Origin of the sequence: uncultured Pontibacter sp. (assembly GCF_947502515.1) — a bacterium.
In the GTDB taxonomy this organism is placed as follows: domain Bacteria; phylum Bacteroidota; class Bacteroidia; order Cytophagales; family Hymenobacteraceae; genus Pontibacter.
Genome location: NZ_CANNAI010000001.1, coordinates 686,424 through 744,094 on the forward strand (window position 1 = coordinate 686,424; position 57,671 = coordinate 744,094).

The following is a 57,671-nucleotide window of genomic DNA, read 5'->3' on the forward strand; positions in this document are numbered from 1 at the left end:
GCCGGGGGAATGGCTCCGGTGTGCAGATACGCGCTGTATGGTGCTGTTGAATTTCTGATTCATTACTCTGGCTATAAAGTGCAGTTGAATAATGAATCCTGGAAGAGGGGAATCGCTATCAGAAAGAAGCGATAGCAATGGAACCCACTCCGTATGATGCGGAAACCTGTAGGAGGGTTGTTGGCACATACAAGAGCGGGCCCATCACTATCGCAAAGATAGTAAATGGGCAACTACTCCTGCATCTTGCACCAACAGAAAGTTTCCTACATTTTCCGCGCAAGACTCAGAACCCAATTGCCTGGATTTCTAATCCTAGATGTTGTTCTAAAAGCTAAGATAGTATATAGATTTCATATATCAAAATATTTTGGAACCATAGTATAAAAATACCATCCTCTTTATTGTCTGGATGGGAAAAGAAATCAAAATCACTCCTACTGACCAGTATATTATTGATAAGGTTAGAGTGCTTCGACTAGAGAAAGAAGTATCTCAAAAAAAGCTTTCAGAAATTATAAGTCCATCGGGTGACAATTCAGCTGTTGGGAAAATTGAAAGTGTCTCTACAACCCATAAATATACCGATCATCAACTCAATCTAATTGCCAACTACTTTGGCTGTACAGTCTATGACTTCTACCCGTCGGAAATCCTGGATGACACGCCCCAGGTGAAGACAAAAGTAGCAATCCCCAAAGGGCTGGGGCCAACGGGTATCATCAATGCTTTGCTTGAGGAGGGCAAGTTTTTCAGTGTGCCGCAGACAATCAGGAAGACTACCGATTACTGTAATGAGTACTACAAAGAAAGCAGGCCTGTGACGGACTACACTGCTATCTTAGAGAGAGCAGTTGAAAAAGGAAGCTTGAAGAAGGTGGAGCTCGAAAGTGGTAACGTGCGGTATCAGCAGGTATAACTATTTAAATTTGCCTTTTCAAAAACATCTTGAAATGTCGTAATTAGAGATGTGAAAAAAGAAAAGCCGACAGGAATCCTAACAATGCCTGTATCATCGATTGAGTTCGATAAAACCTACCGCGTGAGGCAGAAGCGGCTTGAAATGGGCTACACCGCCCGGGAGCTTTCGTTTCTGTTGGGCTATCACCCCCTATATGTTAGGAACGTGGAAGACCCAACTTCCACAAAAAAGTATAACGCCGCTGAGACCAACTACCTGCGGCAGATTTTTGAGTGCCCGCTGTCTGACCTGATGCCGGGTAAAATCGAGGAGCCGTTCTTCCATATCCAGGTAGAGCATGACCTTAATCCCGAGTCAAATAACAAGAGCTATACTATATCTTTTCTGAAAGAAGGAGGCAAGGAACATTTTCTAACCTTTGAGGAGGAACCTGCCAATTTTGAATTGCCGTTGAAAAGTGCGGCCACACAGGAGGAAGTGCAGCAGTTTGTAAATGCACTGTTTGCTAATAACTATTTTGATAAGCCCCGAACAAGGCTGGAGGTTTTCAAGCTGTGTCAGGAAAAATTCGGAGCTCCTTTGAGGCCTGCATTTGTTGCAGATGCATTAGGGTTTTATACTGGGAAACGGAAAGCGCCCAGATTGGTAAAGGGGAAGAATGAGAGTTCGAGGGATGTGTTTGTAAAAGAGTGACTTGGTAAGATCGCCTTCACAGCTCTTAAAATTATGAATACTTCCACCAGGTAATCAGTAGGGTTAACTTCTAAAAGAATGCGCTGTATTGGTTTGAATTCCAGAAAGCCTTCAATTGAGAGTTAATTACATGAGTTCTTGCGCTATCCTAAGTGCTGATATTCAAAGGGAGCAGAAAGCTAGTAATTTTAGGTTTTGGTCAAGTCAAAAGCATTGTTGGTGTAATATTTTCGCAGTCATAACAACGTTTTGCTACTTTAATGTGCAGAAGAGGGAACACTTATTATTTTGTTGAATTTATACTGAAGCAGTGGAAATAGACTAACGCTTTGAACGATTGTGGAGTAACTGTTAATCTCTTAACTGAAAAGAAACATACTTCCATTAATTGCTTATTCCATCAACACGAAGCAATGACTTGAATAAACAATAGAGATATGCATTGTTTTTAATGATTAACCCCTATTCGTATCTACTTAAACAAACTTTGTCTTATGAAAAGAATTCTTTTAGCATTTGGCCTTATATGTAGCTTGTCTTGTATCAAGGCTGTGGCGCAGGATACGCTTACTGTTGCCGTGCCCAAGAATATTGCACAAACCATTTTAGCGAAACTGGACCATGAAGTTGATTTGAACGAAGCACAGGAGAAAAAAGTATATGCCATTCTGCTGGAGCGTTCAGAGAAGTTCAGTCAAATCAAGCAAAGCAGCAAGTCAAATAAATACTCCAAATCTAACTTTCGACAAGTAAACGAGCAAGCTCATAGCAAGTTTAAGCAGGTGCTGACATCTGATCAACTTGAGAAGCTTAAGCGGTTACGAGATGAGACGCAGCTGCAAAGAAAAGCTCTCCGGGAGGAAGACATATATAAGTCTGTACAAGACATTGAGTTGGATTTTTAAACAGCAATAATATGAAGACATTAATTATAAAATTGTCCTTACTAGTGCTGTGCATCTCGCTTCTTGCCTGCAAAAAAGATAAAGAAGAAGTAATGCCAGACTATAGTATGACTGGTTCTAATACCTTTGCTGCATTTGTGAATGGTCAGCTATGGGTGCCGAAGGGACGACCGAGTACATTTCAGCCCAATCTACAACTGATTTATGATCCTAACTATAATGGAGGATCTTTTGATATTAGAGCTTACCGAGTTAATGAGAACTCAAATACCCACGAACTAATAGCAATGAATATTTCTCAGGTGGATCGTACAGGCCTCTACAATCTTGGAAACCGGCAGGAAGGGAGGGTTCTTTATGAATCAAATAAGTGCATTTATGAAGGAGATGAAGGGGAAGTAGAAGGTGTGCTGGAAATAACTAAGCTCGATCTGCAGAACGGCATTATTGCAGGTAAGTTTGAGTTCACGCTTATAAAAACAGATTGTGATACCGTCAGAGTTACTGAGGGCCGGTTCGATAAAAAAATCTTCTAAAACCAGGTACTAAATCCTTGATTTCATGAAAACACAACTACCCTTCTTTAGAGGGCTGGCATCGCTTTGCCTTTTGCTGACCCTTATGTCCCATAGTCTGCAGGCACAAAACACTGTAACTATAGGGGCAGGTACCGACTGGACTGATGTGATGCTCTACCGGAATGATCAGAACACAAGCATTGCAAACACCAACTACCATAACCAGGCCAGGAACCTAGCCAGTGCTTGGACCAGCAATGGCTTCCCAACCTATTGGCGCACGCTTTTTAGGTTCAACTTGAATAGTATTCCTCCGGGAGCAGTAATTCAGAATGCGACGCTTTATTTGTACAGTGATCCCACGGCAACCGGCAGTTCTGGAACAACTAATAACCAGTTGAGCGGCTCAAATGCAGTGTATTTTGAAAAGGTCAATTCTAACTGGGGCGAGACCAGTGTTACTTGGAATAATCAGCCTGCCACCACTACAAGCGGGCGTATCTGGCAGCAGCCTTCCACCTTCACAACCGAGAATATACAGGTAAACCTTACCTCTTTTGTGCAGGACTGGGTTAGTAGCCCCTCTACAAACTACGGCATGAGGATGGCTCTGGAGCATGAGCAGTACTTCCGTGGCAGGGCCTATGCAAGTGAAGACCACACCAATACAGCTATCCGACCTAAGCTGATTATCACCTATTCAACCTCTTCCAGTGATCCGGTTGCCGATGAAATAAATAATATTTTTGCCCTTCTGGATAAGACACAGGTGCCCACAGGCTTCTTGTCGGACTATGGCAGAGAGTTTCTTCCTCTGGATGTATTCAATGGTATACTGACAGATAGCAACAGGGTTAATATAGATGCCTGGAGGTGGAGTTATGCATCGTTGTATAGCTCCCGAATCTACGGTGCCAATTCACTTCCTACGCTTGCCACTGTAAATAACGCCATTAAGAATGTGCAAAGTAGCTCTGGGGCTATACCTGTCGTAATGGCGCATGCCAACTATGCATATATCAAACCAGATGCCTTTAGCAACAACCTGCTTAAAGTGGAAAATAATCAGCTCAGGGACGTGATGGGAAGAACGCAGAGCCCATATGCGGAAAGATCCTATTTCGCAGCTAGTCCCGTCCGCAACTCTGTTAGCAGTGGGACTGTTTCTCTGGTGTTCAAGCCGGAGATTTTCTACAATACCACGGGAAAAACCCCACAAACATTCTATATTGATTTCGCCGATGGGAGGGGATACGTAAATACGGCCTGGAATACACCTGTATCCGCAACCTATACCTCAGATGGTACGAGGCTAATTAAGATTAAAGTCTTATTCACCGATAATACTTTCTATGAGTGCTATTCGCAGATTGCAGTTTCAAACACCGGTGCATTGGCTTTCCGCTACCCAGGTGAGCCGCAACTCCCACCCCACACTATAAACGCACGACCTGGCATCCACGACGGCGGGCAGCTCTTCATATCATTAGGGCAAAATCATACTACCATCTCTAAACCTCTAATAGTTGTGGAAGGCTATGATGCTTCTGACATAGCACCAGATTTGATACCTACTAAAGAATACAATGATTTTATTTCTTCAATTAACACACCAATCTTTAGAGTTAACAATCAGCTTTATCATGAAAGTTTTAATAACCAACTTGACTTGGCGGGTTATGATTTAATTTTCCTGAACTTCAATAACAGCCTAGATGATATTACTCGAAATGCCGCGCTGTTCGAAGAGGTTGTTAATTGGGTTAATATGCAAAAAGGCAGTGGAGGAGAAGATAATGTTGTTTTAGGCATAAGCATGGGAGGCCTCGTTGCACGCTACGGCCTGGCTAAAATGACGAAGCAAGGAGGAGCTACCCGCACCAGATTACTGATAACGCATGATAGTCCGCACAGAGGAGCCAATGTGCCCCTAGGTTTCCAGCACTTGATTACTTCCATCCCTGATTTAAAAGTCTTGGCCGATGCAAATATTCAAGATCTTTCCCCAGCCGTAAAAGCAGGTTTTGACCTGCTATCAGCTCCCGCGTCCCAGCAGATGTTGATCCTTAGATCTGAAAATGGCAATACAATAGCTAATACATTCTTAGATAACATATATAGACCAATGGTTACTTTCAGTTCAGCAGATCTACAGCCATCTTATCGCTTCTTAGCGACAAGCCAGGGATCGGAGTGTGGCCAGCAACTCTTTACTCCCTATACAGAGTTAGGGAGGCTTGATTCTGAATTTTTCCTGTCACCACTACCGTGGCTTAGTAGGAAGGCCTTAAAGGCAGAGGCCGTGATCAATGCTTTGCCAGAGCAAGGAACTTCCAAAAGGATTACCTATCTAAAAATTGGGTATGAGTATCGACGATTTTGGTTCATAAAGTGGGAAAAGAACCTATTAAATATTAGTAAAAACGCACCATCCTATGCCCTGCCTTGGGATGGCGCACCGGGCGGTACGTTTACCTTGGACGATGAGGATGATAATCCTTACAGTGTATCAGGCCCAAACATAAAATTTGGCATTTTCTTTAAACTAAAGGTAAACGGCAACATAGCAGGCGAATTTACCTTTGTCCCTACTGCAAGCGCACTGGATGTAGAGCCGACTTCTCCGGCTGTACTTACGGCCAAATACAGCGGCGGGATTAGTGTAACGGCACAGTCGGCAGCTGATGATTTTATTGCACAAGATAGGCCTTTTGCTTCCGCTCCTTATAATATTTACCATACAACATTCACCAACAGGAATGCCGAGTGGATTTTTAACGAAATGCAAAGCAGTACGAACAACACCCTGAACTGTTCGAATGAATGCGGGCCGACCGTGACTATAAGCTCAAGCAGTAATTCTGTATGTGGGGGTACTGCTTACTTTTCCGTCCCAGATTATGGCAATGGTGTGGCCTATAGCTGGTCAGTGGGGCCAGGCCTGTCCATAGTCTCTGGCAACGGAACCCGTCAGATAGGAGTTACTTCAGCTGCAGGCAATTATAGCTCTGCCACGGTGTCAGTTAATGTCAATACCAAATGCGGCACCCTTTCCGCTTCAACAAACATAACTATAGGTTCAGGGTCAGCCTTTATTAGCAACCCATATGATTTAAGTTGTTACTGCCAAATATACGGGCCTCAGACAGGTAAGACATATCAATTCTTTGTGGATACAAACCAATATGGCGTTGATCCTAGTAATTATCGATGGACCATTACACCTCCTTTTGACTCTCCGGAGCCGTATCCGATGGAGTTTTCGGGCAGTTCAATTTACTTCGACGCCTATTATCCCGGCGAATACACTTTTGAATTGCAGCAATATACACCAGGTTGCGGATGGAGTGTTAAAGACACAAGATACTTCTACTTTAGTCAGGGGTATGGCATGTATGCTTACGCCTATCCTAACCCTACCTCGGATGAATTGAATGTGTCGCTGAGCAGCGCTTTCCCGGAAGAAGAGGATAATACAGATAGCACTTATGAAGTTCGCCTTTTGAATGCGCAGCAAAAGGAAGTGTATAATAAAAAGACGAAGGACAAACAATTAGTTATCCCTGTTCAGAAGCTCAAGAGTGGAACATACTACCTGCAGCTTAACTCTGGTACGAGGACTGTGGTAAACAGAATTGTCATAGGGCAAAATGTAAGGTAATGAGCCAAGGTGTTACCTTCTGGCATGAGGTTATGTCACAGGGTGGCTTACAGCACTAAATTATAAGCAAACATAACTTACATACGAGTATTGGTCTAACATGAATCATCCCGAACTTTGATTGAGGGATAGATAGAGCAGACTTCAGAGGTTGGCCAAAGCCAGGCGGATGCGGTAAAGCAGTGTGGGAGTTTCCTGCACCGCTTTCCTGTTCTGTGGCAGCCCAGGCGCTGCTCCTTTTGCTTTTCGAGCTCTTTGTCAAGCAGCGAGAGCAGCAGGCCCGAGGGGCGGCTGCGGTGTCGTACCAGCGCCTGGCACAGCCCCAGGAAAGTGGCCACCAGCCGGCGGTCCAGCAGCCGGCCGAGCAACAGAAGGAAAGGGTAAAGGAATTGCTCCAGGCGATGGCGAAAAACGGGCCAGCGGGAGAACTTCGGCCGCCGGTCCGGCGTTTTTAGAAGTAGAGCACATAAAAACCTCCTGTCTTTAGGTGATACATTATCTATATCCCTAAAACAGGAGGTTTTCCTTTTTCATCTCATCTCTAAACTCTGGGATGATTCATATTTAAATAAGGGCTATAATTATATGTGCCATTCTCTTTTTCGATGATCAAGAATCATTCCTACTCCATCTGTAGAGATTGGAGCACGTCAGTTAAATACTAGCACAAGCCTGCTATTGAGTAAAAGAAATTTAACCCAAAATATAGGATATTCAAAGAAGTTCTTTGGCTAAAAAAATTATAACATCTCTATTTGGTATAATATGTTGGGTTCTTTCTGCAATAGCTAGTTTTTTAAACATTTTCTTACTGTGCAGCTGTTTAGCAATACTATTACACAGCTAAAATTTCACTTTCTGTGCGCACGAATTGTATTGAATTACACTGTATAGTTAAAGGTAAATATAACTATATATAATACTACTCGTAAGCCCGCTGTATAAAAAGAAGATGAGTTTGACTTTGCTCCCCTATGCAATTATAGTTAGGGACTCTGCAAGTCAATTTGACGCCTAAAAAGAACGTTCAAGCCTATGAAATCTATTGTCGCCCTTTTAATAGTATCCTTCTGTTTACTTTTGTTTTCTAAGCCTGCAAATAGCCAGCATAGCTTTGAGCTGCCAATTCCTCCTACTCCAGAGGCGGCATCATTGGCTAAATTCTCCCAAGTACCTGTTTCGCACAGCACGGGCCTACCCCATATTTCTATACCGCTCTATGAAATTCAATTAAGAGGTTTTTCCTTGCCAATCTCGCTTAACTATCATGCCGGTGGTATCCGAGTCGACGAGATTGCTAGCAGTGCAGGTTTAGGCTGGGCACTGTCTGCAGGTGGCACTATCTCTAGTTCCGTGTTGGGTAAACCAGACTTTGGTTATAGAGGGTATGTGACGGGTGCCACTGAGTTTCCTGTAGATCGGGAACTACAACCTTATGAGGAGTTTGAGAACGGGGAGCAAGATTATAATCTCTGTAAGGAGCTTCTAGGAATGGCTACGCTATCACAAAACCCAAATCTGGCACATGATACACAGCCGGATTTGTTTTTCTACAGTATGGGTGGAAGGAGTGGAAAGTTCTTTTTCAGTCGTGATGGTAACGCACATACTGTACCATTCGAGCCCCTCAAAATAGAGGGAGGGGATCAAATATTCCGTATTACGGATGAGAATGGCAACATATTTACGTTTGCTGCAAAGGAAGTTGCTCAGACAACTTTCATTGCTTTTGGAGGTGTGCCAGGTACATCCACAGCGGGAGATTACACGCCGACAACCGTGACTTTTTTACTAAGCTCTGTAGTTACCCCGCAAGGAGACTCTCTGAAGCTTGAGTATGAAGGCTATGGCTACGAATATCGTAATATAGGTTCGCGTACCCGCCACCTCAGAAACCCAAGTAGTACCTGCCCTGAGATTCCAGAGTCCGGTACAGAGAGTTTGACTAATGTGTTTGGCGGACAGCGTATCAAGCGTATTACTAGCAGCATAGGGCATGTTGTGGAGTTTAGCTATGATTCATGCGGACGCGCGGATTTGGCCGGTCTGGCATCTCTTGCGAAACCAGGTGCGCTGACAGAAGTTTCGATCCGTGTGATGGGAGCTAAAGGTGTGAAAAAGTTTCGATTAGGTTATGAGTATTTCTATTCCGATCCGGGTATTGCTCTGATTACCAACAACTGCAATAAAGGGGAGGTAGATCCAGATGATCTTAGGCTCAAGCTGGTCTCGGTTGTTGAGGAAGGCAAACCAGCATACCGGGTGACATACAATGAGAGTGTGCGTCTCCCCAACCGGCTTTCTCCTGCACAGGATCATTGGGGATTTTATAACGGTTCGCAACATCTCCTGCCTAAAAATGAACAGGCTGGATTTATGGACGGAGGAACGAAGGAGCCTGATAAAGAGCTGATGGGTGCATTTCTGATCAAGGATCTCACTAATCCGACGGGAGGTAGAACAGAATTTACTTTTGAGCCTCACGACTACTTTGAGGTGGCGGGAATTGAGCGCCGGGACACTCTGTTAGGAGTGAGTTTTGAAAACGGATCACGTAGAGGGCCTGGGCAGGATAGTGCTTTTTATAAGGAAATCAGCTTTGAGGTGGGGTTATTGGGCAGCGTGGTTCATGACAGTGTTAATGTGCGCTTTCAGGAGATCAATTCTCTAACCGGAATCAACTACTATTTCAGGGCAACAATTACCGGGGTAGACAACGGGTTCAGCCAGCCCCTGTTGGGCGATGAGAATGGGATCGGGGAAAAGCAGTTCATGCTTGCACCAGGAGCATATAAGCTCATAATTGAGGCAATGGGGCTTGACGAGGAGGGGGCAGGACATGTAATGATTTTCTGGAAGGAACTGACTTATATTAACAAGCCTGCAGTCAACAGAATAGCAGGTGGACTTCGGATACGTAAAATAAAATACCTAAGTCCGGAAAGCACACCCCTTGAAAGGATGTTCCATTACAGGGAGCTGTCAGATACCACTAGGTCGAGTGGTAAAACCTTGCTTGCTCCTAGTTACCTCTATCAGTATTTCGTCAGCGACAGCTCGCCGATTGGTTCTGACGGGTACAAGCAAGATTGCATGTATCTGGCCCAGACGTCTAAGAGTATCCATCCCCTTTCGACGATGGCGGGAAGCAGTGTAGCCTACACAAGTGCTAGGGTGGAAAGCAGAAACGAAGATGAAATCTCCCTATCGAGCTATAAATACTCTTTTGCTTCGGACCATAACCCCCATGGGGGAGCCCCCCCATTCACGCCCGGCACCAGCATGGAATGGATGCGGGGTCTGCTTCTGGAAGAGACAGACTACATCCATAAGAAAGATTTAAATGCATTCTGGCCGGTGAAAAAAATCAAGCATCGATATCAGCGATATTACACGCCACCAAGTGCTTTAGGAGGTGAGAGTGGTAACTACACCCTGCCGGAAGGAGTGAACGAGTCGCATGCGTTGGGCCTGCAAATAATGGTAGTGCGCCCTGAGCGTGAGGATGTACGGGAGCATGGGCTTACGGTGCGCGGTGCAGTTTTTACCATTGAGAGCTTCAAGCATGTTTCTGTTTGGCAGTACAAATCTGAAACAGAGGAGATTTTTTACGATGCGGCTGATTCGACGCAGCAGATATCAGTTCTTACCCGTTATTACTATGATAGGCCGGGGCACAGCCAGCTCACGCGTATTAAGCGTAATGACAGCAGAGGTCGTCAAATATCCACTTCTCTGTCCTATCCGAGTGATTTCGAAATCGCTGTTCCATCCAGCGAGGCAGTTGAGGGGTTAAAGGCCATGATAGACAAACATATCCTGAATAAGTTTGTTGAGGAGCAGCAGTGGCTTGTTCAGGGGGAGGATTCCCTGTTGCTATCATCAAATTTGGCATTCTATAAGTTAAAATCTCAGGGCGTGGTCCAGGAACAGATAAAAACTTTGGTGACAGATAAACCGCTTTCTATTGCTGAATTCACTAGTGTGAAGGTAGATGGAGATGGTAATCTGGCTTATGATCAGAAGTATGACCAAGAGTGGTTCATTCGCTCCTATTCAGAAAATCTGAACCCTCTTGAAATTATCAGGAGGGAGATGCCTACTGCTTTGCTCTGAAATGAGGGGTATAACAAAGTGATGGCAAATGTGCAGCACGCTAAATTCTCTGATATCGCCTATACTAGTTTTGAGACCTCTAGTCAGGGGAATTGGGATTACGAAGGAACAATAGTAAATGATTCCTCCAGTCTGATAGGGGAGAAACACTACGTGCTCAATGACCGTCCCTTAACTAAAGGCTCCCTTAATCCAAACCTTACATATCAGCTCTCTTACTGGGTGAAAGGTACATCTCCGGCAAATGTTGCGGGTGGAACTGCACCAGTTGCAGGAAAGACTGTCAATGGATGGACTTATTTTGAGCATCATATTTCTGGGGTGCAGGAGGTGAGTGTAAGCGGAGTTGGCTACATTGACGAGTTGCGTCTGTATCCTTCAGGCTCGCAGATGATTTCCTACACTTATGACCTATTATTTGGCATATCCAGTATGACAGATCCCAATGGGCGAACAACCTTCTACGAGTACGACGGGATGGGCCGGCTCCGGGCGGTGAAAGACCATGAAGGGAACGTACTCAGAAGCCACGAGTACCACTATGTTGGACAGTAGGCCCATTCTGCCTTTGGTGAGGAGTTAGAAGACATCCTTTTCAATAAGGAAGATCTGACGATACGCTTTGAAGACAGCCTGGCGCCACCGTGTGTGGTCCGCGGCCGCCATTCCAACACAAAAAGTAGTTCAATCATTTTATTAAATAAAGGCAGCTCTTCAATCCCTACAGTATGGCGACTAGAGTCCAGGCCACACTTCTTAAATGACCAGATGAAAACATCTCTACAGAAAATATTTCATACTGCATCTTCATTTCAGTTTCAGCTGACAACCCCTCTGAGCCAGCACCTGTCAGCTGAGGGCAAACGACCACAATTGCCCGGGCGGCTGATAATTGCCATGCTGATACTTCTGCCATTTTTCAAATTTACAGGGGAGGCCTTGGCCCAGAACGGAGAGAGTCCCGGGACAAGACTGCAGTCGGAGCTAAAACAGCTGCGGAAGCGACACCTGGTGCCGGTAGAATCACGGAATTTCGGTGCGTATGCGCAGACGACCACCCTTGCCTGGGAGCAGGCGCTTAGGGCCTACGGGCAGGGGCGGGACTCGCTCCATCACCAGGCTGTTAACCGGCATGTGGCACGCCTGACGGCCGAGCGCCAGGACCTGGCCCAGCAGGCCGAACCCCTGGCGCTGCAGACGATGAACGTTGCCTCAACGGGCGAGGGGGCGGTGCCGGACGCGGTGGAGCGTCAGGCGCTGGAAAACCTTTTCAATAGCACCAACGGAGCGAACTGGAACGCCAACGCCAACTGGCTGGCTGGCGCGACGAGCGCCGACATGGCCACCTGGCACGGGGTGATGGTGCAGGGCGGGGACGTGGTGGGCCTGATGCTCAACGGCAACGGGCTGAGCGGTGCGCTGCCCGTCTCGCTGGGCAACCTGGCGGGGCTGCAGTACGTGTACCTGCACGACAATTTCCTGTCCGGAACGATTCCGGCGTCTGTTGGCAACCTGGCTACGCTCTACCACCTCTACCTGAGCAACAACAGCCTGACGGGCCCTATACCGTCCGAGCTGGGGGGGCTTCCCAACCTGACGGACCTGGGGCTCAACGGCAACTTGCTGGGCGGGAACATTCCTGCCTCGCTGAGCGGTCTTGCAAACCTGCAGTTCCTCTTCCTTAACAGCAATGCCCTGAGCGGGAGCATTCCCGCATCGCTGGGAGGGCTTTCCTCCCTGCGGCAGCTCTTCATGGGCGGCAATCCCCTGACAGGCGTTATCCCGGCCGAGCTGGGGAACCTAGGCCTGCTCCAGCAGCTGGGGCTTGAAGGCTGTGCCCTGAGTGGGGGCATTCCCGCCTCTCTGGGGGACCTGACCTCTCTGCAATACCTTTACCTAAATGACAACAGCCTTTCCGGGGCTATCCCTTCTGCACTGGGTAACCTCTCCGCACTTCGCCAACTCTACCTGCACAACAATGCTTTGAGCGGTGCTGTACCCCAGGAATTGGGGAACCTGGGATCTCTCTGGGAGCTGGGGCTGGACAACAACCAACTGGCCGGGGAGCTGCCGGCCTCGCTGGCATCGATGCCGAACCTTTATTTCCTGAGCCTGACGGGCAACGCGCTGACCGGGGTCCCCAATTTCAGTAACGGCCCGAACGCCCCCTCGCTCTATGTGGATGCCTACGGCAACCGGCTGGACTTCGGCTCGGTTGAGCCCAACCTGTCGGGGGTGAACACGAGCCCGCTGGCTTTCTTCGGATACAGTGCGCAGGCGCCGCTGGGGCAGCATGAGACCCGCGAACTGACAGCGGGGCAGCCCCTGGAGCTATTGGTGGAAACCGGCGGCACGCGCAACTTCTACCAGTGGCAGCGATTGGAGGGGGAGGCCTGGCAGGATATTGCCGGTGCGACGGCAAGCACCTACTCGGTTCCGGCATCCTCTGCTTCGGACGGCGGCGTGTACCGCTGCCGCGTCACCAATGCCTGGGCCACGGCCCTCACCCTCCACACCGCCGATATGACGGTGACGGTGGCTGCCGCCGGGGAGCCGCTTGCCTCCGCCCCAAGCGAGAACATGAACTACGTGCTCACCAACTCGGCCCAGGTCGGGGGGATGCTGACGCCGGAGGCGCTGGCGCAGGGCACCGTGCGCGAGGTGAGCCAGCAGATCGTCTACTTCGACGGGTTGGGGCGGGAGCTGCAGACAGTGCTCACCAGGGCCAGCCCGACCGGGCAGGACATCATCACACCGGTCCGCTATGACGCGCTGGGGAGGGTGGAGAAGACGTTCCTGCCCTACGCGACGGGCGGTGCGGCGGGCTCCTACCGCCCTGCGGCGGCCGATGAGCAGGCGGCCTTCTACGACCCCTCCAACTCCATGTACCCGGACGTGGCCAAAGACGCTGCGCCATTTGCCGTGCCCGTGTACGAGGCCTCGCCCCTGAACCGGGTGACCGAGCAGGGGGCGCCGGGGGCGGCCTGGCAGCCGGGCACGGGCCATACCATCAAGCAGGCGCAGCGCGCCAACCTGGCGGGGGAGGTGCGCCGCTGGGACTACATCCCGGCGACGGGCAGTTTCGCAAGCCCGGGATTCTATCATGCCGGTACTCTCTACGTGACCGAGACCCGGGACGAGGAGGACGCCCTGGCGGTGGAGTACAGGGACCTGCAGGGGCGCGTGGTGCTCAAGCGCATGGAGACGGAGGTGGCGGCTGCCGGTGCGGACCTGGACTCGGTGGTCTGCGGGGAGGGCCCGGGGCGCCACTGGTCCTTTGACCAGGGCTCGCTGGCGGAGACGCAGACGGGACATTTGGCCACGGGCTCCGGCAGCGCGGCGGTGCCGGGCAGGCTGGCCGGGGGGCTGGGCTTTGACGGCACGGGCGGCCTGTCGGCTGACGGCTTTGCCTACGACTGGGCAGCCGACGCGAGCTTTACGGTTGAGCTGTGGGTGCGCCGGCAGGGGGCGCCCACAGACAACGAGGTGGTGCTGGGGCGCGACGATATGGAGTCGGGCGGCACGCTGCACTGGTGGATCGGGCTGGACCCGGCAGGCCGGGCGCGGCTGCAGCTGCGCGACAACCTCGGGGCGGGCGCCTTCCTAGGGGAGGCGGCCCAGAACCCGGTCATCACTGACGGGGCCTGGCACCACGTGGTGGCCGTGCGCGACGCCCTCTGGCTCAGGACAAAGCTCTATGTGGACGGGGTGCTGGTAGAGGAGGAAACCGTCTCCTCGCCCGAGGGCTTCGCCAGCCAGGCGGCGCTTAACATCGGCTGGCTCAATAGAAGCCACGGGTACCGCTTCCAGGGCGGGCTGGACGAGCTCTCCTTCTACGGCCGCGCCCTCAGCGCCCGGGAGGTGGCCGCCCGCCACGCCTCGGGCAGCTCGGAGCCCGCCTGCCTTTCGGTCGAGCCGGAACCGGGGCTGGCCGACACGCACTACGTCTATGACGCGCTGGGCAACCTGCGGCTGGTGATCCAGCCCGAGGGGATGCGCAGCCACCTGCCCCAGCCGGAAGGCGATGGTACCATTGCCCTTAATGAAAACTTTATAAAAGACTGGTGCTTCCGCTACGCCTATGACGGGCGCAGGAGAATGATCGAAAAGCAGGTGCCGGGTGCCGGGCCGGTGGAGCTGGTCTACAACAAGCGCGACGAGGCGGTCTTCTCCCGGGACTCCGTGCAGGCGGCGGCCGGAAAGTGGTCTTTCACCAAGTACGACGCGCTGGGTCGCCCGGTCTTGACGGGCGTGCTGGAAAAGCAGATCAACCGGCAGGCGCTGCAGGATGCGGTAGACAACGTAGGGCAGCAGTTTGAGACGCGGGGCAGCTCTATCGAGGGATACTCGCTCAACGAATCCTCCCCGTCTGGTGTGCTTGTCACGGCAGACGACCTGCTGACGGTCACCTATTACGACGACTATGCCCATGCGGCCTTTACCCAGGACTATTCATTCGATGATGCCGCCCTGTCTGACGTGACGGCGCATAACAAGCGGGTACTGGGGCAGGTGACGGGCACCCGCACCCGCGTGCTGGGCACGCCGCTCTGGCTCACGAGCGTGAACTACTATGATGACAAGTACCGGCTGGTGCAGGCGGTCTCGGACGGCTTTCTGGGCGGGACGAGGCAGCAGGCCTCCGAGCGCGTGACCACCCGCTACGACTTCGCGGGCAGGCCCCTGGTGACGCTGGCCTCCCACCAGTCGGGTACCCACATGGTGCGGGACACCATGGCCTACGACCACGCGGGGCGCCTGGCAGGCCAGTGGCAGTCGATCGACGGCCGGGACCCGGTGCTGCTGGCCGAGCGGGCCTACAACGAGCTGGGCCAGGAGACGGCGAAAAGGCTGCACCAAAACGCCGACGCTTCCTTTTTGCAGGAGGTGGACACGCGCTACAGCATCCGCGGCTGGCTTACTTCTATCAATGACCCGGGGCAGGTGAGCCAGCAGGGGGACCTGTTCGGCTTTGCGCTCAGCTACAACACGGGCATGGAGCTGGGGGCGCAGGGGCAGCACAACGGCAACATCGCCGAGATGCGCTGGGCCACGGCATCGGACGGGAAGCTGCGGGGATACGCCTACGCCTACGACCGCGCCGGGCGGTTAACAGCCGGGGCCTTCCGTGCCCGGGGGACGACAGGCTGGGATGAAGAGCAGGATCACTACTCGGTCGACGAGCTTTCCTATGACGCCAACGGCAACATCCAGCGCTTGGTGCGCCGCGGACTGACGGCGGGGAACCCTTACGAGCGGGAGGACCCTGCAAGGGCCTGGGGGGAGGTGGACCGGCTGCGCTACCACTACGCGGGCAACCGCTTGGTGGGTGTGGACGATGAGGCCACGGCCACGGGCCCTGCCGGGGACTTCCGCGACAACGGCAGCCTCTACGCTACCGCGGCCCCTGAGTACGTCTACGACGTTAATGGCAATATGACGCGCGACGGGAACAAGGGCATCACGGCCGTACGCTACAATCACCTCAACCTGCCCGACAGCGTGGCGCTCGGCACGAAGGGCTACATCCGCTACATCTATTCTGCCGCGGGGCAGAAGCTGCGCAAGGAGGTGCACGCGGCGGGCAAGGCCGTGGTGGCGACCGACTACTCAGGATTGTTCGTCCACCAGGGCGACACGCTCTTCGCCCACACTTCGGAGGGGCGGGCGCTGTACGAGCCGGCCACCGACCAGGTGTGGCGCTACGAGTACCATTTGAAGGACCATCTGGGCAACCTGCGCGTGAGCTTCGCCGAGGAGACCACGACCACCTCGCAGGCCACCATGGAGATGATGGCCGCCCCGCAGGAGGAGGAGCAGTTCGGGCACATCGCCGAGACGCGGCACCTGGACCGGGGCCGCTCGCGCTCGGGCTCGCACGCGGCGCTCCTGGGTGCTGGGCGCAACAGGCCGCTGGGCCCGAGCAGGCGCCTGAGCGTTAGGGCGGGCGACAAGGTGAAGGCCGAGGCCTTCGGTATGTACGAGGAGGAGGTAAAGGGCAACAAGGGCCTGAGCCTGGCCTCCTGGCTGCTGGGGGCGGCCACGGCCGGCGTGGGTACGGTGAGCGAGCTGGGCACAGGCCCAGGCAAGGCGCTGCCCTACATCGGGGCAGGCATCGCGTTGGCACCCCTTGTGCTACAGAAGGAGAAGGGAGCGCCAGTGGCCTATCTTCGCTATATTGCTTATGCCAAAGACTCTTCTTACGTAGACTCGGGCTACCAGCTGCTCACGCGGCAGGCCAACGGGGGCTGGGAGAGGCTGGAGCTGGAATACACAGCCCAGCAGGACGGCTTCGTGGAGGTGTTCCTGGCCAACGAGAGCTACGAGGCCACTTGGTTCGACGATATGTCCGTGAGCCAGACGAGTCCGATGCTCGTGCAGGAGAACCACTACGACCCCTGGGGACTCAACTTGGTGGGGATAGAGAAGCAGGGAAGTCCTGACCATCTCTTCCAGTACAACGGCAAGGAGAGGCAAACGGAGCTGGGGCTGAACTGGATGGACTACGGGGCCCGGATGTATGACGCCCAGATCGGCAGGTGGCATGTGGTAGATCCGCTGGCAGACCAGATGCGCAGGCACTCGCCTTATAACTTCGCTTTCAACAACCCAATTCGCTTTATCGACCCAGATGGGATGGCGCCAATATCAACTATTGTAAAGAAAAATGAAGATGGTAAATATACTGTGGTTGGTGGAGACGCAAATGATAATGATAGAGGAATTTATCTAGATGACGGTAATGGAGGTAAGGGCGAAAGAATAGGACAATCGAAAACTACACATTCTTTCTTCGATGAAAAAGATAGGCCCGTGGTTGGTGCTGTCCTTGATCCTAACTCTACAGCTGGTCAAGAATTCTTGAATAAACTTGAAGAAGATGATCCTTCATTGTTGAGTTATATGTTCAATGCTACTAATGGAGAAAAATATGATTTCAAAGATGAAGGTATAAAAGACAAAGGAGAGCAGACTGATTTACAATATAGATATCGAGGTAGTGTTGATAGTAATGGCGATTTTGGATCGGCTAGGGACTTTGGTAATATGGGAGCAGGACTAGTTGCAGCAAGAAGCGGTCTTTCTTGGAGGAATGCTAGAGGAGGCTTTGATTTATATCAAGGTTATAAATCTAATGGTATCTCAGTTATGAAGTTAAACTTTGGTGTACCAATTATTTATATCAAACCAGAGAGAGAAGCGACAACAACAATCAAGGCAGAACTGCTTGGATACCTATATGGTTGGCAAAAATACAGAAGATAGTTTACTTGTTTAAAAAATGATGATTAATATGATTCTTAGATTATCAATCTTATTCCTATCCCTTATGGTTGTGAGTTGTAAGAGTAAAACTTATAATGTTTACTCGCCAGATAAAGCTCAGTGTATTACTATAATAACTGAAAAACACGTGAGGTATATCATCAATGGATGTCATACAGCAGTACCTGATCAAAATTATGTTAAAATTGACCTTAAGGGCATTGATATGGAGGTTGGAGATGAAATCGTTGGGCGATGGAAAGAAGAAGGCTTTGATTGGTATGTAATGAACGATAATGCAGTTTTAATAGAAAATACGTTAGATACAACTAAATACAAGTTCCGGACCAAGTTTCCAGTAACTAGTGATGGTATTCCAACCCTGAAAGGATATACAGATAACAACAGTTTTGACCTTGGATTTAGAAGTGGTAAAATCGTTCATAGTAGGGGAGCTATAGTAGAATAACTATTTTGTATGTTTTTTTACTTTCCCATTATTCATCAAAAGGGTGAATTAATCTGCCACTTGACAGGCCTATGCTTGGAGAAGCGGGGTTCGTCCGTGTCCTCACTCGCGCTCCCTTCGGCACGCCATGGTCTACTCGCTGCGCTGCGTTCCACCATGGCTTTGCCTCTCGGTCGGCTCGCTGCGGTACTCCTCACGGCTGTTCCCTTTTTGTTGTTAGAGTTGTTTAGATCCCTGCGGGGCTAAGGCCAAAAACAAAACCCACAGCCCACGTTTTGCTCGCCTGCGGGTCAGCCGCCGCACAGCCAGCCGCCCTCGTTCCTCGGGCTCTTACTGGCTGGCTGAGGCTTCCGCTCGCAGCGGCTTCGCGCCTGGAATCTTACCCCCAACCCCCGGCATCAACCGGGGGCTTTTTGCTTATAGCCGATGCTATACCTTATGGGTAAAGTTATACCTATACCTTATAGTTGGTGCTATACCTGAGGGTGACCGACTGACCAGCCGCACAAAGGCCAAGGGGCTTTTCCGGCCCCTTCGACCCTAGGAGCCTTGCCACGTCCAGCCGTGCCGCTGGCCCGACTGAACGCGGCAAGGTTATACCTATACCTTCCCGTTCAGCTAAGGTATAAACACAAAGAAGCCCGACCTTTTGGGCCGGGCTCTATACCTTATACTTTGGTGCTATTACTCTTTGATCATCTTTTTCAGAAGCTCCACTTTTTCACGCTCGCTTTCCAACAGGCGCTCATACAGCTTTTTGTTTTCATCCATCACCTCCATAAATTTCTCTATGGGATTAAATGTGAATACAGGGTTGTAATTCACTAGACCGCTTGTGTTATGCAGCGTGCTTGAGATAATGTTGATAACAGCTTCATCGCTGAAGTTTTTGATAGCTTCAGCAGGAACGCCCAGTATCTTCGCCACTTTCTGAAGTATATCCTCCTCTACAGATTCGCTAGATTCTATTCTAGACACGGTTTGCTGGCTTACGCCCAATTCATGGGCTAAAGCTTCCTGTTTAATGCCGCGCAGTTCGCGAATGCGGCTGATCTTGCGGCCGATGTGATTGCTGGGTCTGGTAGTTGCTTCCATAGTACCAAATATAGCGTTTTCAGCGGAGTAAGAAAAACAGCGGGCAAGTAAAATACCACTACTTTGGGTACGGTACGCGCGGGTAAAACACCATCTTAGGACAAAGCAGCCAAGTATACCTGTAGCAGGCAGGTATAATTAGGTATAGCATTGTGAAAAATCACCTGTATACCTGAGCAAAAACCAGAAACGGCAGGTATAGCTACGACCCGAAAAGGAAAGTACGGAACGCCAGGGAACACCAGTTGGAACGCCAGAACGGGGGTGAAAGTGCGAATGAAGCCAGTTAGGCAGGTTTTTGCCGCTGGTGTTCCGTGTTCCCAATAATCATGATACCCCCCTTCTATACCTTGTCATAGAGCTAAATGTAAACTGGTGTTCGGAATACCAGTCAAGGTATAGGGCATAGGTATACCTTGTTCAGTAGGTATAGGAATGGATACAGAATTCACTATATTTATAGTATGGCTATAAGGGCCTGATGTTCTTTTACAAAAGTGTGCCATAAGGGAAATTGCACCATAGGGAAAAACTGGCGCAGGTGCACAGTTCTTCCAGTACAACGGAAAGGAGCGTCAGACCGAGCTGGGGCTCAACTGGATGGACTACGGGGCCAGGATGTACGATGCCCAGATCGGCAGGTGGCACGTGGTGGACCCGCTGGCGGAGCAGGGAAGAAGGTGGAGCCCATATAACTATACCTTCAATAACCCAATACGCTTTATCGACCCGGATGGAATGTGGCCAGGTCCAGGGGGCGAACTATTAGGGAGGCTTGTAAGCGCAACCAAAAGCTATGTATATAATAAGGCGACAGAAGTTGCGACTTCAATAGCCACAGCAACGGTTGAAAATACGAGAGAGTTCATCAGTGGCTTGGAAGTTTCTCCATATGTAGAAGCAGAAGGAAAGGTTACTTACGGTGCTAGAGTAGCAGGAGAAGTAAAGGGTTACGGAGCTGATATAAATGTAAAAAGTAGAGATCACTCGTCATTGACTCTCGAATTCGATAAAAATGGTGCAAGTGTAGAAAGCTTTCATAAAGAGGAAACCCCTACTTCAAGAACTACCTCTGGTGGCAAATTGGGTGTCCCGATTTCTGGCTTAGGAGTTGAGGGATCATACAAAAACGAACAAATTACAGATAATAAATCTGGACAAGTGAAAAGTAACGCCAACGAGTTTGGAGCTGCAGTAGCTCCAATACCAGGGGTTGCTGTTGAAGCAAAGATTTCAAGAGAGACTACTTCTTCAACACAAAAAAATACTCTAAAGGTAGGTGTTGGTCATGGTGCAACTGCTGCGTTTGGAGCAGGGTTAGAATATAATATAGGGTTTGGTGTAAAAATTACAAGAACAAAAAATATCGATGATTAGAATGTACATCCTAAGTAAAAATAATAGAGGTAAACAAATGTTTTTTTTAGCAATATCTATCCTCTTCATAGTAGTGCTTTTACTCTTATATATTTTAACAATGAATGTATATTACTTATACATGTGTCTTATATCTGGTTTGATTGCTATTGTAATCAATTGGATACTGTCAAGAGTGAATGATGTTCATGTCAGAAATAATAGATTATATATTGGTAACTTATATCATAGTACGAAAATAGTTGAGGCTTCCGATTTTGAGGCAGTAATAAATATAAAGCTTTTTATACCAGTAATCTACCCATTCTTTTCACCACCATACTATCAGATTAGGCTTAAAAATGGAGAAACATATATATTTTATGACTTGTCATACAAAGCTTTATCTTCTGTTTTTGCTAAAAACAATAAGCACAGCGAATTTTTGACAAGCTCAATACTTAAGCATTTAACAGCGTATGAGTGACTAGCAGAGACTTATAAAATTAAATTACGAGTTATTTACATTGATTTTAGATCACAAAGACATTTGCAGGGGAGCGGTGTTCGTCCGTGTCCTCTCTCACGCTTCCTTCGGCACGCCATGGTCTACTCGCTACGCTGCGTTCCACCATGGCTTTGCCTTTCGGTTGGCTCGTTGCGGTACTCCTCACGGCTGTTCCTTTTTTGTTGTTAGAGTTGATTAGATCCCTGCGGGGCTAAGGCCAAAAACAAAACCCACAGCCCACGTTATGCTCGCCTGCGGGTCAGCCGCCGCGCAGCCAGCCGCCCACCCTCACGGGTGTTCTCCTCCTGGATGGCTTTGGCTTCCGCTCGCAGCGGCTTCGCGCTTAGAATCTTACCCCCAACCCCCGGCATCAGCCGGGGGCTTTTTGCTTTATGGCTATACCTATACCTATACCTTATAGCTTGTGCTATACCTGAGGGCCAGCAGATAGCCATCCGCACAAAAGGCCCAGGAGCTTTTCCCGTCCCTTCGACTCTAGAAGCCTTGCCGTGTGAAAGACAACAGCATCTGCAGCCCTCTCTCGCTGTTGCAACTTGTAGTGTAGCATGATTTATTGATAAAATTAGACGTAATATCCTATCTTGTGGGTGCTTTATCTTTACAGTCTTAAGAGATCAGCACTTACTTACAGGCATTTTATTAAAGAAAACAAAGCCATTCTATGCACAACCTCCTTTCGCCCTTTTCCAGAGCCTGTCTTTTCTTACTGCCCTTCCTGTTGCTCACTTTCGCTTCGTTTGCCCAGCAAACCAAGCAGAGCCTACCGACTGGTGTGCCGGATGCTGGGGAGCTGCTGCGCGAGATGATTGCCTGGCAGGACAGCCTGCAGGCAATCGACTACGCACTGCAGGACTCCTCTCGCCTGCATGCTTCGCTTGACAGCCTGCGGCAGCTGGGTGAGGAGGGGGAGGCGCTGGCACGAAGAGTTGACAGCCTTTCGCAGGCCGTGACAGGGCAACCGGTACTGCCTGAAGAGCTGAAGGAGGTGCGTGCGAGACTGGAGCGCCAGCTGCAGGAGGGAAAAGAGGCACTGGCCGCCCAGCTTATGCCGGAGGAGCTCAAACAGGCCCTGCGCCAGCTTGAAGAGGCCGGGCAGAAGAGCGCCGCCGCCCGGTTGCCACAGCTTACCGCAATGGGGCAACTGCCCACCTCAGCAGACGAGCTGAAAGCAAAAGCCAGTCAGGCGGCGCTGAAGGCGGCGGGGGAGCCCTTTACCGAGTCCTTCGATAAGCTGGGGCAGGCTAAAGCAGACTTTGATAGGTACAAGGGACGGGTAAGCAAGGTGGAGAGCATGAAGGACATGCCAAAAGGAGTTCTAGGAACCAACCCGCTTAAAGGAAAGCCTTGGACGGAGCGGCTGGTGCTGGGCAGCCTCTGGCAGGCGGGCAAGCAGGAGCGCTTCTTCCTAGACCTGGGACCGACGGTGGCCTGGCGCTTCTCGGAGAGGCTCTCGGCGGGTGCGGGCGGACAGTACCGCCTGCACCTGAGCGTGCAGGAGAAGCCCTATGTGGGCGGCGCGGATCGGGTGGGGGGCTACAGCCTCTTTTCGGACTTCCAGATCAAAGGCGGCTTTTTTGCCCGGCTGCAGTACGAAAGCTTAAATGCGCCGGTGACGCACACGGATCCCTTCACGCAGGAGGAGACGCTTGGCAGGGAATGGGTGCCTGGGCTGTCGGCGGGGCTGGGCAAGGACTACACACTCTACAGAAAGCTCAGGGGCTACGCCCTCCTGCAGTACAACCTTCTGCACGAGCAGGGCCGCACGCCTTATCTGCACCCGCTGCAGGCACGGGTCGGCTTTTTCCTTTATGGTAGTGATATCTTCAGGTGATGTCACCCAATAGCAAGCACTTATAACTACATGGGCATTTTATCATGTGTAAGGCAACATGCTTGCTTAGTGTTGGTAAATCAAATCACATTTTATGTTAATGAAGTTTGTGAGGAATAATTTCTAATTTTTTTAAGCTAAATAGGAAGAGATATAAAGGGTGGAATAATTAGCTCTCAAACAGGAGATTTGTGTGCAAATTGTGTGCACATAAAAAAAAGCCACTTAACGATTTTATTCGTAAGTGGCTGATTTTCAAGTGGTCGCGAAGGGAGTCGAACCCCTAACCTTCTGATTCGTAGTCAGATGCTCTATCCAGTTGAGCTACGTGACCATTCCGTTATTGTGATGCAAAGTAAAGGCCTTTTTTCTTGCAATGCAAGCCCTAAAGCGAATTTTTCTCAATTTTTTGCCGTCGCTTTGCGCAGCGCCCGCTTCAGGGCGTGGTCGAAAATGAAGTAGAGCCCACCTATCGAAATGATAATCAGGGATATCATGAGCAGCTGGCTGCCTTTGTTGCTGCCGGGGTCCTGCAATAATTTTATGACGTCGCTGGCCTGAGTACCTACCCAAAAGAAAAAAAGTGTGCGCGGCAGCATGCCGATCATACTAGCCAGGAAGAATTTTAGCTTGTCCACCTGCAGCAGCGAGAGCACAAAGTTCATTAGCGCGAAGGGTAATACAGGAGATATACGGGTCAGGAAGATCAGGCTCCAGCTCTGGTCGCGCAATTCCTGCATCAGGTACATTGTCTTCTCAAACCGATTCAGGAAAGACATCATTTTGCCATGGTCGATGAGTCGGGCCAGGGTATAGCCAATGAGTGAAGCAATGCCATACGAAACCACCACACCCGCAAAGCCAGGCCAACCGAGGTAGAAGCCACTCACGAGTGCTACAAAAGTAGTCGGGGTAAGGGCCAGCGACATGGTAATGGAGATCACGACAAAGTAAAGCAGCATCTGAGGCCAGCTCAGATCTTGTAACAGGGCTTCGTTCTGGTACAGGTATACGGCAGCCGACGAACTCACCACGAGCGGAACTACGACCAGCAACAGCATGGAAATAAACGAAGGTGCGTTTTCCCGTATAAAAGTCCGCAGCATGGACAGTTTGAGCATAGCAGGTGTTTTGGTCAAAGATAAAACCTTTCAGGCAAGGATTTGCTGAAGGTATACGTAGATAGCGGTACGGCCAACAAAATTTAAAGATATGTGCTGAGTAGCGTGAAGCTTCCCGATGACATCCAACTCCCGAGAGGTAAAATTACTAACTTGCAACAAGCCATTCATCAAAGAAATAAGCCTATGAAATTCGGAACAAAAGCTATACATGCCGGTGTGGAGCCGGACCCAAGCACGGGTGCTATCATGACACCCATCTACCAGACCTCTACCTACGTGCAGAAGTCGCCGGGTGAAAATAAAGGTTACGAGTACTCCCGCACGCACAACCCGACACGCACGGCTCTGCAAAATGCCCTGGCTGAGCTCGAGAACGGTAAGTATGGCCTTTGCTTCGCTTCAGGTATGGCGGCCATCGATGCCATCATCAAAATGCTGAAGCCAGGCGACGAGGTTATCTCCACCAACGACCTGTATGGCGGTAGCTACCGCATCTTCACGAAGATTTTCCAGAACTACGGCATCAAATTCCACTTCACTGATATGAGCGACCTGAGCAAGGTAGAGGCGTTGGTGAACGGGAATACCCGCATGATCTGGGTAGAGACGCCCACCAACCCGCTGCTCAACATCATCGATATCAAAGGCTGCGCCGCCATCTCCAAAAAGCACAACCTGCTGCTGGTAGCCGACAACACCTTTGCAACCCCATACCTGCAGAATCCACTCGACCTGGGGGCGGATATTGTGATGCACTCGCTTACCAAGTACATGGCGGGCCACTCTGACGTCGTGATGGGTGCCGTGATCGTGAAAGACGACGAACTGCACGAGAAGCTGGCCTTCATCCAGAATGCCTGCGGCGGCACACCCGGCCCTCAGGACTGCTTCCTGGTTTTGCGTGGTATCAAGACGCTGCACATCCGCATGGAGCGCCACTGCGAAAACGGCCGTGCTGTAGCGCAGTATCTCAAAAATCACCCGAAGGTAGAGAAAGTATTATGGCCTGGCTTGCCGGATCATCCGGGGCATCCTATAGCCAAAGAGCAGATGCGCTCCTATGGCGGTATGGTTTCGTTTGCGCTGAAGGGAGACAGGATGGAAGATGCGATCGCTACACTGGAGCGCTTCAGGTACTTCTCGCTAGCGGAGTCACTGGGCGGCGTGGAGTCGCTGTGCGGGCACCCGACCTCTATGACACACGCCAGTATTCCTGCCGCCGAACGTTTGAAAGCTGGCCTGAGCGACTCGCTGATTCGCCTGAGCGTAGGTATAGAAGACATTGAAGATTTGCTGGCGGATCTGGAGCAGGCCATTGGTTAATCAATATTCAGAAACAGACAGGTATAGCCGTTCCGCTCACCCGTGGGGCGGCTATTTGCATCAGGTATAGATGGAAGAGCAACGCATCTTGTTCCGGGAAAAACAGCGATTTAAGCAGTTCTGGCTATGGGCACTCATACTAGGTATAGCAGCTGTCTTTTGGGCGGGTTTTTTTTACCAGGTAGTGCTGGGTGGTGCCTTCGGCAACAGACCCGTCACGGATATACAGCTGAGTTTGATGCTGGCCCTGATCGGCTTTGGGCTGCCTTTCTTTTTCTATTACATGACCCTGACGACAGAAGTGTTGCCAGGTACGCTACAGGTGCGCTTCCGTCCTTTTCATCTGAAGCCAGTCCGTATACCTTTGCACACGGTGCGCGACTTTGAAAGAGTAACCTACAATCCGATTCGGGAATACGGCGGCTGGGGAATACGATGGGGAGCAAAGGGCAAGGCCTACAGCACGTCGGGCAGGGAAGGGGTGCTGCTGCGCTTTTACAATACACAGCCGCTCCTGATCGGCTCTCAGCGAGCCAGGGAGCTATTCCAGGCCATAGAGCAGGGCAAGGCCTCAGGCAAAGGTATAGTCGGGTAGACAGGGAAAGGTATAAAAAAGGCCGCTATTCGAACTGAATAGCGGCCTTTTCTGATTATAAGGTATAGTGATTACTTCATCGACTGGATGCCCAGTATCTTATAGATCTCAGTGAAGTCTGGCGTCAGGATGATTTCTGTACGGCGGTTTTTGGCTTTTGCAGTAGCTGAACGGCCTGTGTCAACCGGCTGGAAGTAGGCACGACCGGCTGGCGTGATGCGGTCAGGTGACAGACCTCGCTGCGCCATCAGGCGGGTGATTTCTGTAGCACGCAGTACGCTCAGGTCCCAGTTGTCGGCGATGTCTTTCGTGCCTGGTCTTACCTCTACGTCATCGGTGTGGCCTTCTACCATAACGCCTACGCTCTGGTTTTTCTTCAGCACGTCTACTAGCTGATCCAGGGCCTGTTTGCCGGTATTGTTCACTTTGGTGCTGCCAGTAGCGAACAGAAGCTTGTCAGACATCGACACGTATACCTTGCCATCTTTGATGTTCACGCTCAGGTCACCCTGGTTGAAACCAGAAAGTGCACCGTTCACTTCGTTGCGCAGGTTATCCAGCACTTTCTTCTGGTCATTCATGGCACGCTCTAATTCGGCCAGTTTCTGCTCACGCTCTCGCAGCGTGTTGCTCATTTCTTTTTCCTTGTCACGGCTGGCTGCCTGCTCGCGCTCCAAAGCCTCTTTGCTGGCCTTCAGCTCGTCGTACTTTTTGGAGGAAACGCAGGAAGACATCAGGGCGCCGCATAGTAGCAGTGATAAAGATGCTTTTGTGAAATTAGATTTCATGTGTGTTTGATTGTTGTTTGTGTTGTTTGTAATTGATTTTTACTGGCAACTATGGGACAAAACGAAAAATGCCGCTTCTTAAGTATAGCTGATCTTAAATTTCCCCCTTCGACAGCTTCAATCTCAAAGCAAATATTATGCTAAATCTATATATTTTGAGCAGCTTGGATATAATTATTTTTACGGAGAGATTTTGGTATGCAGGAGGGAGGGCGATAAAGGGATTTGAATACAAAAAAGAACAAGATACGAGCCTGAGAACGAGACAGGAGCAGGTATAAAAAGAGAGGCAGCCAGAACGCTGGCTGCCTCTCTTTTTATTTGATTTTGCTTATTATGCTTCATCACTCCTCACCCATTCCAATGCTTTGTCGCGGTCGGGTACTTCAAAATGCTTTACCTTTGCCGTCGTAAAGGGGCTTGCCATGACAGTGAGCCAGTCCAGCCACTTGCGGTTGCCTACCAGTGCGACTTTCTTAAAATCAGCAGCGTGACGGAAATCAAACTTCAGGTCCTCCCAAAGTGCCTGCAGCGAAATTTCCTCGGCATCCTGCAATTCAGCATATACCCTTATCTTGCCATACTGCTTGATTTTCTCCTCCAGTATTGGGAGCATCACATCATAGTCATGGCGGTCTATACTTCCTGCCAGGCGAAAAGCAACCAACTCGTCTCGCGACTCTTCAAGTAACTGTAGCATTGGGATCAGGTTTGTCGTCATAAATACGTAACGACGATGACTGCGTTCCAGTATAGCATTATGCTTTTACTATACTTATACCTGTTTTTGTACAGTTCTGGTCTTACTCAACACGCAGGTCGCGCAGCTGGCGAAGCAGTACGTCGCGGGTTGTACTGGTGCTGCCGTCAGCGAACCGTATGCTGTAAGGCGTCCCTGAAGAGGACTGTGAGGCCAGTTCCGTGACAAATCCCTCAGCAGTTTTTACTCTTGAAGCATGCTTCTTCCATTTCGAAGATAAATGCCCGGCAGCCTTATCAGGTGAAAATTCACTGTTGTCGCGTATGAAAGTGGCACCTTCGAGGCTGCGGATGTATGCAAGCAGCTTCTGTACTTTCTGGTCTTCAGTCATAGTCTCGGGGGCCACGCCGCGTTCGTAAACATCCTGCGCAGCTTGCCCGGCGGCGGGCTGAAGTGCACTTTGGGATAATGTGATGGCAACTGCCATAAATAGTATTCTGAGCATGGTTTTTGTACTCCTTTATTTTAAAAAAATCTTACCGGATATGTATTTTTGCAATCCGATAAGGCACTTAATCTCAAGTCTTAACGTTAGGTTCAGAAGCAAAAGCTATACCTGAATTCGCCCCTGTAACGGCTTTACGTATTTTATGAAGAAAATTTTCTCACTCTTTGTGATGGCGCTGGTACTTAGCCACCAGGCCTTCGCCCAGCAGAATATCGAAACCCGACTGGGCTATAGTTACAACGATAAATTTGAATTTTCGGACGAGTGGCAATACCTCTCTACTGACATTTACCTCTATAATGGCGGGCAATTCAACCGTGTACTCAATGAGTTAGAGTCGGGCGTGAAGAAAAAGAGCAAGAAAAACTATGCCTACGAACTGGAGTACCTCTTCATTACGGCACAGCTCAAGAACCTGAAGCTCTTCGGTAACGACCAGATCGTGTATCCGCTCTTCAACTTTCATATCAATACAGACAAAAACGACTACCATACGCAAGTGAGCGATCACTTGGAAGTGGTGCGCATCATCGACAAGATGCCACTCACCTCTGCCCAGAACAGTATCGACGCAGCCATTAATGCCAAAGCGGTTACCAATCAGGATGGAGACCAGGTATTTAATCTGGTGGCCAGTCAGCTGGTGAGCTTGTCTAATCTGACCAACCCGTCAGTAGCGGTTATGTCGCTGGTGGGGGAATTCGGTAACCTGCTTGGCTCGCGTGCTAAAAAGAAGGAGTATAAGTTCAGCTCTACTATCCGCCTTTATGAAGGGCAGGATTTTGACACGCGTCTGCACTCCGTTAAGGTATATGTACTGGTGCCGGGCAGCGTGAAGACTGTAACGCTAAAGCCTGCCAAGCTTGCCGATTACCTGAGCAAAAACTCCAACAAGCTGGATCGAAAGCAGTTGGAGGATGCCATTGGCTATAAGGAGTATCCGTATATCGTGGTGGCCAATTACAAGTCGCTCTACAAAGTAGATGTGCTGACAGGCGATGAAGTGACCATGGACCTGATCGAGAAGCGCAAGCAGAAGATACAGACGGCATACGACACCAAGCTGATGAATGATGAGACCTACCGTCAGGAGAAGTTGTATGTAGAGTACCTGCGTATTTTTGCCGAGATGAAGCAAAACCTGAATGCCTACCGCCTCAACTACCGAAACAACTCTCCGGAAATCAACGCCAAGAACCTGTTTGGCATCATGCAGGAGTACAAGCGCATGAAGACTGCATTTGAGGCGCGTGAAAAGGAGTTCGATAAGAACAGTACTTATAAGAACATCTTCCGATCGGAGTACGAGTCCATCATGGCCAATGCGGATCTATACCTGGATGCCGATCACAACTTAAAGAACGCGAAGCTGCTGGTGAATACACTGCAGGAGCTGGAAAACAATCCGAAAGCTTGGGATACACCGGCCAAACGAGAAGCTGCACTGGCGAGGCTGTCTTCGGTGGAACTGCCTCGTGCCGATTACCTATCGGCTTCGGTAGAGGGGGAGGCCATCGTGCGCCTGACCAAAAGGCTGGAGGACATGCAATACCGTGAAGTGTTTGAGAAAGAGGTGAAGAAACTGGCCGATGCCCAAGCCTCTGACGAAACGCTGTCGATGCGCAATGCCCTGCAGGACAAGGCCAATACGAGTAACTGTCTCAGCTGCCGCGATAAGGTGCGTGATGCGGTGAGCGACTACAACAAACGCTACGAAAGCTTCAGGCTGAAAGAGGAAACCAAAGAAATGGGCAAGCTACAAAGTGCGGCCGAACAGCAGGTACTGCGACACCTGCGCTGGCAGCTGTGCTTCGACAATAACCTGCAGGCTGTAGCGGTGGCCAGTTCCGACAATGGCATGGACCAATACTATACCAAGCTGGGGGAAAAGAGCAGTGCTTTTGCAGCCACTATTAAAGAACTGGATACCCTTGCCAAGAACGAACCTGAGAACCCACGTCTACAGCAGGTGCAAGCCTACAACAAGCAACTGACGAACCTGATGAAGGAGGTGGAGCAGCATTATGACATGCTCTGCCAGCTCGACAAAAAGCTCTGTGAGTGCCAATAAGCGACTAATAACATTCCCGTTGCTTCTGCCGTTGGGGAAATATGGAGAATTTTTTCGAAATTATTCTCGGAACAGGGGAAGACAGAGTAACCTGGTGGCAAATGTCCATACGGGCGGTGGTCGTTTTCATTGCCGCTCTGGTCATTATGCGTATTGGCAGCAAGCGTATCTTTGGTAAGCATACAGCCTTTGATATCGTGTTGGGCATCATCTATGGCTCTGTTTTGAGCCGTGCCATCACGGGAAATTCGCCTTTCTTTCCCACACTTTGTGCGGCGCTGGTGTTAGTGCTGCTACACCGGTTTTTGGCTTTTCTAGCCTTTAGTACTTCCGGGCCTTTAGGTAACTTCATTAAAGGCCGGCCTGTAATGCTCGTTAAGCATGGGGAGGTGCTGGAAGATAAACTGAAGGAAAATAACCTGACGGAAAATGATCTGGAGGAGGCTATGCGACAGGGGGGAGTGACAAGCAGAGACGAAATTGAATACGCCTGCCTGGAACGCAGTGGTGACATTACAATTATCAAGAAAGATTCCTGAAGCTTATACATGTTGCATAAAAAAGGCAGAAGCCTCTCCTGGATGGGAGAGGCTTCTGCCTTTTTTATAATTAGATGGATACTTAGGCCATCTGAGCGTCTAGCTTTTGAGCCAGAACGTTCTTTGGCACAGCGCCCACCTGCTTGTCCACCACTTGTCCGTTTTTGAAAACGAGCAATGTCGGGATGCTGCGGATACCAAACTTAGCAGATGTCTGTGGGTTGGCGTCTACGTCAACTTTACCGATCACGGCTTTGCCTTCGTACTCGCCAGCCAGCTCTTCTACGATTGGGCCTACCATGCGGCACGGACCGCACCACTCTGCCCAAAAGTCTACCAATACTGGTTTATCTGAATTGATGATCTCATCAAAATTAGCGTCAGTGATTTCTAATGCTTTGTTAGCCATAACTTTAACGTTTTGTTGGTTAAATTCTGTGTTTTAAATATAGTAACATTTACTAGCTTCTCAAATTTGAGCCCAAACTGGGTTTGTCTGACAAGCTGTCCTGTTTTCGGGTTGTTCCCGCTGCAAATTTAGAATTTATACATACGGATTTGCAAGCCGAGGGTATATTTATTTGTATAAACAAATGTTGCAGCTAAAAGTTGCAAAAGTACGTCAGCGATAAAAATGAAGCATTCAAAGGACTTTTCAGTAACTCAACATAGTATCTTTAGTTAAAAGAGGTTACACTGGTAATGGCTATTTTTTAGTGATCCTGGTTTTATAAAGCTTTTAACCCGACGATTCAATGATGATTAGGTGCATTTTAGCTTTCTTTCTGTCTTTGCTTATAAGCCGGGGAGTCTGCGCGCAAGATACCGAGGGGGAAGATGGTAGACTTCAAAGGGCCAATGCATTTAAGTTTAATATGATACCTCTGTTTATTGGGTCTTTCAATCTGTCTTATGAGCGGCATATCACCCCGCATTTTACAGGGGCATTAACAGCTACCGCTTATCCGAGGCGACTCACTTTGATGAAAGACGATTTTTCTTCTACGTATGCGCTCACATCTGATTTTAAATTCTATACGAAGGGAAAATCTCTCAATGGATTTTATGCAGGGCCATACCTGAAGTACCGCTTGCGCATAAACAATGAAAGAGAAGGGGGGAATGGGTTTTGGCTTTTCAGCGAACCCGACCGGGAATACGAGCAATGGGCAGGGTATGGCGCAGGAGCAATAATGGGATACCAGCAAGTGAAGCCTAGAGGTTTTACTGTTGATCTGTTCTGGGGAATAGGTTATCATTTTCATCAGAAGCTGATCAGTAAATCGAATTATACGAAGGAAGAGGTAGCGTATCACAAACCCTCACCCTATGACCTTCGGCTAGGTATGTCGCTTGGCTATGCCTTTTAAAGCAGAAAGGTATGCCACTTCCGCAGCATACCTTTCCTATACCTAAAGAGGCAGGAGAGATTCGCCTCTGAATCTCCCCATCCCTAAATTTTCAAATCAATTACAACAGCTTACACTCACCCAGTCCCAAGTCCTTCACCTGACCCAAGAATACCTTCGGGTCAATGCGATACTTGCGGGAGTAAGTCGGCAGCACCAGCTTTTCGTCCGGTACGTGCAGGGTGATTTCCAATCGCTTCTGGCCCGGGCTGGTCGCGATGGCTTCTTCCAAAGCTTCAGCTACATTCGGGGTAAGCAACTGCAGGTTTACATTCAACTGCACGCCCTGCGCCATTTTGTCCATCACATCGCCCAGGAGTTGGATGTTGGTTGGCTTGAGCTCCCACTGGTCTTCGGTTTTATAGCGCAGCTGCACCTTACCCCTAATGAACAGGTATAGCCCCTGTCGCAAGTATGGCTGGAACTTCATGTAGTCCTCTCCAAATAAGGCCATTTGCAGTGTGGTGTCGTAGTCTTCGATCGAGAACAGCGCAAAAGGATTACCGTTCTTGGCTGTCCGGATCACTACTTCTGACACCATGCCGGCCACGTTGATGTCCTTATTTTTGTGGTTGGCGATGTCAGCCAAAGCGGAAGTGCAATAGGAGTCGATTTCCATTTTGAACTGGTCGAGCGGATGGCCCGAAATGTAGAAACCTACCACTTCTTTCTCGCGACGCAGCATTTCGGCCTGCGTCCATACCTGTACCTCCGGGATCTTCGGTAGTGGCGAGGCCACAGCGGCACTGCCCCCAAACAGCGACTGTTGCGCTGCCTGTTGCTCTGCCTGGTAGTTGTTACCGTAGCGAACCGCCTTTTCCAGCAAGCTGATGTTTTCGCCTTCCGGCACTTCCATCAGCTGCGCACGGTGGTAAAGCCCCCACGAATCGAACGCACCGGCCAGGGCCATGCTTTCAAACGTCTTCTTATTCACGGCGCGCAGGTTAATGCGCTTCGAGAAGTCGAAGATATCCTGATATGGACCGTTCTTTTCTCTTTCTGAAATAATGGCATCCACCGCCGCTTCGCCAGTACCTTTGATGGCGGCCAGACCGAAACGGATCTGCCCTTGTTCGTTCACGTTGAACTTCAACAACGATTCATTCACGTCCGGACCCAACACGGCCACGCCTTGCTTGCGGGCTTCCTCAATAAAGAACGTCACCTTTTTGATGTCGTTCATGTTGTTGGTCAGCACCGCCGCCATGTATTCGGCAGGGTAGTGCGCCTTGAGGTAACCGGTCTGGTAAGCCACCACCGAGTAAGCGGCGGAGTGCGAACGGTTGAAGCCGTACTGGGCGAACTTCTCCATCACGTCGAACACCTCCGAAGCCTTCTTAGCCGGGATTTTATGCATTTCTGCCGCTCCCTTAATAAACTTCTCACGCTCCTCGGCCATCTTCTTCATGTCCTTCTTACCCATGGCACGGCGCAGCAAGTCGGCACCACCCAGTGAGTAACCGGCCAGAATCTGGGCCGTCTGCATGATCTGCTCTTGGTATACCATGATCCCGTACGAGTAATTCAGGATCGGCTCAAGCAGCTCGTGCGGGTATTCCACTTCCTCTTTGCCGTGCTTGCGGTTAATGAAGTTCGGGATGAACTGCATCGGGCCCGGACGGTAAAGGGCGTTCATGGCAATCAAATCTTCAATGTTGGTCGGCTGCAGGTCCTTAAGGTACATGCGCATACCTTCCGACTCGAACTGGAACGTACCGATCGTGTCGCCGCGCTGGTACAGTTCGTAGGTTTTCTCGTCGTCTATCGGAATATTGTCAATGTCGATCTCCACGCCATGGTTCTTCTTGATCAGTTCCATGGCGTCTTTAATGATGGTCAGGGTTTTCAGACCCAAGAAGTCCATCTTCAGCATACCCGCACTCTCGATCACCTTGCCATCGAACTGCGTCACGAGCAGGTCGGAGTCTTTGGAGGTCGAAACAGGTATGTAATTGGTGATGTCGTCCGGGGCGATGATGACGCCCGCGGCGTGTATACCTGTGTTGCGCACCGAGCCTTCCAGCTTTTCAGCCAGCTTCAGTACGGCAGCGCGTGCGTCGTCTCCTTCGCGTATGGCAGCCAACTCGAGGTTCTCCATAAAGGCCTTGGCCAGCGTGGTGCCCGGCGTCTCAGGTACCATTTTGGCCAGTTCGTTAGCCTCGGCCAGTGGCAGAGAGGTCGAACGGGCCACGTCTTTGATCGACGATTTGGCAGCCATCGTACCGAAAGTGATGATTTGAGCTACCTGCGTTTTGCCGTACTTGTCCACCACATAGTCGATCACGCGCTGGCGGTTCACGTCGTCAAAGTCAATATCAATATCGGGCATGGACACACGCTCCGGATTCAGGAATCGCTCGAAGAGGAGGTTATACCTGATCGGGTCGATGTTGGTGATACCGATGCAGTAGGCGACTGCCGAACCAGCGGCAGAACCACGACCCGGCCCCACAAACACGCCCATGTCACGGCCACGGTTGATGAAGTCCTGCACGATAAGGAAGTAACCGGCAAATCCCATCGTCTTGATCACGTGCAGCTCAAAGTCGAGTCGCTCGGTCACCTCAGCGGTAACTTCAGAATAGCGCTTGGCAGCTCCTTCGTAGGTCAGGTGACGCAGGAAATCGTCAGCGTCGGCGTGCTGCGGCGGAATCGGGAAGTTCGGCAACAGGATATCGCGCTTCAGAACGGGCGGCGTAATCTTGTCAACGATCTCGTTAGTATTGTCCACCGCTTCGGGCACGTCCTTGAACAGCTGGTTCATTTCGGCCTGCGTCTTGAAGTAGAACTGGTCGTTGGGAAAACCGAAACGGGTCTTCGGACCAGCTTCGTCGATGCGCTGCAACATCTGGCGCACACTCATTTGGTTGCTATACTTGCTGCGCACATTCTCCACGGTGTCGTAAATCACCTTCTGGTCGTCGCTCAGGAAGCGGTAATATTTCGTGGCAAAGTCACCCACCGGCGTGCTCTGGTCTTCGCCTGTGTTCACGCAAAGCAGGATGTCGTGTGCGTTCCAGTCCTCCTGGTCCACGTAGTGGGTGTCGTTGGTACAGATTACCTTGCAGTTATACTTCTTTGCCCACTTCAGTAGTACTTGGTTGATGTCCTCCTGACTTTTGCCCGTACCATCGATGTTCATCAGGCCATGGCGCTGTATCTCGATGTAGTAATCCTCACCGAACACGTCCAGCCACCACTTGAATATCTCCTCAGCCTCTTCCTCGCTTTTCCACAGAATCGCCTGTGGCACCTCGGCGCCAATGCAGCAGCTGGTCGCAATCAAGCCTTTGCTGTACTTGAGCAGCAGTTCCTTATCGATACGCGGCCACTTGCTGTATACCCCTTCGATGTAAGAAAGAGAGCAGAGCTTCGCCAGATTCTGGTAGCCCTCCTGATCCTTGGCGAGTAGCAACTGGTGGTGACGCACGTCCTTCTGTTCCTTGGTAAAGGTTTTCAGGTGACGGTCTTTCACCAGATAAAACTCACAGCCCACGATCGGCTTCACGTTATACTTGTTGGCTTCGTTAACGAAGTTGAAGGCGGCAAACATGTTGCCGTGGTCGGTCATGGCGACGGCGGGCATGCCATCAGCCTGCGCCTTTTTCATGAGTGCGCTGATGCTGGCCTGACCGTCGAGCAGGGAATACTGGGTATGGGTGTGTAAGTGCGAAAAAACAGGCAAGACTATAGAGAATTAGTAATGACGAATGATGAATTTAGAATGACACGCATGAATAGTTCTTTTTAAACTATCGGTCATTTTCGGGATGTTAAAATTACGGAAAATTGATCGGCTGCCCAAACCAAAAACAGCCCTGCTGCAAAACAAAAACGCGACGGAAATAGTCCCGCCGCACTCTATTATATTACCATTGTCTGGACTTCAAAATGTTAGGTTAGTGCTTCTCCAATTTAGGCCTTAAAGTAAACTCACTGCTTGAGAGCAAGACTGTTTCATTCTCTCTTTTTGTCATCCTGTAAGGATCTTGGTCATAGAGGGCCCCTACCCCGCAAGTAGCATAGGCTTAACCTCCAGGGGGTGGGGGCCCTCTATTTTAAACAAGTTTCTTTGCAGAATGACATTAGTTTTAGAACTTATTCCCTTAGGATAAAAGGACCCTGACTTCAAGGATACGGTTTCGCATTTCCAAATTCAAATTGGTCAAGTACTAAAACATCCGCTCCGCTTCATTCCCAACCATTTGCTTCTCATTCACCACATAAAGTTTCTGGGTAGGGTAGGCGAATTCAATACCGCGCTTCTCAAATTCCCGGAACAGCTGCATGTTGATGGCCTGCTGCGTGTCCATGTACTTATTGAAATCGGAAGACAGCACATGGTATACAATCACAAAATCGAGGGAGGAGTCGCCGTAGGAGGAAAAGTGCGCCCGGTCAAACTCGGCCAGTTCCTGTGACGTGATGATCTCTTTGATGATCTCAGGTATAGCCTCCACCTTATCGGCAGGCGTTTCGTAGGTTACGCCGATACCGAACTGGATACGGCGACGTTCCATGCGCTTGTAGTTGTGAATGCGGGAACTGGTCAAGTCGGAGTTGGCAATGATCAGCTGCTCTCCTGTCAGGCTTTTGATGCGCGTAGTTTTCACACCGATATGCTCAATGGTGCCGCTCTTATCGCCGAGCGCAACAAAATCACCCACTTCAAAGGGCCGGTCCAGAAAGATGACGAAGTAGTTGAAAAGGTCACCTAAGATGTTCTGTGCGGCCAACGCCACCGCGATACCACCTATACCCAGACCGGCAATAATAGCCGTAAGGTCATAGCCCATGTTATCGAACAGGAAACCAATGCCGATAAACCAGATCACCATGTTGATGATCAGGCTGATGGCCCCGATCTCGTTGGCATTGCTGCGGTCATGGTGCTTTCTCTTGAAGTAGGATCGGACCAACATCACCAGCGTGGTCGTGATAAACCGGATGACCATGAACGTAACGGCTACAGTAATGGCAATCTGGAAGATACCGGCAATCCTCGGGGTAAGGTTTAGGGAGGTGATGCCAAGGTATATGACAATGAAGTGCACGATCGGAACGCCAAAGCGGGCAAAACTCTGCACTGCATAGTCGTCGAAGTGATTATTGGTGTTCTCGGTCCACTTTCGGATGCGGATCAGAACGGAGCGCCTGAAAATGGTGATGAGCAGCGAGCCCAGCAGGATGATGGCAAAGGCAATCAGGTAATCTTGGACAGTATTGTGGAAATAGACTCTATCTAAAAGGTCATTCATGTACTCGGGTGATTTGATGAAGCTTAAAGTTACAAAATATAAATAAATCCTAAAGACTGTGCCAGGTATACGGCGGTTCAAACAAGCAATTGTACAAAAGCAGATATGAGGCTTTTCACATTTTGGTGGTGATTTAGCCGGGGATTAAAAGATTTGTTTAAACTTTGGGCATGGGGCAGCCCGTAAGCATGTTTAATGCACGAACAGGTATAAGCGTAAAACAGGTATGGCAGAAGCAGAAGATTCAGGGAAGCTGGGGGGAATGTTCCGGGCGCTGCGCTCGCGCAACTACCGGCTGTTCTTTACAGGTCAGGGAATTTCTCTGATTGGTACTTGGATGCAGCAAATCGCCATTAGCTGGCTGGTCTACCGCCTCACCGACTCGGTATTCCTGCTGGGTGCTGTCACTTTTGCCAACCAGATCCCTTCTTTTTTGCTGGGACCTTTCGCCGGTGTGCTGGCTGATAAGTTCAACCGCCACCACGTGCTACTGGTCACGCAGTTTTTATCTATGGTACAGGCTGGTACCTTGGCCACGCTGGTACTCACCGACACCGTACAGGTATGGCACGTGCTGGTGTTGATGGCTCTGCTCGGCACGATCAATGCCTTTGATATCGCCACCAGGCAGGCTTTTGTGGTGCAGTTGGTTGAAAAGCGCGAAGACATCAGCAACGCCATTGCGCTCAATTCCTCTATGTTCAACATGGCCCGTCTGGTTGGTCCGTCGATCGCTGGTTTGCTGATTGCCTGGGTGGGAGAGGGGGTTTGTATCCTGATCAATGCGGTGAGTTATATTGCCGTGCTGGCCTCTTTGCTGATGCTACGATTGGAGCCTTTTATAAAAGAAGTGCGTCAGGGCAACGTGTGGGAGTCGCTTCGGCATGGCTTTTCCTATGCTTTCGGCTTTCCGCCCATTCGGGCGCTTATACTCATTGTTGGTCTGATCAGCCTGTTCGGAATGCCTTTCAGTGTGATGCTGCCGGTGTTTGCCCGGGATATATTAAAGGGTGGTGCCAATACGCTGGGATACCTGATGGGCGCATCCGGTTTAGGAGCTTTGTCAGGTGCACTGTTCCTGGCGCAACGCAAGTCTGTAATCGGGCTTGGTAAGGTGATCGTCTTCACCATGACCTTGTTCGGTACGGCGCTGATGGCTTTTTCTTTCTCTACAATACTCTGGCTATCGCTGGTGCTGATGCTGTTTACCGGTTTTGGTATGATCGTGACGATGGCCTCCTGCAACACCCTGTTGCAAACACTGGTGGATGATGACAAACGGGGGCGTGTAATGAGCCTTTACGCCACTGCCTTTATGGGGATGGCTCCGCTTGGCAGCATGCTGGCCGGCTCCGTGGCAGAGCAGATCGGAGTGGCCTATACCTTGCTGGGCTGCGGCCTGCTTTGTGCTGTGAGTGTCATCCCCTTCGCCTGGAACCTGAAGCGCCTGCGCTTGATGGTGCAGCCTATCTACGAGCGTCTTGGCATCGTGCCGGAAATTGCCACAGGGCTTCGTACAGCTTCCAAGCTGACGGCCCCTCCGGGAAAGCGCTAGGTGTAGCTATACCTTATAACCAAAAGAGCCAGCTGTTGCAGCTGGCTCTTTTGGTTTGATAATTTAGAATTCTACTTCTTTTTGATGGTCAGCTTGTCGCCTGGCTTCACGTTGAAGTCTGATTTGCCGTTCCACTCCATGATGTCCTTAATGGTGACGCCATACTTGCGGGAAATCTGGTAAAGGCTCTCGCCGGATACCACTGTGTGTTGGGTGCTGGCACCTGAAAAAGTTTCTGCTGGAGACTCTTCCAGATCTTCATTCGACCCTGCTGCGTCGGCTGGAGCTGTTACGCGCAATTGCTGCCCGATAGAGAGCGCTGAGCTGGAAAGGTTATTCCATGCCTTCAGCTCGTTTACTGTCACATTATACTTGCGCGAAAGCACGTAAAGCGACTCACCGGATGCTACCGTATGGATTTCAGTTTTTTCTTCAGCAGTTGGTGCTTCTGACTTCACCGCAGCATTAGGAGCAGATTCCTCAGGTACTGTGAGGGGCTCTGAGATGATGAGTTCCTGACCGATCTTGATTGGAGCATCACCCAGGTTGTTCCAAGTCGTGATATCGGTTACAGTCACAGCGTATAGTCTTGATATGGCCCACAAGGACTCACCTTGCTTCACTACATGGCGGGTAGGCTTGTTTGCTGGAGCCACCTTTTCTTTAGCTGGTGTGCTGGCCTGTGTATTTTTAACTGGCTCAGGCTTGGCAGCTGCTGTTTTAACTGGCTCAGCTTTGGCCGGAGTAGTCTTCTGAGTTTCACGTGCTGTGCTGGTAGCTTCAACCGTTTTTACTATTTCCTCTTCTATTTCTATTTCCTCGTTTCCAGAGAAGCCAACAAATACATCTTCGCTCAGACCCGCTGCCCATTCCGCATTTTCCTCTTCCGTCTCTTCGGTCTGCGCTTCCTGAATCACTGCTTTCTGCTCTTCGGTTTCCTGGGCTTTCTTGCCAGGATATAGCGCCGCAGTTTTTGGTTTTTCAGTAGCTGCTGGTGTTGCCGCCTTCTGCTCTGGTTTAGGTTCCACAGCTTTTACCCCCTGCTCAGGTGACTTCATGACAGGTGCAGGCACCGAATCATTCTTCGTGGTAGTCGCCACCTCAGCTGTTGTTTCTTCCTTGGCTGTGGCTGGTGCTGTTTCCTTTACAGGTGTTGGAGCAGTAGATGTTTCTTCTGTCTGCTCTGTTGCGGCAGCCGTTTGTGTTTCCTGTTGCTCAGGCTCCGTTGCCTGACCTTTCAGTTTGTTCCAGCTTCTTTTGAAGCGGGTCAGGAAATCATCTTTCTGCGCCGCAGGCTCTTTCGATGCAGGCTCTGCTTTTGTTTGTCTGGCAGAAGCGGTGGTGGTTTGAGGCGTATTTTCAGCTGCAACCATCACTGGCTTGCTGCTGGCAGGCACTGACTTCAACTCACGCACTTCTATGGCTACCCTGGCCGGACGACGCTTCTGTAGCCAGAGCACACGGCCCGGTACTGGCACCTCAGCACGCTTCATGCGGTTTTTGAATTGCAGGTAATCCATGCGGATGCCGTATAGCTGGGCAATTTCCTGCATGGTTTCCCCGTGCTGCACCACATGGTACTCTTTGTCAGCATTCAATCGTTTGGCCTCAATGTAATAAGCTTCGCCTTCCTCAAACTTGTCGAAGTCGCGCATGTCGTTGAAGCGAAGAAGCTTGCGGGTTGTAATACCAGCTTTTAGTGCCAGTTTGTCTTTGGTGTCGCCTTTGCCGGCTACGATTGCTTTCAGGTTGTTGCGCTTGATGATGCTGCCTGCTGCCGGTGCGGCAGCCGTCTGGCGGGCAGGTGCTGTGCGAACCGGTTCAGTTGACGCCACAATACCTGGCTCGGTTGTATGGCGAATGGGTAGCATGACATAATAGTCTTTGTCGGCAGGTATGGTGCCTCCCAAAAGCCACTTGTTATACTTCTCCAGCTCAGAGGGATCAGTTTCATACGCCAGTGCAATATCGGCGAGACTCTGTCCGGGAGTGGCACGCAGTTCACGCAGTGAAACCACTGGCGGAGCGCTCTTTCCGATAAAGCTGTCGTAGGCTACCTTATGCGCCAGGAAAGTCAGCAGGTATGGGTCAGATTTTTCGGTTATGTCCATTTTCTTGCTCCCCTTATCCGACTCCTTGGTATAGGCTTTGGCGCCAGAGTAACCATGGTAGTAGGAGAGTAGCGTGTTGAACCAGTTGTTGTAAAAGTTGTTGCTGCGCTTAAAATAGCGTGCAGCACCACGGCTGGCCTCTACAATATGCCGACGCTCATCCACGATGTGGTCCATGCGCAGGTTAAAGTCCAGGGCAGCTTCTTTCTTGAACTGCCAGTAACCAACTGCATTGGATGTAGACACGGCATCGCCGCGCAAGCCGCTTTCCTGCAGGGCCAAGTACTTGAAATCATCCGGAACGCCTTCTTCCTGGAAAGTACGCTCGATCAATGGGAAATAGGCGTCAGCCAGTTCCACCTTCATTTGGAAGTACTTCGGGCTACGGTGCAGGGCATCAACTTTTTTCTGGATCTCCTCCTGTGCTTTGGGTGAAATGCGCAGGTGAATGTCACCGAAATACAGGTTATGAGGTACGGTGACAGTTTGTGCCATAGCAAGCAGTGGCAGAAGCAGGAGCAGTAATAATGGTAATGGTCTCTTCATAAAGGTAAAGGAGTAAAATAAGCGAAGCTATCCACAAAAAGCCTACAGTATATGTTGAAACAGATGTTGATAACTCATTAAGGTATAGTATGTTCTCTATATAGAGATACGCTTGCAAAATTAACGCAATTTGTCGCTCATTCTAAAGCTTAGAACGAAGTAATTTAGGAGAAATTTTTCGCTGTGGATAAGTCGGTAGCCTGTGCAGCCGGGAACTGACAGATGAATACCGCATAGGAGCAGGCGGAGGAAGATTATACCTGCTTTGCTATACCTAAAGAGAGTGAGCTATACCTGATCTAAATAAAAAAGGTGGCATTGCTGCCACCTTCTCTGTTGCTTTTACTTCTTTCGGGCAACCATCAACCCGTCCCGCACGGGCAGCAGAATGTTCTCTACCCGCGGGTCATCCTGCACCTTTTTATTGAAATCCAGGAGGGCCGCCGTGTCTTCGTCTAGTTTTTTGCGATGCTTGGCCAGCACTTTGCCGCTCCACAGCACATTATCGGCAATGATGTAGCCGCCCGAACGTACCCGGTCAATCACCAGGTCATAATAAGTGGCATAATTATACTTGTCGGCGTCGATAAACACCAGGTCGAAAGTGGCGTCTATGGTTGGGATGATCTCGAGCGCATTGCCGATGTAGTATTTCACGCTCTCGCTCAAACCTGCCTCTTTGATGTAGCCGCGTACCATATCTTCGAGTTCTTCATTAATGTCGATGGTGTGCAGTGTGCCGTCTTCCTGCAGTCCTTCGGCTAGACACATAGCAGAGTAGCCGGTGTAGGTGCCCACTTCCAGAATCTGTTTCGGGCGGATCATGTGGGAGAACATGGAAAGCAGGCGCCCTTGCATATGACCAGACAGCATGCGCGGCTTCATTACATTCAGGTGCGTCTGGCGGTTTATCTTGCGCAGCAGCTCCGACTCTGGTGAGGTATGCTCCTCTGCATACTGCTGTAGTTCTTCGTCTAGGAATTCCATCTATTAAATTGTTAAATGGTTGATGGTTGAATGGCTAATTGTTTAAAATAGGTGTATCTCCAGACTAAAAATCATCCAGATGTGAAAGCCGGATTAATGGCCTTACTTATATGGTATAACAATTTAACCATGTAGCGATTTAGCCCTTAACAGGCACATAGTTCAAAAAGCTCAGTTTCTCTTCTTGCAGCACGTCGTTAGCGATGTCGATCAGGTCTTTGGCGGTGGTATTTTTGATCTGGTCGAAGATCTCGTTGAGGGTGTCGATGTGGCCCTGATCCAGGATGCTCTTGCCCATCATCATCATTAGCCCCATGTTGCTCTCTTCCGCCATCGCCAGCTGACCCATGAGTTGCTCTTTGGCGGTATGCAGTTGCAGCGAACCCAGTTGTTTTTCACGCAGCTTCTTAAGCTCTTTCATCACAAGGGAAGTGGTGCGCTTCAGCTGCTTCTTCTCTGTTCCGAAGTAGATCGAGAGCAGACCTGTGTCGATGTAGGTGGCGTAGTTGGCATCGATGGTATACACCAAACCGTGCTTTTCGCGGACGGCCAGGTTCAGGCGTGAGTTCATACCCGGACCACCCAGTAGGTTTACCAGCATAAAGAAAGGTATACGACGCTCATCGTTGAGTGCGTAAGCCGGGGATCCAATCACACAGTGTGCCTGAGAGATTGGTTTCTCGAATGTCACCGTCTTAGGTATATACTGTTCGAAGACAATGCGCTGGCGTGGCCTGCTGATGTGTGGAATGTCAGCCAGGTACTTTTCGGCTAGTTTCACCACTTTCTCAAAAGGCAGGTTGCTCACCGAACAAAACACCAAGGCCTCAGTGCTCAGGTTGTCTTTGATAAAACGCTGGAAGTCGTCTTTCTTAAAGCCCGATACGCTCTCTTTTGTGCCCAGTATGTTGTTGCCAAGCGGATGGCCGTCGAACACCACATTGTCAAACTCGTCTACAATGGCCTCTTCCGGTGTGTCCAGATACATGGCCATCTCCTCGAGTATCACACCGCGTTCTTTTTCTATTTCCTTCTCAGGGAAAACAGAGTGAAACGTGATATCAGTAAGTAGTTCGAAAGACTTCTCGAAGTGCTTATCGAGCACAGAGCTGTAGAAGCAGAGCTTTTCTTTGGTGGTATAGGCGTTCAGTTCGCCGCCTACCGACTCCAGTCTGTTCAGGATGTGGAATGACTTGCGCTTGGCAGTACCTTTGAAGGCCATGTGCTCCCAGAAGTGGGCCAGACCCAGCTGCTCAGGTTGCTCGTCGCGGCTGCCTATGTCCAGGATAAAGCCGCTGTGCGCAATTTTGGTGTGTAGTACTTGTTTGTGAACGATACGAATACCGTTCGGCAATGTATGAATATGATAATCAAGCATTCAGTTCGCAATTAGCCTGCAAAGATACGCAAAATTACCAAAATAGGCCGCCTGCTCTCCGAATGTTAGCGGTCGAGGTTGCGCCCGCCGACGTTGATCACAAAGCCCAGCGAAAACACGGAATAGCCTGCCGTGAGCGCCTTGCGGTTGCGTAATCCGAAATTGCTGCCGCTTGTATACTGCAATTGTACTGAAGGGCTGAGCACCATGCGGGTATAGAAAATCGGTTCCAGGAAAATATTGTCTTCGTTTGGCTGTACTACCCCGTTAAGCAGGTGTTTGTTCATGTTGACATAGCTCACGCGCAGGGCAGTGCCGTAGTTGAGCGGGTATTCGTTGCCCAGAATTCGCAGGGATTTTTTCTTTTTGGAGGTAAAGTTAACCTGTGTGAAATATTTGCTGAAACCGGCTTCGCGACGGGTATAGGTCATCACACCTTCCTTTTCTTCCTTTTCGGTGCGGTCGCTGCTGCCACCGCCAAAGCCGCCGTATACTTCCAGTACCCGGTTCTGATTCGGTCCGAAGGTAGTAAAGTAGCCCGCTCCTGCCTCGACCAGATTGTGGCGGAAATCCCGTTTCTTGCGTTCCTGGTTCAGCATAGAGCCGTTCAGCATCACCCCGATGTTGTCGGTGACAGCATAAGCCGTGTTGAAGGTAATATTGCCCTTTGGCGTAATGTGGCCAGCAGCACTCAGTTCACCTTTCTCCGTGAACATGGGTACATTGGGCACATTGGGCATGTAAGTTGACACACAGCCTGTGGTCAGGAAAAGGAGTGAGAATGCGAGAAGTTTAGCAGAATGTAATAGTGCTTTCATACGGGTAAGCGTGGCTAAAAGAACTGCTAAACTAACGCTCCTGCAGCTAAGAAGAAAAATATTTTTGTTCTTTTCCGTGAAAGGAAGCGCCCGTCTATACCTGCAGCATTCTGACTTTCAAGTCTAGCTGCATTGCCGTAGCTTTGCAGCAGCTTATACCTGATGAAAAAAATCCTGATCATACAGACTGCCTTTCTGGGCGATGTGGTGCTGGCAACCGGACTGGTGGAAAAACTGCATGCCCACTACCCGAATGCGCAGCTCGATTTTTTGCTTCGTAAAGGCAACGAGTCTTTGCTGAAAGGGCACCCGCTGCTGCGGCAGGTACTGGTTTGGAACAAACAAGAAGGTAAGTATAAGAGCCTGCTGCAACTGCTCAAACAGATCCGGCAGGAACGCTACGACCTGGTCGTGAACCTGCAGCGCTTCGGTGCCACAGGTATACTCACCGCGCTCTCTGGTGCTGGCGAGACAGTTGGCTTCGACAAGAATCCTTTTTCCCGCTTTTTTACGCGTCGCTATACCCACGACGTGAACTCAGGTACGCACGAAGTAGAACGTAACCATTTGCTCATAGCCAGTCTCACCGACGGGCAGCCAGCCAAACCCAGGCTATACCCTTCTCCTGAAGATTTTGACAAGGTTCAGCCGTTGAAGCAGGAGTCATTTATCTGCATGGCGCCTACCTCGGTGTGGTTTACGAAGCAGTACCCGCTGGAGCAGTGGGTAGAACTGCTCGATCAGTTGGGTGACAGGTATAAGGTATACCTGCTCGGAGCGCCGGCTGACAAAATGCATTGTGAAGAGATCATTAGCAAGACGAAAAACCAACGGGTAGTGAACCTGTGCGGGCAGCTCAACCTGTTGCAATCGGCGGCACTCATGCGCGATGCCGTGCTTAATTATGTAAATGACTCTGGTCCTATGCACCTGGCCTCAGCGTTAGATGCGCCTACCTGTGCCATCTTCTGCTCTACGGTGCCGAGCTTTGGCTTCGGGCCACTGGCAAGCTTCTCAGCTGTGGTGGAGAGGGAGGAGCCACTTTACTGTCGTCCCTGTGGTTTGCATGGGTATAAATCCTGCCCGGAGGGACATTTTAAATGTGCAAAAGATATCCGCACTGGGCAGCTGCTGGAAGTGCTCGCATCATGCACGGCTTAAGGGTGTTGGAACAGCAATTGTAATGCGATTAGCCAAGCATTGGGCCTGAACCTACAGCACCTGTTATATTAGGTTTTTTCTATAAAGGTGTTTGGACTTGCGATAAAAGTGCTACATTTGCAGTGCAAGTTCAGTCGGACCTATAACTCTGACGGACCACAGTGCCAAGCTACTATACCTACAAAACTATGAAATACCAGCCCATCGACAAGGAGCTGTTCTGCCATAACAGACGCAATTTTGTGCGGCAGCTCAAGCCTTCTTCTCTTGCTGTTTTTCATGCTAATGATGTGATGCCGACCAATGCGGATGGCACCATGGCGTTCCGCCAAAACAGTGACCTCTTCTATCTTTCAGGAGTAGACCAGGAGGAAAGCATTCTATTGCTTTTTCCGGACGCCCGTGACGAGCGCATGAAAGAAGTGCTGTTTGTACGCGAGTCCAATGAGCACATCATGGTTTGGGAAGGGTATAAGCTTACAAAGGAGCAGGCCCGCGAAACGTCAGGTATAGCCACTGTGCTGTGGCTGAAGGATTTTAAGCAGGTGTTCAACAGCCTGATGGCTGAAGCTGAGCACGTATACCTGAACACCAACGAGCACCTGCGTGCCGTGGTAGAGGTGGAAACGCGCGATGCCCGCTTTATTAAATGGTGCCAGCAGGTTTACCCGTTGCACCGCTACGAACGCAGCGCTCCTATCATGCACCAGCTGCGTGCGATCAAATCTGAAACAGAAATTGACCTCCTTCGCAAAGCATGCGATATCACTGAACTGGGTTTCCGTAGACTGCTGCAGTTTATCAAGCCAGGCGTGATGGAATATGAAGTGGAGGCGGAGATATACCACGAGTTCCTGCGCAACCGTTCACGCGGTCCGGCTTACAGCCCGATCATCGCGTCGGGCGAGAATGCCTGCATCCTGCATTACACCGACAACAGCCGCGAGTGCAAAGACGGCGACTTGCTGCTGATGGACTTTGGGGCCGAGTATGCTAACTACGCTGCTGATATGACGCGCACGGTACCGGTTAACGGGAAGTTTACCAAGCGTCAGCGTGAGGTATATGAGGCGGTGTTGCGTGTGATGAAAGCCGCTATACAGATGCTGGTGCCCGGCAACTCGCTTGATCAGTACCATGCCTTTGTGGGTACCGTCATGGAAAATGAACTGATCGGACTTGGTTTGCTCAACGAGAGCGATGTGCGTAACCAGGATCCGTCTAATCCGCTATACAAGAAATATTTCATGCACGGCACTTCCCATTATTTAGGGCTTGACGTGCATGATGTGGGCAGCAAATACCGTCCTTTTGAAGAAGGAATGGTGTTTACCTGCGAACCAGGTATCTACATAAGAGAAGAGGGAATAGGCGTAAGGTTGGAGAATGATATCCTGATCACCCGTAGCGGGCCAGTGGACCTTATGAAAAACATTCCGCTAGAGGCTGATGACATTGAAAGGCTGATGCAAAAACGCTAATAGCGTGCGTAGTAAGGGTTTACATATAACTACTCGCAGCCTTTTTTATTGTATTTACGTTAAAAAACAGATGCTTTGCATTAATTAATGTTGAGCATACAACCTACAGCTCGTAAAAAGGGTTGAAAATATAGAGATGCGCAGTTATAACTGACAGAAAAAGCAGTGCAAACAGTGCACCAGAGTAGATTTAGAATTTAAGCTGCTAAGGCCATTTTTTTATACTTTAACAAAATGCTTTTGCTTATGGATATAAACTACATCAATGCAACGACTACCCGCCTGACGTATCATAATATACGTTCCGTCTGTTTTTTTATAGAAATATAAAAAAACTTACCTGAAAATATGTACGTATTGTCATATCAAAATATACTTTTTAAAATTATGCGAAAAACTCTAACGAAACTATTCACAACTGCTTTTGCACTTGTATTCCTGCTGTCTGCCAATACAGAGGTACTTGCGCAAAATGCTGACCAACGGACAAACCTCCAGATTTATGGAAGTGCGCTCCAATATAAAGGTGATTTAGGAAACAACTGGTGGAAAGACAAAATGGGCTGGGGAGGCGGCGTATCGCTGAACCAATACCTGAGCCCTTCTTTTGATGCCGGTTTGCACCTAAGCTACGGTAACACTGAATTCAGCAGATTCGGATCCACCATGGATACCAAAATCGGTATGGCTATGCTTGGTCTGAGACTGAAAATGTATGGCAACATCCTGAAAGAGGATGCCTTCATCGGTCCATACCTATCAGTTGGTGGCGGTGCTCACTTCGTAAGACCAGAAGGTACTTCGCCAACTGGTGCCTATGAAGACAACTTCATTGCAGGTGCTGCTTTTGGTGGTGCCGGTCTTCGTTTCAGATTCTCTGAAAACATCAGCCTGTTCCTGGAGACAAGAGCTCACTTCACGAGCAACGACCGTTACGACAATATCGAGTCGAACATCAACGACCGCTTCCTACAGCACAACATTGGCCTTGGCATCAACCTGGGCAAAGCTAAAGATACTGACGGCGACGGTGTGCCTGATAGAAGAGACAAGTGCCCGGATACTCCAACTGGCGTACAAGTTGACAAAGACGGTTGCCCTATCGATACTGATGGCGACGGTGTTCCGGATTATCAGGATGAATGTCCTACTGAAGCTGGTGTAGCTAACCTTGGTGGTTGCCCTGACCGTGATGGTGATGGTGTAGCTGACAAAGATGACCGTTGCCCAGATGAGCCAGGTACTGCTGCAACACAAGGTTGCCCAGATAGCGATGGTGACGGCGTTCCAGATATCGATGACAAGTGCCCAGATACTCCACGTGGTGTACAGGTAGGTGCCGATGGTTGCCCAGTTGACTCTGACGGTGACGGTGTTCCGGACAACGAAGACCTTTGCCCTAACTCTCCAGGTACTGCCGAAACGAAAGGTTGCCCTGAGCTTGACGAGCGTACTAAGAAACTGATCGAAGAGAAAGTTCGCTTCGAGTTCGACCAGGCTCGCGTACAGGACGGCTACCGTCAGCTGCTTGACAGCATCGTAGTAGCGCTTGAGAAATACCCTGACCACGTACTGTTGATCAAAGGTCACGCTGACCACATTGGTTCAGAAGAGTACAACCAGGCATTGTCTGAGCAAAGAGCACAAGCTGTGAAGGACTACCTGATCCAGCGCGGTGTACAGAACCCAGACCGTTTGGTAACAAGAGGTTATGGTGAGACTCAGCCAATCGTGAAAGTTAATACCAGACTTTCTAAAGCCAGAACTGCAGCAGCCCGTGCTCAGAACCGACGTGTCGGTTTCGAGATGAACACGCCGGATATGCAACTGAATCTGGAGTAACATAAGTAACCGTTAAGGTTAAACGTTAAAAGGCCCCGCAGAGCAATCTGCGGGGCCTTTTTGTTTGTCTGGATCAGGATTTAGGGGATTTAAAAGGATGGACAGGATTGATGCTGCTGCGGTGCACGATTAACACACTCATGCCCCTCTTTTTGCAGAGGGCCCGTGCCCCTAGAGGGAATTGGGAACGATTGTCATCCCCCTGCCCCCCTTCAAAGGGGGACTTTGCTGCTACTACCAATTCTCAGGTATAAGCGTTGTAGTGATTACTACACATCACTGGCAGGTATAGCAAGACTAACTCGCACGCTCACAATAAAACAAGCAGCAGTGCTATGTGCGCTTTGCGGCGCTCCACTGTTTGAGCGTTCAGCGAGTTTGGAGCGTCTTGATTTTTTTGCTTACTTTTTTCATCAAGGAAAAAAGTAAGGCCCGCCCGGCCAGGGCATACGGTGCCCGCCGCACAGGCGAAGCTATGAAACAAATCAGGTTGCTATACCTGCAACAGCAGCCTATACCTCGGCCAGAGGCCCCACCATAGTAGACACGAGCGAGGACGCTCGCGCCATGAAGAGAAAGTAATAGAATAGCCGAGCCCCTACACCTGTAGAGCCCCTGCTAAAACCAATAAAGAGAAATTTTACTTCTTCGAAGCCAGCAGGTACAGCACCGCCATACGGATGGCGACACCATTCTCTACCTGGTTCAGAATGATAGAATGATGGGAGTCAGCGGCATCGGAACTCAGTTCTACACCGCGGTTGATAGGGCCGGGGTGCATAAGCACGATCTCCTTGTCGAGGCTGTCGAGCATCTTCTTGTCGATGCCATAATAGAGCGTGTACTCACGGAGGGATGGGAAATATTTCATCTGCTGGCGTTCCAGCTGAATGCGTAGCACGTTGGCTACATCGCACCAGGCGAGGGCTTTGCGCACATCAAATTCGACCTTTACGCCTAACTCTCTGATGTACTTAGGAAGCAGCGTTACAGGGCCGCACACCATTACTTCGGCACCAAGTTTTTGCAGAGCAAAGATGTTGGAGAGGGCCACACGCGAATGAAGAATATCCCCGATGATCACCACTTTTTTTCCTGCTACCTCACCGAGCTTCTCACGGATGGAGAAAGAATCGAGCAGGGCCTGGGTAGGGTGTTCGTGGGTGCCATCGCCGGCGTTAACGATGTTTGCCTCAATATGGCGGCTCAGGAAATGCGGTGCTCCCGGGCTGGAGTGGCGCATCACGATCATATCCACCTTCATGGCCAGGATGTTGTTCACCGTATCGAGCAGGGTTTCACCTTTCTTAACGGAGCTACTGCTGGATGAGAAGTTGATCACATCAGCAGAAAGCCTTTTTTCGGCTAGTTCAAACGAAAGACGGGTGCGGGTGGAATTCTCGAAAAAGACGTTGGCGATGGTAATGTCACGCAGCGAGGGCACTTTCTTGATAGGCCGGTTCAAAACATCTTTAAAATTGTCAGCAGTCTCAAAAATGAGTTGAATGTCTTCTGCTGTGATGTCTTTGATGCCGAGTAGATGCCGGACGCTGAGCTCTTGCATGGGTGCTTTATTCTTCGTTTTTGGTCACTAACCAGATATTGTCTTCTTGCGTGTCGGACCCTTGCCACTCCACCAGCACCCGCTGCGATTGCAGGGAGTTGACGCGCCGACCCACATAAGTTGGCTCAATGGGCAGGTGGCGGCTGTAAAGGCGATCAATGAGCACCAGCAACTCCACATTAGCAGGGCGCCCGAATGAGATCATGGCATCCATTGCGGCTCTCACGGAGCGACCGGTATAGAGTACGTCATCTACCAGGATCACCTTTTTGCCTTCTATCAAAAAGTCGATGTGCGTGGCGTTGGCGGCCAGGGGCGTTTCTCTTCTTCTAAAATCGTCGCGGTGGAAAGTGGTGTCGAGGTAGCCGGTAGGAACCGTAGTGCCCAGGATGGTTTTCAGCGTACTCTGAATACGCTGTGCCACCTGGCGTCCGCGGGGTTGTAATCCGATAATAACGGAATCAGAAAAGTCGCCATGGTTCTCGATGAGCTGGTGGCAAAGGCGCATCACCATGATCTCGAGCAACTGGTGGTTTACGATGAGTCTTTTCTGCATGGCCTGGGGGTCTTGGTTGCAAATATAGGATGTTCGGCTGAATTGTTAAATTGTTAGATAGCTAAATGGCTAAATTGTTGAATTGTTAAATTAATGAAATACCTTTTCTGAAGCAGGTAAGACAAAACTTCTAAACGAAAGGTATGCGAAGCCCGCACAAAATTGAAGAACAGGTATAGCCGCAATGCATTAAGTGAGCCCTGTAACCCCCAACGATTTAACTCTTCAATCAAAATGAAATCTTGTTGATGTAGAACACATTGCGGTTGGGACCATTGGGGTTGCGTATGCGCTGGAAACCGAAGGCGGCAAAATGGGAGCCATACCAGCGGATCAATCCTGGCATATCGGTGGTGAGGATTTTTTCTTCTTTTTCGTAGGGCAGGAGCTCCACAGAGGTTTCTTTATCTGTAAACTTGTTCTGCTCCATTTGGCGGTACACGACCTTGCTGCGATCAGGGTAGGCCATCACGACGCGTCCATCCGGTAGTCCGGCGACCTCCACGGCATGTGTGAGATCAGGGGTTAGCACATCACGAAGCGGGAAGGTGTTATCCCACAGCAGGATGCCATCCCGATCAAAACCCAAAGCAATGGCGTGCGTGCGCTTGTAAGCCTGTGCAACCCGTTCCAGCCCTCTGACCCGACTGTCAAAGTAGCCACTACTGTTACGGTACTGAGGGAAGTAAACCTCTGCGGCCAGTACATATCCGTTGGGTGTCGGTATCAAATCGTGCAGGAGCATGCGGTAGCGCTGCAGCGGCTCCTTGCCGGCGGCAATGCGGGCAAACTCACGTTTGCGGGTGCGCTCTTCACGACGGGGCTTCATGTACTTAAAGAAATTCTGAAGATCCAGCAGCGAGTAAAACTCACCTTCCACGATTTTGGAGATGACAGGCGCCGTGAAAAAGCCTTGAACAAAGCGAAGATCCCGTACGCCATACGTGCCGATGAGCATACGGGAGAGCGTGTCGCCGGGGGTAATCTCAGCGTTGAGCAAACTTTTGTCCTGAGGCTGAAGGATAAAGTAGTTCTGCTGCAGCTTGCCTTCGGAGTCAAAGCTTTTCACCTGCAGGCGCGATATCCGGCGGTTGGTTTCGGCCAACACCACATCTACACGGCCGTGCACGTGGTCGGTATGCAGGTCTGAGAAAGAAGACTCGTCGCCGTAGAGTGCGGGCAGCATCACGGGCTGTGGTTTCTCAGGGTCCAGGTATAGCAGGCTTGGCTTTGTGTCGTAGCTGTTGCCGGTGATCAGGAAATGATTGCCGCGCAGTACATTAAGTTCATAGATATACTCTGCCTTTTCGAGTACGACCTCGCTCTTGGTCAGAGCGCCACTGCCCAGGTGTAGCCGCACAAAGGTATAGAGTGTAGGTTTGGCCGCCTGAAAGATAAGGTAGGTATAAGGAGCCTCGGTATAATGGCGTATGAATTCAAACTCAGACTTCAGGTCCAGTTTGCTGGTCCATACCCGTTCCAGCTGCGTATCGTATTTCTCCAGCGTAAAATCAGGTTCCTTTGCCCAGGTGTCGGATTTGCGGCTGTAGACAAGCAGGCTGCTGTCTGGCAGGGCCATTATCTCTACACGGCTGTTTTCGAGCTCGTAGGGTAGCTCCAGGCGCACAGGCTGGCTAGGCTCCTGAGCCCATAGCAGGGTAGGTGCCAGCACAGCAAAGCAGAACAGCAAAGGGCGCAGGTATAGCATGTTACAATCTCGGGCTGCCGGCTGGCAGAAGGTATAAGGCAGTTAAATGCTTTGTACTCTTTTTTGTAAAGTAACGTTGTGCCTGCGTGCGGCAAGCCACCCCGGATTAGTTACCCAGGGCGAGCAGCACGTCAAACTCCTCAGCTTTGAGCGGCATCACCGACAGGCGTGACTGGCGCAGCAGAGCAATATTCTCGAGGCGTGGATCTTTCTTGATCTGTTCCAAAGTAACGGGATCCCTGAAGTCACGCACGGGCACCAGGTCTACCGCCATCCACTTTGGGTCGTCAGCAGTTGGGTCAGGGTAAGCGGCTTTGTCCACTTTGGCCATGCCCACAATCGCTTTTTCAGATACACTGTGGTAAAACAGCACCAGGTCGCCGGGCTGCATCTGCTGCAGGTTGTTGCGGGCTTGATAGTTACGAACGCCGTCCCAGCAGGCACGACCTTCTTTTACAAATCTGGCCCAGGAATAGGCCTCAGGTTCTGATTTTACTAACCAGTATTGCATGTGTAAGGTATAGGTAAAAGAAAGTGATATTCAGTTTAAGCGGCATGTTTTTCCGGCTGACCGGTTCGCCTCAGGTAAATAGCCACTTCGCCAATAAGCAGCCCGATCAGGAATCCCCCTGTGAAGCTGGCAAAGATGCGCGGCACATAATCAGTGTAAACAATGACAGCCGTAGCGATCAGCATCATGATCATCAGTCTTGTTTTGCGGGGTAAGCTGGCGAAGGTATATTTCATGGTTTAAAACTAAGCTTCGGTTTTACGATGGCTGCGTCTTCGCAGGTATAGTGCGGCTTCGCCTATTACGATGGCAAGCAGGAGCCCTCCTGCAAAACCACTGGAGAAATCTGCCAGACCTTTTGAGTAGCCTGCAAAATTATCCGAGTAAGTCATTGCAGCAGCTACGAGTAGCAGCACCGCATAGGTGATCAGGCGTGCTTTAAGGGAGAATTTCTCTATGGGCTTTTCCATGATGCTCTGTCTTCAAAATGCTAGTCCTGCACATCAGGTGTTACTCTTACCTTGAGCACACTGTCCTTCAGCGACAGCACTTCCATGGTATAGCGCTGCTCCGGGTGGCCATTGCCCTGGATGTGTACCAGGATGGTATTTTTGTCTTTGTATTCCCAGATGCCGATATGTTCTTCCAATCCATCAGCAGGAGCAATTACATACTGCTTGGCCACGCCTTCGGGCTCCAGCGCAAAGCCGGTACGACCTCTTGAGGGCGGAAAGTCATAGGTGTTGGGGCGGTATACAAGCACCTCATCCTCATCCTCTTCATAAGAGTGTAACCAGGTTTGACCCAGGAGTTCGGCCTCTGCCTTTTTACGGCAGGTGTTAGCCAGCAGCATGAGGCACAAAACGCATAACAGCGAAGCGTATTTCATATTTCTTGTTTGTATGCTTCTTTCAGAAAAAGCTAAATATATAGCTAAGATAGGGATTTCCTGCTTTATATAGAAGCCCCATTATATAAAAGGCCGCCAGGCAGTGGTGGCAAAGGTATGGCGGCTTTTTCTATCTTTGTACTTATACACAACACTGCCTTGGAAAATAAGAAAATCATAAAGCTGTTTAAGCTGGCCGCCGAGCTCATGGAGCTGCACGATGAGAATCCGTTTAAGGTACGCTCGTACGTGAACGGTGCCGCTGCGCTGGAACTGGTAGAAGAGCCACTTGAAACTAAAAGTCAGGCCGAACTGGAAGGTATAACAGGGGTGGGCAAGAGCATTGCCGCCCGCGTGATCGAGATAAAAGAAACCGGCTCTTTCACCGAACTGGACCAGCTATTGTCTGTAACACCACCGGGTGTGGTAGAGATGCTGCGTATCAAAGGCATTGGTCCGAAAAAGGTGCGTAACCTTTGGAAAGAGCTGGGTGCGGAAACGGTAGAGGAGTTGCTGGAGGCCTGTGAGCAGGATAAAGTGAGCAAGCTGAAAGGCTTCGGCGCCAAGACGCAGGAAAACATTAAACAGGCACTGCTCTTTACACAGCAGAACCGTGGCAAACTGCTTTTTGCAGAAGCCGAGCCGGCTGCTATTGCTTTGCTGGAGCAGGTGCAGCAGGTATTGCCTCGTGCTGAAGTAGCCTTGGCTGGCGATGTGCGCCGTTGCATGGAGATTGTAGAAAAGCTGGAGCTCGTTATCGGCACCGATAACCCGACGGAAGCAGAAGCCGCCCTGAATAAACTAAGTGAGCTGCAACAGGATGAGCTAATTTCAGGCCCTTTGGTATGGCGCGGCAAGCACAGCTTGAGTGGATTATCCACTGAGATTCGCTTTGCCAGTCCGGCTAACTTTCAGAATGAACGCTTTATACGCTCTGCCTCTCAGGAGCACCTGTCGCAGGTATTTGCTGCGAATAAGAACATGCTCACTGTGGCCCGTGAAGGCAGCCACAGTTCAGAAGAGGATATCTATGCCTCGGCAGGTATGGCCTACATTGTGCCGGAACTACGGGAAGGCACCAACGAGCTGCAGCTGGCCATGGAAAACAAGCTTCCGAAGCTACTGGAGGTTTCCGACCTGAAAGGCATTCTGCACAACCACAGCACCTATTCCGACGGCGCTCATACCTTGGAGCAGATGGCCACCTATTGCCGCGACATGGGCTACCAGTATTTAGGTATATCTGACCATAGCAAGACGGCCGCTTACGCTGGTGGTTTGCGCGAAGGAGACGTGCTGCGACAGCAGAAGGAGATTGATGAACTGAACCAGAAACTGGCTCCTTTTAAGATATTCAAAGGTATAGAGTCGGATATTCTGGGTGGTGGCTCCCTGGACTATGATGAGGACATCCTGAAAACGTTCGACTTCATTGTTGCCAGCATCCACAGCAACCTCAACATGGACGAGCAGAAGGCCACTTCACGTCTGATCACAGCCATCGAGAATCCTTACACAACGATGCTCGGCCACCCGACTGGCCGTCTGTTGTTGCGCCGCGAAGGTTACCCGATCAATCACAAAATGGTGATCGACGCCTGCGCCGCTAACAATGTGATCATCGAAATTAACTCCAACCCTTGGCGCCTCGACATTGACTGGCGTTGGGTGGCTTATGCGCTGGAGAAGGGCGTGATGCTAAGCATCAACCCGGATGCCCACCACACCAGCGGCTACGACGACATGCGCTACGGCGTGCTGGTAGGCCGCAAAGGCGGACTAACAAAGGAAATGACCTTCAATACGAAGTCGGCGGAGGAAGTGGAAGATTATTTCAAAGCCCGGAAGGAGAAGATAAAGTAACGAATGCCGAAAATACTCATTCTCCGTTTTTCCTCTATCGGCGATATTGTGCTGACAACGCCTGTTGTTCGTTGCATCAAACAGCAAGTACCCGATGCTGAAGTGCACTACTGCACCAAGCAAGGTTTTAGAGGCATACTGGAGCCTAATCCCTACATCGACAAGGTGCACACACTGAGCGGTAGCCTGAATGAACTGGTGCAGCAACTCAAGGCCGAGAACTTCGACTTTGTGGTGGACCTACACAATAACCTGCGCACGCGCATCATCAAAACAAGACTGGGCAAGCCCTCCAAAAGCTTCGACAAGCTCAACTACGAGAAGTGGCTGATAGTGAACCTGAAGGTGAATCGTCTGCCTGACGTGCATATTGTAAACCGCTACCTGGCTGCTGCGGCGCCGCTCGGTATACAGGACGACGGCAAAGGCTTGGACTATTTCATACCTGCCGCTGACGAAGTAGACATTAACTCCCTTCCGGAGCCTTTCCGTCAGGGGTATACAGCCTTTGCCATTGGGGCGCAGCACTATACCAAGCGACTCCCCACGGAGCGCATCATCGAACTGTGTGCGGATCTCAAACAGCCCATCATCCTGCTAGGTGGCAAAGAAGACGCTGCTACAGGTGATGAAATAGCAGCCTACATACAGGCTGCGGACGATTCGCAGGGAACAGTCATTTACAACGCCTGTGGCAGGTATAGCCTGGCTGGTTCGGCCTCACTGGTGCGGCAGGCAAAGCAGGTAGTGAGTCACGACACAGGGCTGATGCACATTGCGGCGGCTTTCCAAAAAGACATCATCAGCGTGTGGGGCAACACCATACCTGAGTTTGGCATGTACCCTTTCCGGACCAGGTATAAGGTACTCGAGGTAAACGGGCTGCCCTGCCGACCCTGCTCCAAAATAGGGTATAGCAAGTGCCCCAAAGGTCATTTCAGGTGCATGCACGATATTGATTTCAGCGCCATCGCTCGACAGCCTTTTAAGGTATAGCACAGACTGACTGGAGATCAGGAAGGTAT

The 57,671-nt window shown here is 50.3% G+C and carries 43 protein-coding genes, 1 tRNA gene and 1 pseudogene; 22 read left to right on the forward strand and 23 right to left on the reverse strand.

The annotated features are described in order from the left end of the window. Nucleotides 1-412: 412 nt before the first annotated feature. From Q1A54_RS03275 to Q1A54_RS03305, 7 genes are all read left to right on the forward strand, one after another. The gene (locus tag Q1A54_RS03275) at nucleotides 413-919 is read left to right on the forward strand and encodes a hypothetical protein (protein WP_299984988.1); all 507 of its coding nucleotides are present in this window, start codon (nucleotides 413-415) and stop codon (nucleotides 917-919) included. 51 nt (nucleotides 920-970) lie between these two features. After that, the gene (locus Q1A54_RS03280) at nucleotides 971-1,615 is read left to right on the forward strand and encodes a hypothetical protein (protein WP_196114301.1); all 645 of its coding nucleotides are present in this window, start codon (nucleotides 971-973) and stop codon (nucleotides 1,613-1,615) included. Nucleotides 1,616-2,109: 494 nt separating this feature from the next. Next, nucleotides 2,110-2,520 carry a hypothetical protein gene (locus Q1A54_RS03285; RefSeq protein ID WP_196114302.1) on the forward strand — a complete coding sequence of 137 codons (411 nt, stop codon included), beginning with the start codon at nucleotides 2,110-2,112 and terminating at the stop codon, nucleotides 2,518-2,520. A gap of 11 nt (nucleotides 2,521-2,531) precedes the next feature. Continuing rightward, entirely contained in the window at nucleotides 2,532-3,056 is a 525-nt protein-coding gene (locus Q1A54_RS03290) for a DUF6252 family protein (RefSeq protein ID WP_196114303.1), read from the forward strand. Nucleotides 3,057-3,081: 25 nt separating this feature from the next. Next, the gene (locus Q1A54_RS03295) at nucleotides 3,082-6,699 is read left to right on the forward strand and encodes a DNRLRE domain-containing protein (protein ID WP_196114304.1); all 3,618 of its coding nucleotides are present in this window, start codon (nucleotides 3,082-3,084) and stop codon (nucleotides 6,697-6,699) included. Between the two features lie 1,035 nt (nucleotides 6,700-7,734). Further along, nucleotides 7,735-10,815 carry a hypothetical protein gene (locus tag Q1A54_RS03300; RefSeq protein ID WP_299984992.1) on the forward strand — a complete coding sequence of 1,027 codons (3,081 nt, stop codon included), beginning with the start codon at nucleotides 7,735-7,737 and terminating at the stop codon, nucleotides 10,813-10,815. Between the two features lie 432 nt (nucleotides 10,816-11,247). Further along, nucleotides 11,248-11,370: an RHS repeat domain-containing protein gene (locus Q1A54_RS03305; RefSeq protein WP_299984993.1), complete on the forward strand. Its 123-nt coding sequence runs from the start codon at nucleotides 11,248-11,250 to the stop codon at nucleotides 11,368-11,370. A gap of 166 nt (nucleotides 11,371-11,536) precedes the next feature. On the opposite strand, the gene Q1A54_RS03310 is transcribed toward Q1A54_RS03305, so the two are convergent. Beyond that, nucleotides 11,537-11,731, reverse strand: coding sequence for a hypothetical protein (locus tag Q1A54_RS03310; protein WP_196114306.1), 195 nt, complete (start codon nucleotides 11,729-11,731; stop codon nucleotides 11,537-11,539). Nucleotides 11,732-11,949: 218 nt separating this feature from the next. On the opposite strand from Q1A54_RS03310, the gene Q1A54_RS03315 reads away from it, so the two are divergent. Both Q1A54_RS03315 and Q1A54_RS03320 read left to right on the forward strand, forming a co-directional pair. Further along, nucleotides 11,950-18,081 carry a DUF6443 domain-containing protein gene (locus tag Q1A54_RS03315; RefSeq protein WP_299984995.1) on the forward strand — a complete coding sequence of 2,044 codons (6,132 nt, stop codon included), beginning with the start codon at nucleotides 11,950-11,952 and terminating at the stop codon, nucleotides 18,079-18,081. A 28-nt stretch (nucleotides 18,082-18,109) separates the two neighbouring features. Then, nucleotides 18,110-18,550 (forward strand): hypothetical protein, encoded by a 441-nt coding sequence (locus Q1A54_RS03320; RefSeq protein ID WP_196114308.1) that lies wholly within the window; start codon nucleotides 18,110-18,112, stop codon nucleotides 18,548-18,550. A gap of 684 nt (nucleotides 18,551-19,234) precedes the next feature. On the opposite strand, the gene Q1A54_RS03325 is transcribed toward Q1A54_RS03320, so the two are convergent. Further along, nucleotides 19,235-19,645 carry a helix-turn-helix transcriptional regulator gene (locus tag Q1A54_RS03325; protein WP_196114309.1) on the reverse strand — a complete coding sequence of 137 codons (411 nt, stop codon included), beginning with the start codon at nucleotides 19,643-19,645 and terminating at the stop codon, nucleotides 19,235-19,237. Nucleotides 19,646-20,200: 555 nt separating this feature from the next. On the opposite strand from Q1A54_RS03325, the pseudogene Q1A54_RS03330 reads away from it, so the two are divergent. After that, nucleotides 20,201-21,022 (forward strand): annotated as a pseudogene (locus tag Q1A54_RS03330) (RHS repeat-associated core domain-containing protein); the annotation flags it as partial. 512 nt (nucleotides 21,023-21,534) lie between these two features. Here Q1A54_RS03330 and Q1A54_RS03335 read toward each other — a convergent pair. Both Q1A54_RS03335 and Q1A54_RS03340 read right to left on the reverse strand, forming a co-directional pair. Continuing rightward, nucleotides 21,535-21,675, reverse strand: a complete 141-nt coding sequence (locus Q1A54_RS03335) for a hypothetical protein (RefSeq protein ID WP_196114310.1) — start codon at nucleotides 21,673-21,675, stop codon at nucleotides 21,535-21,537. Nucleotides 21,676-21,751: 76 nt separating this feature from the next. Next, nucleotides 21,752-21,964 carry a hypothetical protein gene (locus tag Q1A54_RS03340; RefSeq protein WP_196114311.1) on the reverse strand — a complete coding sequence of 71 codons (213 nt, stop codon included), beginning with the start codon at nucleotides 21,962-21,964 and terminating at the stop codon, nucleotides 21,752-21,754. A gap of 227 nt (nucleotides 21,965-22,191) precedes the next feature. Between Q1A54_RS03340 and Q1A54_RS03345 the strand changes: the two genes are divergently transcribed. Then, nucleotides 22,192-23,361 (forward strand): hypothetical protein, encoded by a 1,170-nt coding sequence (locus Q1A54_RS03345; RefSeq protein WP_196114312.1) that lies wholly within the window; start codon nucleotides 22,192-22,194, stop codon nucleotides 23,359-23,361. Between the two features lie 260 nt (nucleotides 23,362-23,621). Here Q1A54_RS03345 and Q1A54_RS03350 read toward each other — a convergent pair. Beyond that, nucleotides 23,622-23,695: transfer RNA gene (locus tag Q1A54_RS03350), tRNA-Arg, on the reverse strand. 67 nt (nucleotides 23,696-23,762) lie between these two features. Then, the gene (locus Q1A54_RS03355) at nucleotides 23,763-24,482 is read right to left on the reverse strand and encodes a TVP38/TMEM64 family protein (RefSeq protein WP_196114313.1); all 720 of its coding nucleotides are present in this window, start codon (nucleotides 24,480-24,482) and stop codon (nucleotides 23,763-23,765) included. Nucleotides 24,483-24,647: 165 nt separating this feature from the next. On the opposite strand from Q1A54_RS03355, the gene Q1A54_RS03360 reads away from it, so the two are divergent. Both Q1A54_RS03360 and Q1A54_RS03365 read left to right on the forward strand, forming a co-directional pair. Next, nucleotides 24,648-25,808 carry a cystathionine gamma-synthase gene (locus Q1A54_RS03360; RefSeq protein WP_299985453.1) on the forward strand — a complete coding sequence of 387 codons (1,161 nt, stop codon included), beginning with the start codon at nucleotides 24,648-24,650 and terminating at the stop codon, nucleotides 25,806-25,808. A 70-nt stretch (nucleotides 25,809-25,878) separates the two neighbouring features. After that, nucleotides 25,879-26,403, forward strand: a complete 525-nt coding sequence (locus tag Q1A54_RS03365; protein ID WP_196114315.1) for a DUF6141 family protein — start codon at nucleotides 25,879-25,881, stop codon at nucleotides 26,401-26,403. Between the two features lie 71 nt (nucleotides 26,404-26,474). Here the strand turns inward: Q1A54_RS03365 and Q1A54_RS03370 are convergent, their stop codons facing one another. The 3 genes from Q1A54_RS03370 to Q1A54_RS03380 form a co-directional block, all read right to left on the reverse strand. After that, entirely contained in the window at nucleotides 26,475-27,191 is a 717-nt protein-coding gene (locus Q1A54_RS03370) for an OmpA family protein (protein WP_196114316.1), read from the reverse strand. 334 nt (nucleotides 27,192-27,525) lie between these two features. Then, nucleotides 27,526-27,891 (reverse strand): STAS/SEC14 domain-containing protein, encoded by a 366-nt coding sequence (locus Q1A54_RS03375; RefSeq protein ID WP_196114317.1) that lies wholly within the window; start codon nucleotides 27,889-27,891, stop codon nucleotides 27,526-27,528. A gap of 103 nt (nucleotides 27,892-27,994) precedes the next feature. Then, on the reverse strand, nucleotides 27,995-28,396 hold the full coding sequence (locus Q1A54_RS03380) for a DUF5329 family protein (RefSeq protein WP_230391915.1): 402 nt from the start codon (nucleotides 28,394-28,396) through the stop codon (nucleotides 27,995-27,997). Between the two features lie 145 nt (nucleotides 28,397-28,541). Here Q1A54_RS03380 and Q1A54_RS03385 point away from each other — a divergent pair, with 145 nt between their 5' ends. After that, on the forward strand, nucleotides 28,542-30,470 hold the full coding sequence (locus Q1A54_RS03385) for a hypothetical protein (RefSeq protein ID WP_299985000.1): 1,929 nt from the start codon (nucleotides 28,542-28,544) through the stop codon (nucleotides 30,468-30,470). A 41-nt stretch (nucleotides 30,471-30,511) separates the two neighbouring features. Further along, the gene (locus Q1A54_RS03390) at nucleotides 30,512-31,009 is read left to right on the forward strand and encodes a YetF domain-containing protein (protein ID WP_299985002.1); all 498 of its coding nucleotides are present in this window, start codon (nucleotides 30,512-30,514) and stop codon (nucleotides 31,007-31,009) included. A gap of 82 nt (nucleotides 31,010-31,091) precedes the next feature. Here Q1A54_RS03390 and trxA read toward each other — a convergent pair whose 3' ends face one another. Then, nucleotides 31,092-31,418, reverse strand: a complete 327-nt coding sequence (gene trxA / locus Q1A54_RS03395) for a thioredoxin (protein ID WP_007656205.1) — start codon at nucleotides 31,416-31,418, stop codon at nucleotides 31,092-31,094. Between the two features lie 346 nt (nucleotides 31,419-31,764). Between trxA and Q1A54_RS03400 the strand changes: the two genes are divergently transcribed. Further along, entirely contained in the window at nucleotides 31,765-32,379 is a 615-nt protein-coding gene (locus tag Q1A54_RS03400; RefSeq protein ID WP_299985006.1) for a DUF3575 domain-containing protein, read from the forward strand. A 100-nt stretch (nucleotides 32,380-32,479) separates the two neighbouring features. On the opposite strand, the gene dnaE is transcribed toward Q1A54_RS03400, so the two are convergent. Then, complete coding sequence (gene dnaE / locus Q1A54_RS03405) at nucleotides 32,480-36,103, reverse strand: DNA polymerase III subunit alpha (protein ID WP_299985008.1); 3,624 nt, start codon at nucleotides 36,101-36,103, stop codon at nucleotides 32,480-32,482. A 487-nt stretch (nucleotides 36,104-36,590) separates the two neighbouring features. Beyond that, the gene (locus Q1A54_RS03410; protein WP_196114321.1) at nucleotides 36,591-37,676 is read right to left on the reverse strand and encodes a mechanosensitive ion channel family protein; all 1,086 of its coding nucleotides are present in this window, start codon (nucleotides 37,674-37,676) and stop codon (nucleotides 36,591-36,593) included. 226 nt (nucleotides 37,677-37,902) lie between these two features. On the opposite strand from Q1A54_RS03410, the gene Q1A54_RS03415 reads away from it, so the two are divergent. Then, nucleotides 37,903-39,231, forward strand: a complete 1,329-nt coding sequence (locus Q1A54_RS03415; RefSeq protein WP_299985011.1) for an MFS transporter — start codon at nucleotides 37,903-37,905, stop codon at nucleotides 39,229-39,231. A gap of 71 nt (nucleotides 39,232-39,302) precedes the next feature. Here the strand turns inward: Q1A54_RS03415 and Q1A54_RS03420 are convergent, their stop codons facing one another. From Q1A54_RS03420 to Q1A54_RS03435, 4 genes are all read right to left on the reverse strand, one after another. Then, nucleotides 39,303-41,888 carry a LysM peptidoglycan-binding domain-containing protein gene (locus tag Q1A54_RS03420; RefSeq protein WP_299985013.1) on the reverse strand — a complete coding sequence of 862 codons (2,586 nt, stop codon included), beginning with the start codon at nucleotides 41,886-41,888 and terminating at the stop codon, nucleotides 39,303-39,305. Between the two features lie 342 nt (nucleotides 41,889-42,230). Next, complete coding sequence (locus Q1A54_RS03425; protein WP_007656213.1) at nucleotides 42,231-42,875, reverse strand: O-methyltransferase; 645 nt, start codon at nucleotides 42,873-42,875, stop codon at nucleotides 42,231-42,233. Nucleotides 42,876-43,014: 139 nt separating this feature from the next. After that, nucleotides 43,015-44,253 carry a pitrilysin family protein gene (locus Q1A54_RS03430; protein ID WP_299985016.1) on the reverse strand — a complete coding sequence of 413 codons (1,239 nt, stop codon included), beginning with the start codon at nucleotides 44,251-44,253 and terminating at the stop codon, nucleotides 43,015-43,017. 65 nt (nucleotides 44,254-44,318) lie between these two features. Continuing rightward, nucleotides 44,319-45,071 (reverse strand): hypothetical protein, encoded by a 753-nt coding sequence (locus Q1A54_RS03435; protein ID WP_299985018.1) that lies wholly within the window; start codon nucleotides 45,069-45,071, stop codon nucleotides 44,319-44,321. A 162-nt stretch (nucleotides 45,072-45,233) separates the two neighbouring features. Here Q1A54_RS03435 and Q1A54_RS03440 point away from each other — a divergent pair, with 162 nt between their 5' ends. The 3 genes from Q1A54_RS03440 to Q1A54_RS03450 all read left to right on the forward strand — a co-directional run bounded on the left by Q1A54_RS03440 (nucleotide 45,234) and on the right by Q1A54_RS03450 (nucleotide 49,555). Beyond that, nucleotides 45,234-46,232 carry a glycosyltransferase family 9 protein gene (locus Q1A54_RS03440; RefSeq protein ID WP_299985020.1) on the forward strand — a complete coding sequence of 333 codons (999 nt, stop codon included), beginning with the start codon at nucleotides 45,234-45,236 and terminating at the stop codon, nucleotides 46,230-46,232. Between the two features lie 188 nt (nucleotides 46,233-46,420). Next, nucleotides 46,421-47,713, forward strand: coding sequence for an aminopeptidase P N-terminal domain-containing protein (locus tag Q1A54_RS03445; RefSeq protein WP_299985022.1), 1,293 nt, complete (start codon nucleotides 46,421-46,423; stop codon nucleotides 47,711-47,713). A 387-nt stretch (nucleotides 47,714-48,100) separates the two neighbouring features. Further along, on the forward strand, nucleotides 48,101-49,555 hold the full coding sequence (locus Q1A54_RS03450) for an OmpA family protein (RefSeq protein WP_196114329.1): 1,455 nt from the start codon (nucleotides 48,101-48,103) through the stop codon (nucleotides 49,553-49,555). 640 nt (nucleotides 49,556-50,195) lie between these two features. Here the strand turns inward: Q1A54_RS03450 and Q1A54_RS03455 are convergent. The 7 genes from Q1A54_RS03455 to Q1A54_RS03485 all read right to left on the reverse strand — a co-directional run bounded on the left by Q1A54_RS03455 (nucleotide 50,196) and on the right by Q1A54_RS03485 (nucleotide 54,783). Further along, nucleotides 50,196-51,119: an aspartate carbamoyltransferase catalytic subunit gene (locus Q1A54_RS03455; RefSeq protein ID WP_299985025.1), complete on the reverse strand. Its 924-nt coding sequence runs from the start codon at nucleotides 51,117-51,119 to the stop codon at nucleotides 50,196-50,198. A 7-nt stretch (nucleotides 51,120-51,126) separates the two neighbouring features. Further along, nucleotides 51,127-51,675 (reverse strand): bifunctional pyr operon transcriptional regulator/uracil phosphoribosyltransferase PyrR, encoded by a 549-nt coding sequence (gene pyrR, locus Q1A54_RS03460; protein WP_196114331.1) that lies wholly within the window; start codon nucleotides 51,673-51,675, stop codon nucleotides 51,127-51,129. A 229-nt stretch (nucleotides 51,676-51,904) separates the two neighbouring features. Beyond that, on the reverse strand, nucleotides 51,905-53,383 hold the full coding sequence (locus Q1A54_RS03465) for a hypothetical protein (RefSeq protein WP_299985027.1): 1,479 nt from the start codon (nucleotides 53,381-53,383) through the stop codon (nucleotides 51,905-51,907). 106 nt (nucleotides 53,384-53,489) lie between these two features. After that, a complete protein-coding gene (locus Q1A54_RS03470; protein ID WP_299985028.1) occupies nucleotides 53,490-53,894 on the reverse strand; it encodes an EVE domain-containing protein in 405 nt (134 codons plus the stop codon). A 35-nt stretch (nucleotides 53,895-53,929) separates the two neighbouring features. Beyond that, complete coding sequence (locus tag Q1A54_RS03475; RefSeq protein ID WP_299985030.1) at nucleotides 53,930-54,130, reverse strand: hypothetical protein; 201 nt, start codon at nucleotides 54,128-54,130, stop codon at nucleotides 53,930-53,932. 9 nt (nucleotides 54,131-54,139) lie between these two features. Further along, complete coding sequence (locus Q1A54_RS03480; RefSeq protein WP_299985032.1) at nucleotides 54,140-54,364, reverse strand: hypothetical protein; 225 nt, start codon at nucleotides 54,362-54,364, stop codon at nucleotides 54,140-54,142. Nucleotides 54,365-54,384: 20 nt separating this feature from the next. Next, nucleotides 54,385-54,783: a hypothetical protein gene (locus Q1A54_RS03485; RefSeq protein WP_299985034.1), complete on the reverse strand. Its 399-nt coding sequence runs from the start codon at nucleotides 54,781-54,783 to the stop codon at nucleotides 54,385-54,387. 117 nt (nucleotides 54,784-54,900) lie between these two features. Between Q1A54_RS03485 and polX the strand changes: the two genes are divergently transcribed. Further along, the gene (polX, locus tag Q1A54_RS03490) at nucleotides 54,901-56,646 is read left to right on the forward strand and encodes a DNA polymerase/3'-5' exonuclease PolX (protein ID WP_299985036.1); all 1,746 of its coding nucleotides are present in this window, start codon (nucleotides 54,901-54,903) and stop codon (nucleotides 56,644-56,646) included. 3 nt (nucleotides 56,647-56,649) lie between these two features. Beyond that, entirely contained in the window at nucleotides 56,650-57,642 is a 993-nt protein-coding gene (locus Q1A54_RS03495) for a glycosyltransferase family 9 protein (RefSeq protein ID WP_299985038.1), read from the forward strand. The last annotated feature ends 29 nt before the right edge of the window (nucleotides 57,643-57,671 follow it).

What these genes read in the sequence shown, in the direction of transcription:
- Q1A54_RS03275 (WP_299984988.1), top strand. Translation starts at nt 413, where the DNA reads ATGGGAAAAGAAATCAAAATCACTCCTACTGACCAGTATATTATTGAT.
- Q1A54_RS03285 (WP_196114302.1), top strand. Translation starts at nt 2,110, where the DNA reads ATGAAAAGAATTCTTTTAGCATTTGGCCTTATATGTAGCTTGTCTTGT.
- Q1A54_RS03290 (WP_196114303.1), top strand. Translation starts at nt 2,532, where the DNA reads ATGAAGACATTAATTATAAAATTGTCCTTACTAGTGCTGTGCATCTCG.
- Q1A54_RS03295 (WP_196114304.1), top strand. Translation starts at nt 3,082, where the DNA reads ATGAAAACACAACTACCCTTCTTTAGAGGGCTGGCATCGCTTTGCCTT.
- Q1A54_RS03300 (WP_299984992.1), top strand. Translation starts at nt 7,735, where the DNA reads ATGAAATCTATTGTCGCCCTTTTAATAGTATCCTTCTGTTTACTTTTG.
- Q1A54_RS03305 (WP_299984993.1), top strand. Translation starts at nt 11,248, where the DNA reads ATGACAGATCCCAATGGGCGAACAACCTTCTACGAGTACGACGGGATG.
- Q1A54_RS03310 (WP_196114306.1), bottom strand. Translation starts at nt 11,731, where the DNA reads ATGGCAGAAGTATCAGCATGGCAATTATCAGCCGCCCGGGCAATTGTG.
- Q1A54_RS03320 (WP_196114308.1), top strand. Translation starts at nt 18,110, where the DNA reads ATGATTCTTAGATTATCAATCTTATTCCTATCCCTTATGGTTGTGAGT.
- Q1A54_RS03325 (WP_196114309.1), bottom strand. Translation starts at nt 19,645, where the DNA reads ATGGAAGCAACTACCAGACCCAGCAATCACATCGGCCGCAAGATCAGC.
- Q1A54_RS03340 (WP_196114311.1), bottom strand. Translation starts at nt 21,964, where the DNA reads ATGGCTATCTGCTGGCCCTCAGGTATAGCACAAGCTATAAGGTATAGG.
- Q1A54_RS03345 (WP_196114312.1), top strand. Translation starts at nt 22,192, where the DNA reads ATGCACAACCTCCTTTCGCCCTTTTCCAGAGCCTGTCTTTTCTTACTG.
- Q1A54_RS03355 (WP_196114313.1), bottom strand. Translation starts at nt 24,482, where the DNA reads ATGCTCAAACTGTCCATGCTGCGGACTTTTATACGGGAAAACGCACCT.
- Q1A54_RS03365 (WP_196114315.1), top strand. Translation starts at nt 25,879, where the DNA reads ATGGAAGAGCAACGCATCTTGTTCCGGGAAAAACAGCGATTTAAGCAG.
- Q1A54_RS03370 (WP_196114316.1), bottom strand. Translation starts at nt 27,191, where the DNA reads ATGAAATCTAATTTCACAAAAGCATCTTTATCACTGCTACTATGCGGC.
- Q1A54_RS03375 (WP_196114317.1), bottom strand. Translation starts at nt 27,891, where the DNA reads ATGCTACAGTTACTTGAAGAGTCGCGAGACGAGTTGGTTGCTTTTCGC.
- Q1A54_RS03380 (WP_230391915.1), bottom strand. Translation starts at nt 28,396, where the DNA reads ATGCTCAGAATACTATTTATGGCAGTTGCCATCACATTATCCCAAAGT.
- Q1A54_RS03385 (WP_299985000.1), top strand. Translation starts at nt 28,542, where the DNA reads ATGAAGAAAATTTTCTCACTCTTTGTGATGGCGCTGGTACTTAGCCAC.
- Q1A54_RS03390 (WP_299985002.1), top strand. Translation starts at nt 30,512, where the DNA reads ATGGAGAATTTTTTCGAAATTATTCTCGGAACAGGGGAAGACAGAGTA.
- trxA (WP_007656205.1), bottom strand. Translation starts at nt 31,418, where the DNA reads ATGGCTAACAAAGCATTAGAAATCACTGACGCTAATTTTGATGAGATC.
- Q1A54_RS03400 (WP_299985006.1), top strand. Translation starts at nt 31,765, where the DNA reads ATGATGATTAGGTGCATTTTAGCTTTCTTTCTGTCTTTGCTTATAAGC.
- Q1A54_RS03410 (WP_196114321.1), bottom strand. Translation starts at nt 37,676, where the DNA reads ATGAATGACCTTTTAGATAGAGTCTATTTCCACAATACTGTCCAAGAT.
- Q1A54_RS03415 (WP_299985011.1), top strand. Translation starts at nt 37,903, where the DNA reads ATGGCAGAAGCAGAAGATTCAGGGAAGCTGGGGGGAATGTTCCGGGCG.
- Q1A54_RS03420 (WP_299985013.1), bottom strand. Translation starts at nt 41,888, where the DNA reads ATGAAGAGACCATTACCATTATTACTGCTCCTGCTTCTGCCACTGCTT.
- Q1A54_RS03425 (WP_007656213.1), bottom strand. Translation starts at nt 42,875, where the DNA reads ATGGAATTCCTAGACGAAGAACTACAGCAGTATGCAGAGGAGCATACC.
- Q1A54_RS03430 (WP_299985016.1), bottom strand. Translation starts at nt 44,253, where the DNA reads ATGCTTGATTATCATATTCATACATTGCCGAACGGTATTCGTATCGTT.
- Q1A54_RS03435 (WP_299985018.1), bottom strand. Translation starts at nt 45,071, where the DNA reads ATGAAAGCACTATTACATTCTGCTAAACTTCTCGCATTCTCACTCCTT.
- Q1A54_RS03440 (WP_299985020.1), top strand. Translation starts at nt 45,234, where the DNA reads ATGAAAAAAATCCTGATCATACAGACTGCCTTTCTGGGCGATGTGGTG.
- Q1A54_RS03445 (WP_299985022.1), top strand. Translation starts at nt 46,421, where the DNA reads ATGAAATACCAGCCCATCGACAAGGAGCTGTTCTGCCATAACAGACGC.
- Q1A54_RS03450 (WP_196114329.1), top strand. Translation starts at nt 48,101, where the DNA reads ATGCGAAAAACTCTAACGAAACTATTCACAACTGCTTTTGCACTTGTA.
- Q1A54_RS03455 (WP_299985025.1), bottom strand. Translation starts at nt 51,119, where the DNA reads ATGCAAGAGCTCAGCGTCCGGCATCTACTCGGCATCAAAGACATCACA.
- pyrR (WP_196114331.1), bottom strand. Translation starts at nt 51,675, where the DNA reads ATGCAGAAAAGACTCATCGTAAACCACCAGTTGCTCGAGATCATGGTG.
- Q1A54_RS03465 (WP_299985027.1), bottom strand. Translation starts at nt 53,383, where the DNA reads ATGCTATACCTGCGCCCTTTGCTGTTCTGCTTTGCTGTGCTGGCACCT.
- Q1A54_RS03470 (WP_299985028.1), bottom strand. Translation starts at nt 53,894, where the DNA reads ATGCAATACTGGTTAGTAAAATCAGAACCTGAGGCCTATTCCTGGGCC.
- Q1A54_RS03475 (WP_299985030.1), bottom strand. Translation starts at nt 54,130, where the DNA reads ATGAAATATACCTTCGCCAGCTTACCCCGCAAAACAAGACTGATGATC.
- Q1A54_RS03480 (WP_299985032.1), bottom strand. Translation starts at nt 54,364, where the DNA reads ATGGAAAAGCCCATAGAGAAATTCTCCCTTAAAGCACGCCTGATCACC.
- Q1A54_RS03485 (WP_299985034.1), bottom strand. Translation starts at nt 54,783, where the DNA reads ATGAAATACGCTTCGCTGTTATGCGTTTTGTGCCTCATGCTGCTGGCT.
- polX (WP_299985036.1), top strand. Translation starts at nt 54,901, where the DNA reads ATGGCGGCTTTTTCTATCTTTGTACTTATACACAACACTGCCTTGGAA.
- Q1A54_RS03495 (WP_299985038.1), top strand. Translation starts at nt 56,650, where the DNA reads ATGCCGAAAATACTCATTCTCCGTTTTTCCTCTATCGGCGATATTGTG.